General features: G+C 34.4%; 64 protein-coding genes and 1 tRNA gene (2 of these 65 only partly in view). 52 read left to right on the forward strand and 13 right to left on the reverse strand.

Going from position 1 to position 57,671, the window contains the following annotated elements; all coding sequences use genetic code 11:
* Positions 1-932, reverse strand: partial view of a phosphoethanolamine transferase gene (locus EV697_RS02100; RefSeq protein WP_132022037.1) — the 5' portion only. Its footprint begins 598 nt before the window's first position; 932 of the gene's 1,530 nt are visible here — the first part of the coding sequence; the start codon lies at positions 930-932; the stop codon falls past the left edge of the window.
* A gap of 154 nt (positions 933-1,086) precedes the next feature.
* Here EV697_RS02100 and pyrH point away from each other — a divergent pair, with 154 nt between their 5' ends.
* The 5 genes from pyrH (at position 1,087) to EV697_RS02125 (ending at position 5,778) form a co-directional block, all read left to right on the forward strand.
* A complete protein-coding gene (gene pyrH, locus EV697_RS02105) occupies positions 1,087-1,803 on the forward strand; it encodes a UMP kinase (protein WP_132022039.1) in 717 nt (238 codons plus the stop codon).
* Positions 1,804-1,866: 63 nt separating this feature from the next.
* Positions 1,867-2,424: a ribosome recycling factor gene (frr, locus tag EV697_RS02110; protein ID WP_132022041.1), complete on the forward strand. Its 558-nt coding sequence runs from the start codon at positions 1,867-1,869 to the stop codon at positions 2,422-2,424.
* Between the two features lie 82 nt (positions 2,425-2,506).
* Positions 2,507-3,700 (forward strand): 1-deoxy-D-xylulose-5-phosphate reductoisomerase, encoded by a 1,194-nt coding sequence (gene ispC, locus EV697_RS02115; protein ID WP_132022043.1) that lies wholly within the window; start codon positions 2,507-2,509, stop codon positions 3,698-3,700.
* Between the two features lie 65 nt (positions 3,701-3,765).
* Positions 3,766-4,407 carry a bifunctional 4-hydroxy-2-oxoglutarate aldolase/2-dehydro-3-deoxy-phosphogluconate aldolase gene (locus EV697_RS02120; RefSeq protein ID WP_132022045.1) on the forward strand — a complete coding sequence of 214 codons (642 nt, stop codon included), beginning with the start codon at positions 3,766-3,768 and terminating at the stop codon, positions 4,405-4,407.
* 24 nt (positions 4,408-4,431) lie between these two features.
* Positions 4,432-5,778: a hypothetical protein gene (locus EV697_RS02125; RefSeq protein WP_132022047.1), complete on the forward strand. Its 1,347-nt coding sequence runs from the start codon at positions 4,432-4,434 to the stop codon at positions 5,776-5,778.
* A 138-nt stretch (positions 5,779-5,916) separates the two neighbouring features.
* On the opposite strand, the gene rimI is transcribed toward EV697_RS02125, so the two are convergent.
* Both rimI and EV697_RS02135 read right to left on the reverse strand, forming a co-directional pair.
* Positions 5,917-6,363 carry a ribosomal protein S18-alanine N-acetyltransferase gene (gene rimI / locus EV697_RS02130; protein WP_132022297.1) on the reverse strand — a complete coding sequence of 149 codons (447 nt, stop codon included), beginning with the start codon at positions 6,361-6,363 and terminating at the stop codon, positions 5,917-5,919.
* Between the two features lie 2 nt (positions 6,364-6,365).
* The gene (locus EV697_RS02135; RefSeq protein WP_132022049.1) at positions 6,366-6,776 is read right to left on the reverse strand and encodes a DNA polymerase III subunit psi; all 411 of its coding nucleotides are present in this window, start codon (positions 6,774-6,776) and stop codon (positions 6,366-6,368) included.
* A gap of 189 nt (positions 6,777-6,965) precedes the next feature.
* On the opposite strand from EV697_RS02135, the gene rsmC reads away from it, so the two are divergent.
* From rsmC to EV697_RS02150, 3 genes are all read left to right on the forward strand, one after another.
* The gene (gene rsmC, locus EV697_RS02140; protein WP_132022051.1) at positions 6,966-7,967 is read left to right on the forward strand and encodes a 16S rRNA (guanine(1207)-N(2))-methyltransferase RsmC; all 1,002 of its coding nucleotides are present in this window, start codon (positions 6,966-6,968) and stop codon (positions 7,965-7,967) included.
* A 676-nt stretch (positions 7,968-8,643) separates the two neighbouring features.
* Positions 8,644-9,246: a hypothetical protein gene (locus EV697_RS02145; RefSeq protein ID WP_132022053.1), complete on the forward strand. Its 603-nt coding sequence runs from the start codon at positions 8,644-8,646 to the stop codon at positions 9,244-9,246.
* Between the two features lie 43 nt (positions 9,247-9,289).
* A complete protein-coding gene (locus EV697_RS02150) occupies positions 9,290-10,279 on the forward strand; it encodes an ATP-binding protein (protein ID WP_165906458.1) in 990 nt (329 codons plus the stop codon).
* A 15-nt stretch (positions 10,280-10,294) separates the two neighbouring features.
* Here EV697_RS02150 and EV697_RS02155 read toward each other — a convergent pair whose 3' ends face one another.
* Positions 10,295-10,951, reverse strand: a complete 657-nt coding sequence (locus EV697_RS02155; protein ID WP_132022057.1) for a contractile injection system protein, VgrG/Pvc8 family — start codon at positions 10,949-10,951, stop codon at positions 10,295-10,297.
* A gap of 1,143 nt (positions 10,952-12,094) precedes the next feature.
* A complete protein-coding gene (locus EV697_RS10050) occupies positions 12,095-12,226 on the reverse strand; it encodes a nucleoside-diphosphate kinase (protein WP_132022060.1) in 132 nt (43 codons plus the stop codon).
* Between the two features lie 366 nt (positions 12,227-12,592).
* Between EV697_RS10050 and cspE the strand changes: the two genes are divergently transcribed.
* Complete coding sequence (gene cspE, locus EV697_RS02165; protein ID WP_132022062.1) at positions 12,593-12,802, forward strand: transcription antiterminator/RNA stability regulator CspE; 210 nt, start codon at positions 12,593-12,595, stop codon at positions 12,800-12,802.
* A gap of 92 nt (positions 12,803-12,894) precedes the next feature.
* Here the strand turns inward: cspE and epmA are convergent, their stop codons facing one another.
* On the reverse strand, positions 12,895-13,866 hold the full coding sequence (gene epmA, locus EV697_RS02170) for an elongation factor P--(R)-beta-lysine ligase (protein WP_132022064.1): 972 nt from the start codon (positions 13,864-13,866) through the stop codon (positions 12,895-12,897).
* 319 nt (positions 13,867-14,185) lie between these two features.
* Between epmA and frdA the strand changes: the two genes are divergently transcribed.
* The 4 genes from frdA to frdD are packed head-to-tail and all read left to right on the forward strand — an operon-like array spanning position 14,186 to position 17,526.
* Positions 14,186-15,985 (forward strand): fumarate reductase (quinol) flavoprotein subunit, encoded by a 1,800-nt coding sequence (frdA, locus tag EV697_RS02175; RefSeq protein ID WP_132022066.1) that lies wholly within the window; start codon positions 14,186-14,188, stop codon positions 15,983-15,985.
* Complete coding sequence (locus EV697_RS02180; protein WP_132022068.1) at positions 15,978-16,748, forward strand: succinate dehydrogenase/fumarate reductase iron-sulfur subunit; 771 nt, start codon at positions 15,978-15,980, stop codon at positions 16,746-16,748. The genes frdA and EV697_RS02180 overlap by 8 nt, the downstream gene beginning before the upstream one ends.
* A gap of 10 nt (positions 16,749-16,758) precedes the next feature.
* Positions 16,759-17,163: a fumarate reductase subunit FrdC gene (gene frdC, locus EV697_RS02185; RefSeq protein ID WP_132022070.1), complete on the forward strand. Its 405-nt coding sequence runs from the start codon at positions 16,759-16,761 to the stop codon at positions 17,161-17,163.
* A 15-nt stretch (positions 17,164-17,178) separates the two neighbouring features.
* Positions 17,179-17,526, forward strand: a complete 348-nt coding sequence (gene frdD / locus EV697_RS02190) for a fumarate reductase subunit FrdD (RefSeq protein WP_132022072.1) — start codon at positions 17,179-17,181, stop codon at positions 17,524-17,526.
* 84 nt (positions 17,527-17,610) lie between these two features.
* Here the strand turns inward: frdD and EV697_RS02195 are convergent, their stop codons facing one another.
* Positions 17,611-19,098: a leucyl aminopeptidase gene (locus EV697_RS02195; protein ID WP_132022074.1), complete on the reverse strand. Its 1,488-nt coding sequence runs from the start codon at positions 19,096-19,098 to the stop codon at positions 17,611-17,613.
* A 175-nt stretch (positions 19,099-19,273) separates the two neighbouring features.
* Here EV697_RS02195 and lptF point away from each other — a divergent pair, with 175 nt between their 5' ends.
* The 24 genes from lptF (at position 19,274) to EV697_RS02315 (ending at position 41,384) form a co-directional block, all read left to right on the forward strand.
* Positions 19,274-20,365 (forward strand): LPS export ABC transporter permease LptF, encoded by a 1,092-nt coding sequence (gene lptF / locus EV697_RS02200; RefSeq protein WP_132022076.1) that lies wholly within the window; start codon positions 19,274-19,276, stop codon positions 20,363-20,365.
* 15 nt (positions 20,366-20,380) lie between these two features.
* Positions 20,381-21,454 (forward strand): LPS export ABC transporter permease LptG, encoded by a 1,074-nt coding sequence (lptG, locus tag EV697_RS02205; protein ID WP_132022078.1) that lies wholly within the window; start codon positions 20,381-20,383, stop codon positions 21,452-21,454.
* A 264-nt stretch (positions 21,455-21,718) separates the two neighbouring features.
* Positions 21,719-21,804: transfer RNA gene (locus EV697_RS02210), tRNA-Leu, on the forward strand.
* A gap of 68 nt (positions 21,805-21,872) precedes the next feature.
* Positions 21,873-22,703 carry a ParA family protein gene (locus EV697_RS02215; RefSeq protein WP_132022080.1) on the forward strand — a complete coding sequence of 277 codons (831 nt, stop codon included), beginning with the start codon at positions 21,873-21,875 and terminating at the stop codon, positions 22,701-22,703.
* 2 nt (positions 22,704-22,705) lie between these two features.
* Positions 22,706-24,058, forward strand: a complete 1,353-nt coding sequence (gene dnaB / locus EV697_RS02220; protein ID WP_132022082.1) for a replicative DNA helicase — start codon at positions 22,706-22,708, stop codon at positions 24,056-24,058.
* A 13-nt stretch (positions 24,059-24,071) separates the two neighbouring features.
* Positions 24,072-25,730 carry a ParB family protein gene (locus EV697_RS02225; RefSeq protein ID WP_132022084.1) on the forward strand — a complete coding sequence of 553 codons (1,659 nt, stop codon included), beginning with the start codon at positions 24,072-24,074 and terminating at the stop codon, positions 25,728-25,730.
* The gene (locus tag EV697_RS02230) at positions 25,727-26,278 is read left to right on the forward strand and encodes a DUF2857 domain-containing protein (RefSeq protein WP_132022086.1); all 552 of its coding nucleotides are present in this window, start codon (positions 25,727-25,729) and stop codon (positions 26,276-26,278) included. Before EV697_RS02225 ends, EV697_RS02230 begins: the two co-directional genes overlap by 4 nt.
* 144 nt (positions 26,279-26,422) lie before the next feature.
* Positions 26,423-27,616, forward strand: coding sequence for an STY4528 family pathogenicity island replication protein (locus EV697_RS02235; protein WP_132022088.1), 1,194 nt, complete (start codon positions 26,423-26,425; stop codon positions 27,614-27,616).
* Positions 27,617-27,702: 86 nt separating this feature from the next.
* Positions 27,703-28,458, forward strand: coding sequence for a PFL_4669 family integrating conjugative element protein (locus EV697_RS02240; protein WP_132022090.1), 756 nt, complete (start codon positions 27,703-27,705; stop codon positions 28,456-28,458).
* A gap of 7 nt (positions 28,459-28,465) precedes the next feature.
* Positions 28,466-28,933, forward strand: coding sequence for a DUF3158 family protein (locus EV697_RS02245; protein WP_132022092.1), 468 nt, complete (start codon positions 28,466-28,468; stop codon positions 28,931-28,933).
* Between the two features lie 276 nt (positions 28,934-29,209).
* Positions 29,210-29,677 (forward strand): single-stranded DNA-binding protein, encoded by a 468-nt coding sequence (ssb, locus tag EV697_RS02250; protein WP_132022094.1) that lies wholly within the window; start codon positions 29,210-29,212, stop codon positions 29,675-29,677.
* Positions 29,678-29,796: 119 nt separating this feature from the next.
* The gene (locus EV697_RS02255; protein ID WP_132022096.1) at positions 29,797-30,291 is read left to right on the forward strand and encodes a hemophilus-specific protein; all 495 of its coding nucleotides are present in this window, start codon (positions 29,797-29,799) and stop codon (positions 30,289-30,291) included.
* A gap of 155 nt (positions 30,292-30,446) precedes the next feature.
* A complete protein-coding gene (locus EV697_RS02260) occupies positions 30,447-32,480 on the forward strand; it encodes a DNA topoisomerase III (RefSeq protein WP_132022098.1) in 2,034 nt (677 codons plus the stop codon).
* A gap of 835 nt (positions 32,481-33,315) precedes the next feature.
* Complete coding sequence (locus tag EV697_RS02265) at positions 33,316-33,768, forward strand: STY4534 family ICE replication protein (RefSeq protein WP_132022100.1); 453 nt, start codon at positions 33,316-33,318, stop codon at positions 33,766-33,768.
* A gap of 114 nt (positions 33,769-33,882) precedes the next feature.
* Positions 33,883-34,212 (forward strand): hypothetical protein, encoded by a 330-nt coding sequence (locus EV697_RS02270; RefSeq protein WP_132022102.1) that lies wholly within the window; start codon positions 33,883-33,885, stop codon positions 34,210-34,212.
* A 78-nt stretch (positions 34,213-34,290) separates the two neighbouring features.
* Complete coding sequence (locus EV697_RS02275; RefSeq protein ID WP_132022104.1) at positions 34,291-34,938, forward strand: DUF3560 domain-containing protein; 648 nt, start codon at positions 34,291-34,293, stop codon at positions 34,936-34,938.
* An 83-nt stretch (positions 34,939-35,021) separates the two neighbouring features.
* Positions 35,022-35,354: a type I restriction endonuclease subunit M gene (locus tag EV697_RS02280; protein WP_132022106.1), complete on the forward strand. Its 333-nt coding sequence runs from the start codon at positions 35,022-35,024 to the stop codon at positions 35,352-35,354.
* Between the two features lie 160 nt (positions 35,355-35,514).
* Positions 35,515-36,144: a PFGI-1 class ICE element type IV pilus protein PilL2 gene (gene pilL2, locus EV697_RS02285; protein WP_132022108.1), complete on the forward strand. Its 630-nt coding sequence runs from the start codon at positions 35,515-35,517 to the stop codon at positions 36,142-36,144.
* Positions 36,144-36,863 (forward strand): TIGR03759 family integrating conjugative element protein, encoded by a 720-nt coding sequence (locus tag EV697_RS02290; protein WP_132022110.1) that lies wholly within the window; start codon positions 36,144-36,146, stop codon positions 36,861-36,863. Before pilL2 ends, EV697_RS02290 begins: the two co-directional genes overlap by 1 nt.
* Entirely contained in the window at positions 36,842-37,648 is an 807-nt protein-coding gene (locus tag EV697_RS02295; RefSeq protein ID WP_132022112.1) for a lysozyme family protein, read from the forward strand. The genes EV697_RS02290 and EV697_RS02295 overlap by 22 nt, the downstream gene beginning before the upstream one ends.
* Positions 37,649-37,659: 11 nt before the next feature.
* Positions 37,660-38,163 carry an integrating conjugative element protein gene (locus tag EV697_RS02300; protein WP_132022114.1) on the forward strand — a complete coding sequence of 168 codons (504 nt, stop codon included), beginning with the start codon at positions 37,660-37,662 and terminating at the stop codon, positions 38,161-38,163.
* Positions 38,163-40,349 (forward strand): type IV conjugative transfer system coupling protein TraD, encoded by a 2,187-nt coding sequence (traD, locus tag EV697_RS02305; RefSeq protein WP_132022116.1) that lies wholly within the window; start codon positions 38,163-38,165, stop codon positions 40,347-40,349. Before EV697_RS02300 ends, traD begins: the two co-directional genes overlap by 1 nt.
* Entirely contained in the window at positions 40,336-40,689 is a 354-nt protein-coding gene (locus EV697_RS02310) for a hemophilus-specific protein (protein ID WP_132022118.1), read from the forward strand. Before traD ends, EV697_RS02310 begins: the two co-directional genes overlap by 14 nt.
* Complete coding sequence (locus EV697_RS02315; RefSeq protein ID WP_132022120.1) at positions 40,686-41,384, forward strand: TIGR03747 family integrating conjugative element membrane protein; 699 nt, start codon at positions 40,686-40,688, stop codon at positions 41,382-41,384. The genes EV697_RS02310 and EV697_RS02315 overlap by 4 nt, the downstream gene beginning before the upstream one ends.
* A gap of 55 nt (positions 41,385-41,439) precedes the next feature.
* Here EV697_RS02315 and EV697_RS02320 read toward each other — a convergent pair whose 3' ends face one another.
* Positions 41,440-41,751, reverse strand: coding sequence for a hypothetical protein (locus EV697_RS02320; RefSeq protein WP_132022122.1), 312 nt, complete (start codon positions 41,749-41,751; stop codon positions 41,440-41,442).
* Between the two features lie 197 nt (positions 41,752-41,948).
* On the opposite strand from EV697_RS02320, the gene EV697_RS02325 reads away from it, so the two are divergent.
* From EV697_RS02325 to EV697_RS02380, 12 genes are read left to right on the forward strand one after another with little or no spacing between them, the layout of a single operon-like run.
* Positions 41,949-42,275, forward strand: a complete 327-nt coding sequence (locus EV697_RS02325) for an integrative conjugative element protein, RAQPRD family (protein WP_132022124.1) — start codon at positions 41,949-41,951, stop codon at positions 42,273-42,275.
* Positions 42,275-42,517 carry a TIGR03758 family integrating conjugative element protein gene (locus EV697_RS02330; protein WP_132022126.1) on the forward strand — a complete coding sequence of 81 codons (243 nt, stop codon included), beginning with the start codon at positions 42,275-42,277 and terminating at the stop codon, positions 42,515-42,517. Before EV697_RS02325 ends, EV697_RS02330 begins: the two co-directional genes overlap by 1 nt.
* 20 nt (positions 42,518-42,537) lie before the next feature.
* Complete coding sequence (locus tag EV697_RS02335; protein WP_132022128.1) at positions 42,538-42,924, forward strand: DUF2976 domain-containing protein; 387 nt, start codon at positions 42,538-42,540, stop codon at positions 42,922-42,924.
* 29 nt (positions 42,925-42,953) lie between these two features.
* Positions 42,954-43,325, forward strand: coding sequence for a TIGR03750 family conjugal transfer protein (locus tag EV697_RS02340; protein ID WP_132022130.1), 372 nt, complete (start codon positions 42,954-42,956; stop codon positions 43,323-43,325).
* A complete protein-coding gene (locus tag EV697_RS02345; RefSeq protein WP_132022132.1) occupies positions 43,322-43,963 on the forward strand; it encodes a PFL_4703 family integrating conjugative element protein in 642 nt (213 codons plus the stop codon). Before EV697_RS02340 ends, EV697_RS02345 begins: the two co-directional genes overlap by 4 nt.
* Complete coding sequence (locus EV697_RS02350; RefSeq protein WP_132022134.1) at positions 43,963-44,853, forward strand: TIGR03749 family integrating conjugative element protein; 891 nt, start codon at positions 43,963-43,965, stop codon at positions 44,851-44,853. Before EV697_RS02345 ends, EV697_RS02350 begins: the two co-directional genes overlap by 1 nt.
* Before the next feature lie 8 nt (positions 44,854-44,861).
* A complete protein-coding gene (locus tag EV697_RS02355) occupies positions 44,862-46,310 on the forward strand; it encodes a TIGR03752 family integrating conjugative element protein (RefSeq protein WP_132022136.1) in 1,449 nt (482 codons plus the stop codon).
* 10 nt (positions 46,311-46,320) lie between these two features.
* Entirely contained in the window at positions 46,321-46,719 is a 399-nt protein-coding gene (locus EV697_RS02360) for a TIGR03751 family conjugal transfer lipoprotein (RefSeq protein WP_132022138.1), read from the forward strand.
* 8 nt (positions 46,720-46,727) lie between these two features.
* On the forward strand, positions 46,728-49,544 hold the full coding sequence (locus EV697_RS02365) for a conjugative transfer ATPase (RefSeq protein WP_132022299.1): 2,817 nt from the start codon (positions 46,728-46,730) through the stop codon (positions 49,542-49,544).
* Positions 49,541-49,981, forward strand: coding sequence for a hypothetical protein (locus EV697_RS02370; protein ID WP_132022140.1), 441 nt, complete (start codon positions 49,541-49,543; stop codon positions 49,979-49,981). Before EV697_RS02365 ends, EV697_RS02370 begins: the two co-directional genes overlap by 4 nt.
* A complete protein-coding gene (locus tag EV697_RS02375) occupies positions 49,965-50,294 on the forward strand; it encodes a hypothetical protein (protein ID WP_236824069.1) in 330 nt (109 codons plus the stop codon). The genes EV697_RS02370 and EV697_RS02375 overlap by 17 nt, the downstream gene beginning before the upstream one ends.
* Before the next feature lie 17 nt (positions 50,295-50,311).
* A complete protein-coding gene (locus EV697_RS02380; protein WP_132022142.1) occupies positions 50,312-51,823 on the forward strand; it encodes a conjugal transfer protein TraG N-terminal domain-containing protein in 1,512 nt (503 codons plus the stop codon).
* A 49-nt stretch (positions 51,824-51,872) separates the two neighbouring features.
* Here EV697_RS02380 and EV697_RS02385 read toward each other — a convergent pair whose 3' ends face one another.
* The 5 genes from EV697_RS02385 to EV697_RS02405 form a co-directional block, all read right to left on the reverse strand.
* Entirely contained in the window at positions 51,873-52,220 is a 348-nt protein-coding gene (locus EV697_RS02385) for a hypothetical protein (RefSeq protein ID WP_132022144.1), read from the reverse strand.
* 116 nt (positions 52,221-52,336) lie between these two features.
* Positions 52,337-52,681 (reverse strand): hypothetical protein, encoded by a 345-nt coding sequence (locus EV697_RS02390; RefSeq protein WP_132022146.1) that lies wholly within the window; start codon positions 52,679-52,681, stop codon positions 52,337-52,339.
* Positions 52,682-52,705: 24 nt separating this feature from the next.
* Positions 52,706-54,688: an integrating conjugative element protein gene (locus EV697_RS02395; RefSeq protein ID WP_132022148.1), complete on the reverse strand. Its 1,983-nt coding sequence runs from the start codon at positions 54,686-54,688 to the stop codon at positions 52,706-52,708.
* Between the two features lie 21 nt (positions 54,689-54,709).
* The gene (locus tag EV697_RS02400; RefSeq protein WP_132022150.1) at positions 54,710-55,645 is read right to left on the reverse strand and encodes a TIGR03756 family integrating conjugative element protein; all 936 of its coding nucleotides are present in this window, start codon (positions 55,643-55,645) and stop codon (positions 54,710-54,712) included.
* On the reverse strand, positions 55,642-56,094 hold the full coding sequence (locus EV697_RS02405; RefSeq protein ID WP_132022152.1) for a TIGR03757 family integrating conjugative element protein: 453 nt from the start codon (positions 56,092-56,094) through the stop codon (positions 55,642-55,644). The genes EV697_RS02400 and EV697_RS02405 overlap by 4 nt, the downstream gene beginning before the upstream one ends.
* A 389-nt stretch (positions 56,095-56,483) precedes the next feature.
* Between EV697_RS02405 and EV697_RS02410 the strand changes: the two genes are divergently transcribed.
* The 3 genes from EV697_RS02410 to EV697_RS02420 form a co-directional block, all read left to right on the forward strand.
* Complete coding sequence (locus tag EV697_RS02410) at positions 56,484-56,837, forward strand: hypothetical protein (protein WP_132022154.1); 354 nt, start codon at positions 56,484-56,486, stop codon at positions 56,835-56,837.
* Between the two features lie 74 nt (positions 56,838-56,911).
* Positions 56,912-57,163, forward strand: a complete 252-nt coding sequence (locus EV697_RS02415) for a hypothetical protein (RefSeq protein WP_236824070.1) — start codon at positions 56,912-56,914, stop codon at positions 57,161-57,163.
* Positions 57,164-57,237: 74 nt separating this feature from the next.
* Positions 57,238-57,671: the beginning of a hypothetical protein gene (locus EV697_RS02420; RefSeq protein WP_132022156.1), read on the forward strand. 451 nt of this gene lie beyond the right edge of the window; only the first 434 of its 885 coding nucleotides appear in the window; the start codon lies at positions 57,238-57,240; its stop codon lies beyond the right edge, outside the window.

Consider the following 57,671-nt stretch of genomic DNA (forward strand, 5'->3'; position numbering starts at 1 on the left):
CTAATATTTTCATCAAATGAGCTACCTTTTTTAAAGAAATAAGTCATATCACTTTTACTTGCAATAGAAGAAATAGGGGTATCAAATTCCCCTAGTTGTCCTTGCATAGATAGCCAGTAGGTTTTAATTCCAGCGGATTTTATTAAATCAATTAAGGTTAGCTCATAATGAGGTTCCCAAGTTTGAGTATTAGGTTGTGTTAGCATTAAGCGTAATGAGGCAATAGTATTAGTTCCGCCAGAGGTTAACCCATTGACGACAGTACCATTTACGCTGTTCATAAAAGGTGTATCATTAACAGGATAGCCATAAGCATTAAGATAATCTCGTCTTGCACTCTCGCCAATAATTAAAACATAATCATCATATTTAGTGTTTTCTAAAGTAGATTGTCCCCATTGACTCGGAATTTGGAAATTATTTAGGCGTTCAAGTTCTTTTTTTACTTTCATCGTTTCTGTGTAGCCTTCGCTAATGAGTTTTAAAGGACTAACCGATAACGCAAGGGTTAATAATCCAAATGCCACAAGGGTTTTATTTTTATGTAAATAAATATGGAATTGTTGGGTTATATAGCGGAAGACAAATAACAGCAGTATTTGAACGATTGCGGTTAAATATCTTGATATTGGTATTTGTTGTAAAAACTCTTTACTTTCGGAAAAGGTAGTAGCAAAGACGGAAGCAATATAAGAATAAGTTGGCGAACTAAAAGATAAGCCAATAGGGGTATATAAAGCGTGTATTAAAATAATTGGAAGTAAAATAAAATAGAATAGTTTTTTTGAGGCATTTAAGGCAATAATAATAATTGAAAAAGCAATAATTGTAATAATACTTGGCTCATCAAAAAAACCAGAACCTTGTAAGCTTAATTTGCTAATAAAATACAAGCAAATAACGCTTAATATTAAAGCAAAATATTTTTTCATATTAATCTGATAACAGGTGTGATTAAAAGTGCGGTTAATTTTATAGTAATTTATTTTTTTATTCTATTGCTATTTTACATTAGCTATTTTCATATAACGATGCTTGCTCTATAATAGTAAAAATTTATATCTAGATCTTTCAAGAGGTAAAAAAATGAGCAAGCCAATTTATAAACGTATTCTACTTAAACTAAGCGGTGAGGCTTTACAAGGCAATGATGGATTCGGTATTGATCCATCAATTTTAGATAGAATGGCAATTGAAATTAAAGAATTAATTGCAATGGGTGTTGAAGTTGGTGTTGTTTTAGGTGGCGGTAATTTATTCCGTGGTGCTAAATTGGCAAAAGCTGGAATGAATCGTGTGGTTGGCGACCATATGGGAATGTTAGCAACCGTAATGAATGGTTTAGCAATGCGTGATGCGTTACATCGTGCTGATGTGAATGCGAAATTAATGTCAGCATTCCAGTTAAATGGTATTTGTGATACTTACAACTGGTCTGAAGCCATTAAAATGTTGCGTGAAAAACGTGTTGTTATTTTCTCCGCAGGAACAGGCAGCCCATTTTTTACCACCGATTCAGCAGCTTGTTTGCGTGGTATCGAAATTGAAGCTGATGCGGTACTGAAAGCGACAAAAGTAGATGGTGTTTACGATTGCGATCCAGCGACTAATCCAAATGCAGTATTGTACAATCAATTATCTTATGCTGATGTAATTGAAAAAGAATTGCAAGTAATGGATCTAGCGGCATTTACCCTTGCAAGAGATCACGGTTTGCCTATTCGTGTATTTAATATGGGGAAACCAGGTGCATTACGTAAAGTCGTACTAGGTAATGATGAAGGGACTTTAATTTGTGGTTAAGTAAATAAAATTAAGCCATAAATTTTTTATTATTTTATTATTTTTTATTAAAAAGGAATTATTGTGATTAACGAAATTAAAAAAGATGCGCAATCGCGTATGGAAAAAAGTGTTGAAGCATTTAGAGATCATATTAGTAAAATTCGTACAGGACGTGCTCAACCGAGTTTATTAGATGCAATCCAAGTGGAATATTACGGCTCACCAACACCATTACGCCAGTTAGCTAACGTGGTAGCAGAAGATGCACGCACTTTAGCGGTAACCGTGTTTGATCGTAGCTTAATTGGTGCCGTAGAAAAAGCAATTTTAACTTCTGATTTAGGATTAAACCCTTCTTCTGCTGGTACAACGATTCGTGTTCCATTACCACCATTAACAGAAGAACGTCGTCGTGATTTAATAAAAATCGTAAAAGCAGAAGCTGAACAAGGTAAAGTGTCAGTACGTAACGTACGCCGTGATGCTAATGATCAAATCAAAGCATTATTAAAAGATAAAGAAATCAGCGAAGATGAAGAACGTAAAGCACAAGACGAAATTCAAAAAATTACAGATGTTTTTATTAAGAAAGTCGATGAAGTGTTCGCCGATAAAGAAAAAGAACTATTAGATTTCTAAAGAGAAATTTTATAGAGCTATTTAAATATATTAGGACGCTTAGTTGGCGTCCTTTTTTGTATTACATACAGGTTAGATATTAATGAGAAAGCAACAAAACATCGTAATTCTAGGATCAACAGGATCGATAGGGAAAAGTACCCTTTCTGTGATTGAACATAATCCAGAGCAATATAAGGCTTTTGCTTTGGTGGGGGGACGTAATGTTGATTTAATGGTGCAACAATGCGTTAAATTTACACCGTACTTTGCGGCATTAGACGATGAAAGTGCAGCTAAAAAATTAGCAGAAAAATTGACCGCACTTGGTAGTAAAACGATGGTATTAAGTGGGCAGAAAGCCATTTGTGAGCTAGCGGCACATTCGGAGGCCGATCAGGTTATGGCGGCGATTGTTGGGGCGGCAGGGCTGTTACCGACACTTTCCGCGGTGAAAGCTCAAAAACGAGTACTACTTGCCAATAAAGAGTCTTTAGTCACTTGTGGGCAGTTGTTTATTGATGAAGTGCGAAAAAATAAAGCACAATTATTGCCAGTTGATAGTGAACATAATGCGATTTTTCAATCGTTACCGCCAAAGACACAACAACAAATTGGTTTTTGTGATTTACAAGAATTAGGGATTAGTAAAATTGTGCTAACAGGATCGGGCGGACCTTTCCGTTATACGGATTTATCTGAATTTCCTAATATTACCCCAGAGCAAGCGGTAGCCCACCCTAATTGGTCAATGGGTAAAAAAATCTCAGTAGATTCCGCTACGATGATGAATAAAGGATTGGAATACATTGAGGCTCGCTGGTTGTTTAATGCTAGTGCTGATGAAATGGAAGTGATTATTCATCCACAATCTATTATTCATTCGATGGTGCGTTATGTTGATGGTAGTGTGATTGCACAAATGGGTAATCCTGATATGCGAACGCCGATTGCGGAAACAATGGCATACCCAATGCGTACCTTTGCTGGTGTTGCCCCCTTAGATTTTTATCAGCTTAATGGTTTAACTTTTTTAAAACCTGATTATCAGCGTTATCCTTGTTTAAAATTAGCCATAGATGCCTTTGCAGAAGGGCAATATGCTACTACGGCAATGAATGCGGCAAATGAAATTGTGGTGGAGGCGTTTTTAAATGAGCAAATTAAGTTTACGGATATTGCAAAAATCAATGGCAAGGTCGTGGAAAAAATCACCCCACAAAAAATTAGTTGTATTGATGATGTACTGGACGTAGATAAACAAGCAAGAATTTTAGCAAAAAATTTATTGGCTTAAATTCATCAATTAAATTTTTGCTATCAGTTTGTGTTTTGGTTAATTAAAACATATAAGGAAAAAATATGATTTCTCGCACTGAACAAATTGTTGAAAAATTACGTCAATTAAAAGTCGTTCCAGTTATTGCACTAGATAATGCTGAGGCGATTTTGCCCTTAGCTGAAACCCTAGAGGATAATGGGTTACCTGTGGTGGAAATCACTTTTCGTTCTAGTGCTGCGGAACAAGCCATTCGTTTATTGCGAGAAAAACAACCTGATATTTTAATTGCCGCAGGAACTGTTTTGACAACGGAACAAGTGGTACAAGCTAAAAATGCGGGGGCAGATTTTGTGGTAACGCCGGGATTTAACCCTAAAATTGTACAACTTTGCCAAGATCTTGATTTACCTATCACTCCGGGGATCAATAACCCAATGTCTATTGAAGCTGCATTAGAAATAGGGATCACTGCGGTGAAATTTTTCCCAGCCGAAGCCAGTGGTGGAGTCAAAATGATCAAAGCCTTACTAGGCCCTTATCCGCAACTAGAAATAATGCCAACAGGTGGTATTAATATTCATAATATCAAAGATTATCTTGCTATCCCAAACGTCATCGCCTGTGGTGGATCTTGGTTTGTAGAAAAATCATTAATTAATAATAAAAATTGGGTAGAGATAGGGCGATTGACAAGAGAAGTAGTGGATTTAGTAAATCAATAATTTTTGAAATTGAGCGATTAAATTATGAATGAAGAAAAGCTAAAAAAATATGATCAGATTAATAGCTATCTAAATGAAATGATTGATTGTTTGGAGTTATTGAATCCACAAAAAACTTTTAATGAAAAAAAAGCAAAAAAACATTCAGAAAAAATAAATAATTTCTTATCAAGGGAATTAAATTACAAAAAATCCCTTCAAACAATCTTAATTAATAATAAAGGATATTCGGATGATGAAATTACAAAGAATATAGAAAAAAATTTAAAAAGGGAAAAAAATGATGAATTTACTTCTGATATTCTTGAAGTATGTATTCATCGAGCAAAAGAAATAGAAAATGAATTGATAAAATATGAACTTTTAGTTGAATTCAATAGAGTTTTTAATAAGAGTTATCTATTCAGTGATTATAATAATACATTAAAAAAGTTAATAAACTTATCCAATAATATTTATGATAAATCTAATAATATTCGTTTGGATTTTAATATTATTTCTTTAATAAAAGGCTATAAAAAAATTATTCATGCTATATTTTGGGCTTTTATAATTATTTTTGGTGTATTACTTACTGGCTATTTAGAGAGATATAATTCATTTAGTTTATTATTAGATCTTAATGTAAGTAATATATTATTTTATTTTGGGTTGTTAGTCCTATTTATTTTTTGGTTTATGTTTTTTTCTTTAGCTATTTTATTTATGATTAAATTTTATAGCTTAAAGTTAGGAAAGAAATTTTGTGAAAATAGCACAAATTACAAAATAAATAATGTTATAACTATTAGTTTATTTTTATTGATATCTGTTATAGCTATATTTTTAAACATCTATCTTACATTATCTATCTTGGATAATTATATTCCAATAATAATGTATGTAATGTTTATTTTGGCATTCTTATCTATTTTCATTTTCTCAGATAAATTTTATGAAAAAAATAGTTTCTATTATTTTATTTCTATTATAACTATTTTTTATACGGGGATTTTATCTTTCTTTGTTCCTAATTGCTTGTTTATAATTTTGAATGGTAATAAATCTGATTATGAATGGTTGGAAAATATTCAAATGGAGTTTATAGGAATGCGAGATAAGCAAGATTATATTTATTGGGTAAATAAGGATTATCTTAATATGTCGAGTGTAGATTCCGATCATATTACTTTTGAAAACGCTTGCTATCTTGAAATTGAATCAGTAAACACTAATTTAAAGGAGCAAAAAGTAGATAGAGCCAATTCAACTTTCAAGCAAGTAAATGGTAAAATTCTTTTTAGAACTAACAATAAAGTTATTTTTCTACCAAGTTATAATCAAGAGACAGACATATTAATTATTGATAGTAAAGATATTTACCGTCAGTAGTTATACCAATTAAACGAATGGATATCCAAAAGCAAAACTTTGAAATATAAATCCCCTAACCATTCAAACTGTTTAGGGGATTTCTTTTCTATCTATAATAAAAACAACCTAAACCCCCACCGCACTTTTTGCTATTAATTACAAATACAACGCCATTACTACCGCATTTTCTCGTTTTCCATCGGGAGTGGGGTAGTAGTTTTTGCGAATATCCACTTCGTTAAAACCTAACTTATCATAAAGTTTTTTGGCTGAGTGATTTGATTCTCTGACTTCTAACCATAGGGTTGCGATATTTTTTTTTCGTAGTTGTTCTATTAGCTTTTCTAATAATTGTTGTCCCAATTTTTTTCCTTGAAATTTGGGATCTATGGCGATGTTAAATAAAGTCGCTTCATCTAAGACGGTTTGGCAAATCGCAAAGCCGATTATGGTTTCATTCTCATCGGTAATTTTTAAATTAAGATAGCGATCCCCTTGATTATTTTTTAATGTTCCCATTGACCAAGGGACTAAATGGGCTTGTTGTTCAATTTGAAAGAGTTGTTCAAAATCTTGTTCTGTAGTAGGTGAGATAGTCATCATCGTTATTTTTGTGTTTGAATTTGTTGCCAAAATTGACGTTTTACCTGTGGACTTTGTTTTAGGTTTTCTAAATTCGGGCTATACCAAATCGCATTGGCTTGTTGACAATAGGGCAAAGTGCGGTCAATTTTTTGTTGATTTTCTGTAAGTAGCCAATAATTGACGGAATGTTGTACATTCAGGTGTGGTGCAAAATCAAAGGTTGTGATTAAACAATCATTATTTGAGAGATTAATACTACGCAAGATATCTGTCAATAATGGCTGTGTTTTATCTAATTCTGTACTGGCAATAATAATTAATTGAATATGTTGAGAAATCGGCAAGTTTATCGCCCCTTTTAATACTTCAGGGCGACGAAGTTGCCATTGGGTGATCCCCATTTCATTGAGTAGCAAATCTCGTCTATTCATTATGATTTTGTCTATGTTTATTGTTATTCAATTAATGGCGATATTGTAAAGCCTAAACGCTTGATGAGCAAATGATTGCATTTGATTTTTAGCGGTAACAAAAGTAGAATGGCTTTTCATTTCCTCAGGAACACTTTGTTATTAAAGGGTTTCTTTTAGTTTATAACGTATTTATATAGGATCAATATTGTGATTTCCCTTGAAAGCGAAGTTTTAGAACGACACCTTGAGATTTTTCATCATAAATCTATTTTATTTGCAGGGGGAATTAATGATGATTTTCCGAAAAAAATTCAGAAAATTTCCACCGCAGTTTCGGTTTGGTCTTGGTATTTTGATTATGTAAAACGTGTCACCTCAAGTGTTGAAGTGGATTTTTCGGCGATTTGTACAAAAAAAGCGGATATGCTGGTTTACTATTGGACGAAGAACAAACAAGAAGTGAATTTCCAGTTAATGCAATTATTGGCAAATGCCGATGAGAGTCAAGAGATGTTGATTATCGGCGAAAATCGTAGTGGTGTGCGTTCCGTTGAGAAATTACTCGCACCTTATGGGGACATCGCTAAAATTGATAGTGCAAGACGTTGTGGCTTATATCATTTTTCTTTAAAAAAACGACCGCACTTTAATCAAGATAAATTTTGGCATAATTATACTTTTTCTAAATTGGATAATTTAACCCTTTGGGGATTACCAGGGGCATTTAGTGCCAATGAGCTTGATGTGGGGACAGATTTGTTACTTTCCACCGTTGATAAACATATTCGTGGCGATGTATTAGATTTAGGTTGTGGAGTAGGGGTTATTGGTAGCTATATTCAAAAATTAAACCCAAGAGCCAATGTTACGATGACGGATATTCATTGTATGGCATTGGAATCAGCGAAAAAAACGCTAGCAGAAAATCAGTTATCCGCTAAGGTTCTCGCAAGTGATGTGTTTTCTGATGTAGAAGGGAAATTTGATTTACTTATTTCTAATCCGCCTTTCCATTCAGGCGTTGATACGGATTATCGTGCAGTTAATGAATTGATTCAGCAAGCAAAATGGTATTTAAAAGACGGTGGCGAATTGCGTATCGTGGCGAATGCTTTTTTACCTTACCCTGATTTATTGGATACCCATTTTGGTAGCCACGAAGTACTAGCTAAAACAAATAAATTTAAAGTCTATTCTGTAAGAAGTTAGGATTTGGTTTATCAATTTATTAAGTGCAGAAATTTTTCAAAAAATGATTTGTTGTTCCAAAGTTGAACTAAGTAATCTAACTTATTTATTATGCAGATTATTTATATTAAATGGGGGAAGAACAGGGAATAGTCAATAGTTGAATTTTATTGGAAAATAAGGTATAAAATTCAATCATTCAACATAAAATAAGTTCTCTGAATGAAGCTTAAATATGTCAATTTTCAGACTTTTTATAAGAGAAAAGAAAGCAATATGAACATTTAGCAAAATAAAAATTTGGCTATAAAGTTAGCCAAGATCTAAATGTTGATACTGATTATCTAATATATTCAGAATCTAGTGAGCTTTTATTTTCTGATGCAAAAAAACTCAATATTGAATGTTTAAGCGAAGAAATGTTTTTAAGGTTGGTTGTGGTAGTATTAAAAGTTAATAGTTTGTTAAGAGGTAAATGATGATTTTATGGGAAGATGGTTGATGCTTTTGTAAAAAATCCATCTATGATAAAAGAAAAATTTGATTTTGAATGTAAAAAGCTAAAAATGAATTACCTAAAGATTTTTGGAAAAGTTATAGTGTTTTTGCTAATACTGAAGGTAGCTTTATTTTACTAGCTCTTGAAGAATATAATGGTACTTTTGGGGCATCAGGCGTTGATGATACTAGTAAAATAGTGGATGACCTTTTTTCCCAAATTCGTTCTGGACAAAAAATAAGTGTAAACACATTAAAAAATAATGATATAAAAATTTACTCAGAAAAAAATGTTATAGCAGTTTATGTTCGTAAAGCGGATCAAACAGATATTCCAGTGCATATCAATGGCAATATAACTCAAGCCTATGCAAGATTCAATTCAGGGGATCATAAATTAAATAATATAGAGTTAAAAAATCTAATATCTAGCTATAATGATATAAATAAGGATAGTAAAGTTATTAGAAACACAGGCATAAATGAGATTAACAGTACCACACTAGCTAAATATAAACAGTATCTCAAAGTATCATCACCCGCTAGCCAAAATCTTGTACTTAGTGATTTAGACTTTTTAAAAAACATTGGAGCTTACTCAAAAAATTTTAATGATAATTATGAAGGATTAACTTATTCTGGTCTGTTAATGTTTGGTAAATTAGAAACTATTAGAGTTTTTTTACCTAACTATTTTTTATCTTATCAAGTCATAGAAAATGATGAAAGATATAGTGAGCGTATAACAGTTGACGACTTAGATGATGGAAATTTATTTGAGTTTTTTTTAAATATCCTCTAGATTATTTGATTTAGCGAAATCGTCACATTTTAAATTAAATAATTTGACTAGAACGGAAGAAAATCAAATAACTCAGGCTTTAAGAGAAGCATTAGTAAATACTTTAACTCATGCTGATTACTTTAATGATATAAACCATATAGTTATCACAAAAACAGAAAATAAATTGAAATTTGAAAATCCTGGAGTAATGCTAGTAAAAATTGAAGAAGCAATAAATGGAACGAAATCTGTTTGTAGAAATTCTTCTCTACACAATATTTTCAGAAAAATAGGTTTATGTGAACGACAAGGAAAGGGTGTTGAAAGAATCTTTAAAAACTGGAAAAAAGATTTATTAACAGATCCAGTATTAAATAGTATAGATACGACTACAAGTTTAGAATTGACGCTCCAAGATGGAAAGACGATAGATGCAATTAGAATGATGACAAATGAATTTGGGGATAATTATTCTAATTTAAAAATATTACATAAGAATATATTGATTCTAACCGCCATAAATGACGGTTGGTGTAATCATACAGTTTTATCTGAAAATTTAAAGGGTAATTACACAGGAAGAGATATAACTTTAGCTTTACCATATCTTGAGAAAAGAGGCTTTTTAGTCGGTAAAGTAGAGAAGAGAAATAAATATTATCTTTTATCTTTACAAGCTAATTTACAAGCTAAATCACATGAAAATCATAATGAATTACAGCTAGATCTTTTTGATATAAATCTAAATAATAAAAGTAAGTTAACTCAACATTGTGAGAATATCAATCATGAAGAAAATCTAAAATCATTAGTACCTCATCACTTTTTTATATCAAGAAAGAAAAAGCCCCAAATACTTAAAGAGTTGGTATTAAAAATATGTGACAAGCAATTTGTATCAAAAAAAGTATTGGAGAAAGTATTAGGGATATCCGAGCCTGCATTGGGATCACATCTAAGAGTGCTAGTCAAAGATGGATTATTAGAGTTAGCGTATCCACAACAACCTACTCATCAAGATCAGGCATACCGTTCAAAAGATACAGTATAGTAATGAATGAGAAACCTATATAATATTTTTTTCAAATTCAACCGCACTTGTATAGCCATTGTCACTCAGATTATGAGTGACTTTGCTGATTATCCAATCCGTACTATCAATTTCCTTTTTAATCCCCTTTATTGTTGCTGGTAATTCCGGCATAAGTTCAGGATTGCCAAATGCTAATGTCATTGTGAAAGTTGCGACACCTCGTTGCATTTTCTTAAATGTAGCAACGGCACCATTTAATGCACTGGCTTCTGTTTTATAAGTATGACGTAATGATTTAATCTTATTTGCATTAGTTTCGATAGGTTCGCTTTGCACAATAACATTCTGCTTTCTCTTACTCACTTTCCCTGTTTTTGTCGTTTTCGCTTTTTGTTCAATCTTCGTGTTTTCATCTACAACAATTTCACCTTTTTTACCTGTATCCAAATTGTGCCAATACGCTCTAACCGCTGTAAAATTATCCCCTTCAGTCAACGAAAAATTAAAACTATCGCCAATACTTTTCACGATCTCAACTGGCGGTAATGGCTTGCCGGTAGCGGTGGTTGATGTACCTGTTGGCATAAATAATAAATTGCCATTTTTAACTGTAGCTATCGCATCGTTTTCTTGTGCTAGACGACTTAAAAAATTAATATCACTTTCGTTAGTTTGATCTAAATGAGTAATTTTTTCTCTTTAAAATCACTGTAGCAAAGTGACAGAGTTTATTTTATTTCGTAATCCGATTGATGGATTTTCTAAAAGTTGTATTGTGAAATGAATACTTTTTTGTTATTTAATGATCTTTTTAAATGCTCTATTTTTGCTTAAATAGTTATCATATTGAAAGAAGTGGGTGAATTAGATTTGTGTACTAGATTTTTTATAAATTAATGTATTATTTTTTATATTTTGTGATAATTTCATCTTTAGATATTAAAAGTACAGTGATTATTTAGGTATATGAGATATTGAAAGATTAGGCATAAAGGACAAAAAGAATGGTTTTTTATAGACGATCGTAACTAAAGGACGAAAAATGGTCAAAAAAATTGTGTTTTTTGATGATTTTATATTTAGCACCCTAAAATTTCATCAGTTAATTTCTTTTTCTTTTTCAATTCTAATCCATTATGACACCTTAATCTCTGTTTTAAATATCCAAAATTTCCTTTTATTTGATGAGTTTGACATGTTTAAGATAGGATGTTTTGATAATTAAATAGGTAAGGTTGATTGGTTTTTAAATTTCTAAAAGCACTTCTTAAACGCCTATGTATATAATGAGATTTACCTGTTTAGAGCGTTTTTTTGACAGATACCTTTAGATGATTTTAACTTGATGAAATTAACAAAACTGAACGGGATAGATAAGCTTTTAATTAAACCATGTCGTCCATCACAAACTATTCCTTTAATAATAAAAACTTGTAATACTAATCTTCTGATTTCTTTTAAATATAAGTAGTTAAATTCATTTTTAACATAATATTTTAATAGATTTTCATCTGTATTAGTGTCCTTAAACAATATTACACCAAAGCCACGTTTAAATAAGTTGTATCAATAAATAGCTAAACCAAGAATAGCGAGTATTGTAAGAATAATGAGAACAGGAAACAGTAAAGTAAATAGAAAAATAATTTCATATCCAGCTTTTCAAGGCTATTGAGACTCTTAAAAAACCATAAACAGTATTACCCCTAAGCTTTACCCAAACGCCTCTCTAATCGTATTGACTGTCGCTTCTCTGGGATTTTTTCTATTAGAGTGCCACGTTTTTGATTGCATTTTTTCTTTCTAAGACATATATGCCCACTAGAGCTGAAATCATATAATTAACAAGGTCGTTAAAAATTCTCTTTTTTTATGTTCGGTATAAAAGCCTTTGATTTGTTTTTTTGTTAAATGTAGCATGTTAGTCTCTATAATCTGAAGCCCCTTATCTTCTAAACGTAACATGAAATATTTTGTTGATATAAATTATATTTCACTGCATCATATTTTATTATTGATGATTTTTCTATTTTTTAGTAATTATTATTTATTATAAAAAATAAAATAGTAAATTTTATTTAATTAATTAAAGGTAATTTTAGAATTTAATTAAATATGTGTTGCTTTTAATCCTGTTTTATGTTCTAATAACTTCATCGGCTAAGTAGTAGCTTAGATAATTTAGTTATTAAAGACCTTTCTATTTATTTACAAGTTTTGAATTTGTTTTCTTAGATTTTCTAAATATCATCTCTATTTAATGTTCTCGCTTTAGCAGTATCGCTTGGTTACAAGCACAAATTAAAAACTATATGTAATAAAGGAAGTAATATGTCTAAATTAAATGGCTTAGTAAAATGGTTCAATGCAGATAAAGGGTTTGGCTTTATCACTCCATCTGAAGGTGGAAAAGATTTATTTGTTCATTTCTCTGGTATTCTAGGAAACAACTATAAAACTTTAAATGAAGGTGACACCGTTGAATATAATGTACAAGATTCACAACGTGGTCCTGCAGCAATTGATGTTGCTGTTATCTAAATCAAATAAGATTTTAGATTAATTAGATAAAAGCTCCTTATTGGAGCTTTTTTTAGTTTTTACGAAATATAAAAATACTGCCTAATATTCATTTAAGCATTATTAATATTAAAAGCAATAACTTCTTCAATCGTTTCACTTCCTAATGCTATCATTATTAAACGATCTATTCCCAATGCGACACCAGAACAATTTGGCATTCCTGATTTTAGTGCTGAAATAAAACGATGATCTATTTCTTGTTGAGGTAAATTCATTATTTCTCTTAGTTTATTATCTTGTTCAAATCGTTTTTGCTGTTCATCTGGATCAGTTAATTCACAAAAGCCATTCGCTAATTCAATTCCTTTGTAATAGAACTCAAAACGTTCTGCTACTCGTAGGTCTTCTGAGCTAATTTGTGCAAGTGCTGCTTGTGAGGCTGGAAAATGGTAAACCGCAACTGGTTTTGTTTTTCCTATTTGTGGTTCTACTAATTCACTAAATAAGAATTGTATTAATGTATCTCTATTTTCTTCTTCGGCATTAATTAGGTTGCATTTTTTAGCTTTTTCGATTAATTCAGATGTTTTAGCTGAAAGTGGATCAAGTCCTACGTATTCTTGGAATACAAATTGGTAGGTTAATATTTCAGCAGGTTCACAATCTAAAATATTTTGTAATAAATCATCAACTTCATTAATTAAACGATGCATATCAAAAAAAGGGCGATACCATTCAAGCATTGTAAATTCTGGATTATGTTTTTTTCCTACTTCTTCATTACGAAAAACTTTAGTTATTTGAAAAATGGCGCCACTTCCTGATGCGAGTAAACGTTTCATATGGTATTCAGGACTTGTTGATAACCAAAGTATTTTTGAATTGTTAGAAGATGGAGATTTAAATGTGGTGTTAAACGTAGATAAATGAATATCAGTAACGCCAAATTCACTTAAAATAGGTGTTTCTACTTCTAATAGTCCTCTATCAGTAAAAAAATGACGAATTTCAGATATGATTTTGGATCGAGCTAATAGATTTTTTATTGAGGCACTTGGTTGCCATTGTGATGATAAAGTCATATTGATAATCCTTTAATTTTAAAAGTGTTTTATACTATGATTCTTACAGCTATTCAACTATTATTAGCTTGTAAATATTGAAGAGAATATATAAATAATTTTATTCAATTAAATTATTTATATTAAATAGTATCTATTAATTTTCGTATATAAAATTATTTTTTGAGTTAGATCACGAAATAGAATATTTTTTTAACAATTTAGTAAAAAAGGGTTATATCCTTTTTAAAATAATGGCAAAATAAACTAACCTATCATGGTTTCTTAATAATATTTAAGAAACTCGTTTTTACTTTCATCTTATTATTGGAGGAATATCGTGCAAACTGTTAATGTCGATATTGCAATTGTTGGAGCTGGTGGTGGTGGATTAAGAGCTGCCATAGCAGCTGCTGAGGCTAATCCTAATTTAAAAATTGCGTTAGTTTCAAAAGTTTATCCTATGCGTAGCCATACAGTAGCTGCCGAAGGTGGCGCTGCTGCGGTAATTAAGGATGAAGATTCTTATGAGAAACATTTCCATGACACAGTTGCAGGGGGGGATTGGCTGTGTGAACAAGATGTTGTTGATTACTTTGTGGAACATTCCCCTGTAGAAATGACACAATTAGAACGTTGGGGATGTCCTTGGAGTCGCAAGACTGATGGTGATGTCAATGTTCGCCGTTTTGGTGGAATGAAAATTGAAAGAACTTGGTTCGCCGCAGATAAAACAGGTTTTCATCTTTTACACACACTATTCCAAACTTCTATTCAATATCCACAAATTCAACGTTTTGATGAGCATTTTGTTTTAGATATTCTTGTTGATGATGGCCATGCTAGAGGTATGGTTGCAATGAATATGATGGAAGGTACGTTGGTTCAAATTAATGCTAATGCTGTTGTCATCGCTACAGGTGGTGGGTGTCGTGCATTCCGTTTCAATACTAATGGTGGTATTGTTACGGGAGATGGTTTATCAATGGCTTATCGTCATGGCGTACCACTTCGAGATATGGAGTTTGTGCAATATCATCCGACTGGACTTCCTAATACAGGTATTTTAATGACAGAAGGTTGCCGTGGTGAAGGTGGTATTTTAGTAAATAAAGATGGTTATCGTTATTTACAAGATTATGGTTTAGGACCAGAAACACCTGTCGGTAAGCCTGAAAATAAATATATGGAACTTGGACCGCGTGATAAAGTTTCTCAAGCATTCTGGCAAGAATGGCGTAAAGGTAACACGTTAAAAACAGCTAAAGGAGTTGATGTTGTTCATCTTGATTTACGCCATCTAGGTGAAAAATATTTACATGAACGTTTACCATTTATTTGTGAATTAGCTAATGCATATGAAGGGGTTGACCCAGCTAAATCACCTATCCCAGTTCGCCCTGTCGTTCACTATACAATGGGTGGGATTGAAGTTGATTTTAATTCTGAAACGAGAATTAAAGGTTTATTTGCTGTTGGTGAATGTGCTTCTTCAGGACTGCATGGTGCAAATCGTTTGGGGTCTAATTCTTTAGCTGAATTAGTTGTACTTGGTCGAGTTGCTGGTGAGTATGCTGCACAACGAGCTGCTGAAGCTAGCCCTGCAAATCAAGCTGCTGTAGATGCACAGGCACAAGATGTTATTCAACGTTTAGAAGATTTGTATAATCAAGAAGGTACAGAGTCTTGGTCGCAAATACGTGACGAAATGGGTAATTCTATGGAAGAAGGTTGTGGTATCTATCGTACTGAAGACAGTATGCAAGAAACCGTTAATAAGATTGCAGAGTTAAAAGAACGTTATAAACGTATTCGTATTGCAGATCGCTCTAGTGTATTCAATACAAATGTATTATATACCGTTGAACTAGGTTATATTCTTGATGTTGCTCAATCAATCGCAAACTCTGCCCTTGAACGTAAAGAATCTCGTGGTGCTCATCAACGTTTAGATTATGTGGAACGTGATGATGTTAACTATTTAAAACATACCTTAGCTTTCTATAAAGAAGATGGGGCACCTAAAATTGAGTATAGTGATGTGAAAATTACAAAATCTCAACCTGCTAAACGTGTTTATGGTGCAGAAGCTGAAGCTCAAGAAGCAGCTAATAAAGCTAAGGAGAAAGCAAATGACTAATCTACCAATGATGAATTTTGAGGTATTACGTTATAATCCCGAAGTTGATAGTGAGCCTTATTTAAGAAGTTATCAAGTTCCTTATGATAGTCAGACATCTTTGTTAGATGCTCTAGGTTATATAAAAGATAAGCTTGAGCCAGAATTATCTTATCGTTGGTCTTGTCGTATGGCAATTTGTGGTTCTTGTGGCATGATGGTAAATGGTAAACCTAAACTAGCTTGTAAGACATTTTTACGTGATTATAGTGGTCATATGCGAATTGAACCATTGGCTAATTTCCCAATTGAACGTGATTTAGTTGTTGATTTAAGTCACTTTATTGAAAGTTTGGAAAGTATTAAGCCTTATATTATTGGTAATAAAGCACCAGAATTGGATGGCAAACCACATTCTAATAAAGAGTTAGCGAAAAGTCGTACTAAACAAACACCAGGGCAACTAGAAAAATACCGCAAGTTTTCTATGTGTATTAACTGTGGCTTGTGTTATGCCGCTTGCCCTCAATTTGGATTAAACCCTGAATTTGTTGGACCCGCCGCATTAACACTTGCTCATCGTTATAACCTTGATAACCGTGATAACGGTAAAGCTGAGCGTATGAAGATTATTAATGGTAAAAATGGTGTATGGAGTTGTACTTTTGTTGGATATTGTTCTGAAGTATGTCCAAAACATGTTGATCCCGCATCTGGTGTTAACCAAGGCAAAGTTGAAAGTGCGAAAGACTTTGTTATTGCAATGCTAAAACCACAGAAGTAAGGAGTGTAGAATGACAACAGTATCAAGTAAACGCAAAAAATATGTGCGTGAAGTAACACCGAATTGGTGGAAAAAGTTAGATTTTTACAAACTTTATATTGCAAGAGAAGCAACGGCAATTCCTAGTTTATGGTTTAGTTTAGTATTGCTTTATGGTGTTGTATGTTTATCACAAGGTGTTGAAGGATTGGAGTCTAATTTTGTTCCATTTTTACAAAATCCAATTGTTGTATTGTTGAATATTATTGCTTTAGCTGCATCATTGTTAAATACAGTAACGTACTTCTTTATGACGCCTAAAGTACTTAATATCGTTGTAAAAAATGAAAAGCTAAATCCAAATGTGATTACTATTGCAATGTGGGCAGTTACTGCTGTTGTGAGTATTCTTGCTTTAGTTCTAATTTATTTATAATCGGGAGATCTTAAAATGAAAGAAACACCAAAACGTTCTAATGAGCCAGTAGTATGGTTATTGTTTGGTGCAGGTACTACGGTAAGTGCTATAGTTTTCCCTATTTTGATTTTAATAATAGGTTTATTATTACCATTTGGATTGATTCATAATGGAGTTGAGAATATTGCTATTTTTGCTAGTTCTTTTATTGGAAAACTGATTTTATTGACCATTCTTATTTTTCCAGTTTGGGGCTCTATGCATCGTATTCATCATGGTACGCACGATTTTAAAATTCATATACCTGCTGGTGGTATCATTTTTTATGGATTATCAGTACTTTATTCTGTACTAGCTATTTTTGCAGTATTTAATATTTAGGTTATATGTTTATATAGTCTTTTTACTAGAAAGACTATTGTTGAAGAACCCACCATTTTGGTGGGTTCATTTTTATTTAGCAATTTACTTTGCTTGATTAATTAAAAATTGCGTTAATAAGCTAACGGGGCGACCAGTAGCACCTTTTTCTGCTCCTTGTTTCCAAGCTGTACCAGCAATATCCAAATGTGCCCAGCGATATTTATCAGTAAAATTAGCCAAAAATGCGCCAGCGGTAATAGCGCCACCCCAACGACCACCAATATTAGCTAAATCAGCAAAATTAGATTTTAATTGTTCTTGATATTCTTCACTTAATGGTAAACGCCAAGCTTTATCGGTAGTTTCTTTTGAAGCAACAAGTAAATCTTCTGCTAAAGTTTCATCACTACTAATCAGCCCACTGTTGTGAGCTCCTAAAGCAACAACACAAGCACCAGTTAAGGTGGCGATATCTACAACTAATTCTGGATCAAAGCGTTCTACGTAAGTTAAAGCATCACATAATACTAAACGACCTTCTGCATCAGTATTTAGTACTTCAACAGTGAGTCCTTTCATTGTAGTGATAATGTCACCAGGGCGATAAGCATTGCCATCAGGTAAATTTTCACAGCCAGCTAAGATGCCAATGATATTTAGTGGTAATTGTAATTCAGCGATAGCATTCATTACACCATAAACGGAAGCAGCACCACACATATCGTATTTCATTTCATCCATACCTTCGCCTGGTTTTAATGAAATACCACCGGCATCAAAAGTTAGCCCTTTTCCTACTAATACAATTGGTTTAGCATTTGGATTAGGATGATTACGATATTCTATAATCGACATTTGTGCTTCATGACAACTTCCTTGTGAAACGGCTAAATAAGAAGTCATTCCTAATTCAGCCATTTGTTTTTCACCGATGATTGTTGTTTTGATTAAAGGTGATTTTTTAGCTAATGCTTTTGCTTGCTCAGCAAGATACACAGGTGTACAAATATTCGGTGGTAAATTAGCAACATCTTTTGCTAAGGATACCCCTAATGCGATGGATTGTGCTTGTTTGATCGCTTGTTCTGCTTGTGATTGTTGTTTTTCTTCAATATCAAAAATAACAGAATTTAAGACCGCACTTTCATCGGACTTTTTACTTTTACAAGTATCAAAACGATAGAGGCTTTCTTCTATCATTTCAATAGCAAAGCGAATATTCCAAGATAGATCACGATCTTTAATTTCAATTTCAGTCAAGTAATTTACTAATTCAACAGTTTGTGTTTTTTTCACTTCGGCAATTAATTTAGCCATTAGGATCTTATATTGACGTTCTGTTATTTCACTTTTTTTACCGCAACCAACTACAAAAACACGTTGTGCAGTATAATTAGGTAAATGACGTAGCGTTAATATTTCCCCCTGTATACCTTTGACTTCGTTTGATTGAACTAATTTTGTTATTGCACCATCTGTTAAATCATCTAAAATTTGAGCATTTTTTGATAAAGTACCATTTTCAAAAATAGCAACAACAATGCTATCCTTTGACTCTGAAAGTGCGATATTTTTTGCTATATATTTCATACTATCCTCACGAATTTACTGTTTTCAATTTGAAAATACGTTATCATTATATACTATTTGCAAATGAGTTTATCTAATTTAAAAATAATCTTTTTGATAAGTGAATTTTATTAATCTGTAACCAGTTTAAATAATTTATTTAATATAATATAAAAAATGAATAATAGGCGATAATGTGATTTTAACTAGATATTTATTAAAAGAGGTTTTTAAAAGCCAAATAGCAATTTTATTTGTTTTGCTTTTACTTTTCTTCTCTCAGCAATTTGTTCGAGTATTGGCTTCTGCTACTAATGGTAAGGTACCTGCTGATCTTGTTTTTTCGTTACTTGGTTTAGGAATGCCAACAATGGCACAACTTATGTTGCCATTGAGTCTATTTATTGCATTGTTATTAACTTTAGGTCGTTTGTATGCAGAAAGTGAAATTACGGTGATGCGAGCCTGTGGCATCGGACAACAGATTTTAATTAAAATTGCATTGATACTTTCGCTATTTACTGCTGGTTTAGCCGCTTATAATGTACTTTATCTTTCTCCTTGGTCAATACAAAAACAAGCACAAATTTTGGAAGATGCAAAAGAAAATCCCTCTATGGGTGTTTTGGCTGAAGGTCAATTTGTAAGTTTAGAGAAAGGCAATGTTGTTCTATTTATTGATAAAATAAAAAATAACACAATGAATGGGGTTTATGTTTTTCAAACGAAGAATAAGAAAAATATAAAACCCTCAGTGATTATCGCAGAGCAAGGAGAGTTAAAATCATTGCCGAATGGTGACCAAATTCTTTCCCTAACGAATAGTGAAAGAATTGAAGGGACAGCAATGTTACCCGATTTTAGAATTACGCATTTTGATGAGTACCAAGCATATTTAGGTTATAAAACTGTTGATGTTATAGAAGATGATTCAGAAGCATTAACCTTTTCTCAGCTAATGAAAATGAATTCTTTACCAGCAAAAGCAGAATTACATTGGAGAATTACCTTAATTCTAGCGGTACCATTGATGGCATTAATTGCTGTATCACTTAGCCGTGTCAATCCTAGACAAGGACGTTTTGCTAAAGTTTTACCAGCACTTTTAATTTATTTAATCTATTTCTTACTGCAAAGTTCATTAAAATCAGCGGGTGGCTCAAATAAACTGGATGCAAGTTTTATGATGCCTTTAGTTAATATTGGATTTTTGATATTGGGTATTATATTGAATAGTTGGAATAGTGCATTTATGTATAAATTACGCCATTCATTTAATAGAAAGTAGTAGAAGGATAAAGTTATGTTACTTAATACCCTAGAACGTTATATAGGTAAAAATATTTTAAGTACAATTGTAGTGACATTATTCACTTTAGTTGGTCTTTCTGCAATTATCAAATTTGTTGAACAATTTAGAGTAATTGGTAAAGGTAGTTATGATATTGTGCAAGCAATGATTTTTACCTTGCTAACCATACCAAAAGATATTGAAACCTTTTTTCCAATGGCGGCACTTTTAGGGGCATTGATTGCCTTAGGCAATCTTGCTAGCCGTAGTGAATTAATTGTTATGCAATCTTCAGGATTTTCACGCTTTAGAATAGGCTTAGCCGTCATGAAAACAGCATTGCCATTGGTTGTTGTAACTATGATAATGGGCGAGTGGGGCATTCCTCAGACAGAACAGTTTGCACGGGATATGCGTTATAAAGCTATTTCTGGTGGCTCTATGTTATCTGTAAAAAATGGTGTATGGGCGAAAGATGGTAATAATTTTGTTTATATCAGAAGAATCACAGAAGATGTAAAACTAAACGATATTTATATTTATACTTTCGATCAACAACGTCAGCTTAAACAAGTTACTCATGCTAATCAAGCGGTATTTGAAAATCAAAAATGGGTATTAAAACAAGTTAATCGTTCTGAAATTGGTGCTGATAAAATTAATACAACTAATTACATTAAAGAAGACTGGAAAACTACTTTAACCCCAGATAAGTTAGGAATTGCTTCAATTCGCCCAACCTCACTTTCAATTACAGGGTTATCCAATTATATTCATTTTATGAAAGAGACAGGACAAGATTCTAAACGTTTTGAACTGACTTTTTGGCAAAAGTTATTTCAACCTATTTCAGTTGGGGTAATGATGTTACTCGCACTTTCCTTTATATTTGGTCCATTGCGTAGTATTACTGCAGGAGCGAGAATTGTAACGGGAATTTGTGTGGGTTTCTTATTTTATGTAGTTAATGAAATCTTTGGACGAATGAGTGTTCTTTATGATATTCCTGCTGTCTTAGGTGCATTAATTCCGAGTTTAGTTTTCCTGACTTTAACTTGGTGGATTTTAAATAGAAAACGTGATTAAACTAATCACTTATAAATAAGCTATTTGTAGCTTATATTAAGTATGCTAATTTTTTGAGAATAATATTAAAGTGCGGTTGTTTTTTATTTATTTTGATGAAATTTAAAACAAATAAATTATAAATGACAATAACTTCTTGCAAGGTGTAATGATAACCGTATAATACGCACACACACCTTATATTGCCAGTGTGGCGAAATTGGTAGACGCAGCGGATTCAAAATCCTTTGCGTAGAACAGTAAAATCTAGAAAATTCACTCCTAGCCTGAGTGACGAAATTGGTAGACGTAGCGGATTCAAAATCCGCCGGTGAATAACCATGTCGGTTCGAGTCCGACCTCAGGCACCATTATCAAAATACTTCCCCTTAAAAGCCAATACTCCTTAACGTTAATTTTTTTGTTAAGTGAGTAAATTATGAATCTATTACAAAACGCTTCAAATAAGCCCTTTGTTATTACTGTTGCATCAACTAAAGGTGGTTCAGCAAAAAGCACAAATGCGGCAAATATCGGTGCATTCTGTGCTGAGCACGGTCTTAAAACTCTCCTTATTGATACGGATATTCAACCAACACTAAGCTCTTATTATCCTTTGGATTATCAGGCTCCTGGTGGTACTTATGAATTTCTGCATTTTAGAGATGTAGAACCATCTCATATTATTTCAAAAACCAAAATCCAAAATCTTGACTTAATTCAGTCAAATGACCCTTCAAATAAAATTAGCCCAATGTTGCGGGATTCCCCTGATGGTGCTCTTCGTTTTAGCTTATTACTAAGCAAAATAGAAGGTTACGATTTGATTATTGTTGATACTCGTGGTACGCGCGATATTAGCGTTGATATGTCGGTTTTAGCTGCGGATGTGCTTTTTTGCCCAATTCTTCCACATATTCTATCTGCTAAAGAATTTATTCGAGGCACTATTGGTATGTATCACGATCTTCAAACATTTGCTGATTTTGGATTTACACTTCCTCCATTAAAAGCTGTCATCAATTGTGTTGATCATACTAATGATGTGAAATTTGTTTCAGAACAATTACATATATTATTTAAAACAGAATTTGATGAATCGAAAACATTACTTGATTTTACTGTGCCTGATAAAGTTGCTTATCGGGAAGCTGCGACTTTTTCAGTTCCCGTTTATCAACAAAGCCGATCTGAATATAAAACTATTCAGCAGCTTTGTTCATTATTAATGCCTCAATTTGCTCATAACCATTTTGTGGATAAGGAGTAGATATGGCTAAGGAAAAATCAATTGAACTTTATTCTATAGATGCGGAGACAGCTGTTCTTGGTGGACTCATCATTAATAACACACTTTTTGATGAGATTGCCGATGTGGTTAGTCCAGATGACTTTTACTTACATGCACATCGGGTCATTTTTAAGGGGATTTATACCTTATTAAGTAATGGTAAACCTGTAGATATATTAACTTTAGATCAATATTTTACCGAACAAGGTATTTTAGAGCAACTTGGCGGCTTTGCCTATGTTGCAGAGTTGGTTCAAATTACAACAATAGCAAACTTTAAGGCTTATGTTGATATTGTCATTTTATATAGTAAGCACCGTAAACTTTTAAGACTGGGTCAGCATATTATATCTGAAACACAGACTACAAAATCATCAGAAAAGCTAGATGAGCTACTTGAGAATGTAGAAAAACAATTTACTGATTTGACCTTGTCACAGCAAACAGAAGGTGTTGCTGATCTGAATGAAACTTTAGAAAAAGTTATATTGCGGATGGAAGCCTCAGCTCAAAATGCTGATCCTGTTACAGGTACTCCAACAGGTATTCAAGAATTAGATGAAGTGACTACTGGTGGTCAGGCTGGCGATTTTATCGTAATTGGTGCTAGACCTTCTATGGGGAAAACTGCTTTTTGTCAGACTATTGCTTACCATACCTTAGAAAAATTCCAAAATTTACCTATCCAGTTTTATAGCATGGAAATGCCTGCTGAACAAATTGTGCAACGTTTTCTTGCAATGAGAGCTCGAGTTAGCTTGCAAGCAATTCGTAAAGCGGATCAGTTAGGTAGAGATGAATGGGCAAAAATATCTCTTGCTATGGGACATATCTTAAATGAATGGAAAAACCGTTTACTAATCGATGATGAAGGGGGACTTACTCCACAAAAATTACGCTCAAAAGTTCGTTATAACATTCGTAAATATGGCAAGCCAGCTGCAATTTTTATTGATTACCTGCAGTTGATGCAAGGAGTGCGTCGTTATGAAAATCGTCATTTAGAAATTAGTGCAATATCCCGAGCATTAAAAAATCTTGCTAAAGAAGTGGGATGTCCTATTTATGCACTTTCACAGCTTAATCGTGCTCTTGAACAACGTGCAAATAAACGACCAATGAATGCTGATTTACGAGAATCTGGTTCTTTAGAGCAAGATGCCGATCTCATTTTATTTATTTATCGAGATGAAGTATATAACGAACAGACTGAACATCCAGGTACTGCAGAAATTATTATCGGAAAACAACGCAATGGTCCGCTAAAGACTGTATTTACTCGATTTATAGGTGAATACTCAGTTTTTGAAAATTTAGCAGTAACACGATACTAGGGAGAATAAGAGAATGACAAAAAATGAAAAAAGAGCTGCAGCTATTGCTCGAAATTTGAATGTAAGCCCGATTGCAAACGCATCTCCTTCATATCAAACCGTGACACCAAGCCATTATAGCTCTGATGTGAAATATATTACGGTAACACTAGATAAATTACGTCCTTATGAGCATAACCCTCGTAAGACCCCTAACCCTAATTTTGAAATGATTAAAAAGTCTATTCGCCTTCGTGGTCTAGATCATAAGCCGAATATCACACGTCGCCCAGGAGAAGATTTTTATATTATTGCTGACGGTGGTAATACTCGAATTCAGGCTCTGAAAGAGTTGTTTACTGAAACTAAGGATCCGCGCTTTTGGTCAATCAGTTGCGAATATAAACCATGGAAAGGTGATTCTGCAGATAGTGTTGAAGCTGAATTGAATATTCTGATTGGGCACTTAATTGAAAATGACACACGATCAGACTTGTCTTTTATTGAAAAAGCTCTTGGCATTTTACAGGCAAAAGAATACTACGAGAAAAAATTAGGAAAATCACTTTCGGCACGTGAGTTATCTACGGAATTAGAAAAAGATGGCTATATCATTTCTAAGACTTTAATTGCCAAAATGGAAAATTGCGTTACTTATCTATACCCTTATATTCCTGATGTGTTATTTAAAGGATTAGGACATACACAAATAGATAAGTTACTTGCGATTCATAATAATGCTGACGAAGTGTGGCATCATTACCATCTTGAAGTTGATACACCTTTTGAAGACATTTGGGCAAGTTCACTTGCAAGCTGTAATGAGAATTCACCGTTCCAAGCTCGTGACTTCCAAGATAAGTTAATTACTCAAATGGCTAGTTTACTGGAAGGTAAAACAACCTTTGAATCACTCTACTTAGAAATTGATCTTGATGAGAGAAAATTCAAAAAAATTGCAGCAAAACAACATGAAATTGAAAATCATGTTGAAAATAGCCTTGAGCAAATAAAAGCAAAATCTGCTACGACTGATACTACTAAACATATTGAGAAAAATACATCCTTTAAAAATGATTTAATAGAAGTTCCTGCTACCTCTATAAATTCTAATGAAGAAGTAGCAGAGAATGTGGCATTAGAAGTAATAAATTCCGTTGATAGAACCAATGATTCTAGTGTTGAAAAGGATGAAAATTCTAACTCAGAGCTATTAGCACAGATTTCACAAGACTTTGGCTTAACTCCTGGAATGAGTATTCAAGAGCAACGAGAAAAGCGAGCAGTAGAAAATGGTTTATCCTTTGCTTGTTGCGGTCGTCAACCTGTTGAAGATATTTGGCAGCTTTATCCTGCACGTAATTATCGTTCCGAAGCTTATTCCTTAGCCTTAGACATTGCTGAAACAGCCAATATTGATGAGTTAGTTGAGCATGTGATTAAAACGCCTGTAAATTATAGTTACCGAATGAAATCACATAATGGTGCACTTTCGGATTATGCATCTTTCATCCATCAGTTGCTTTCAATGTTACAAACACATGATTTTTCACAATCGACACATTGTGATCTAGATAGTCGTTTTTTATTTGGCATTCAACAGTCTGGAGCAGGAATTGATGACATTACGTTAGTTAAGATTTTCCGCCTTATTCGAGTTGTTCGTCATTTACGCCAAGGAGCTCAGTCATGATTAAGCAAACAACCATAAACGAAGCCTTATTAGCAAATGTATTACTTAATCTACGAGAAGGTAATGTTCGCTCTTGTTTAAATTTAGGCTTTTCAGAAGATGAATTAAAGGTAATCAATCAATTAACGTTAGACGAACTGTTTTATATCAGTCATTCAACAGTGCAATTTGCCAAGGTAGAGATTAACCATGATGCATTCTGGAAATTGCTTGCAGTAGCACAAGAAAATGCGGAAGAGCAACAGGTTATTGATCGTGCACTTTTACTTGGAGCTTCTATTGAAATGTTAAATCAATATTTTGGATTATCTACATCAGCCGTTTCTGCTCGTCGTCAATTACTTGGCAAAGAAGAAAAAATGGGAAGAAAAGCGGCCGCGACAGATGAGGAACAAGAACTGATTTGGCATTTATGGAAAAAACACCAATCAACCATAGAAAACCTTGATTCATTAGAAGGATTAGAGCTATTAAGTTTAATTGCGGAAGAAAGCAATATGAACTTAACTGTTGTTTGGAAGTTAGTTTGCGAATGGCAAAATTACTAAAAAATAAACCCCAAAGAAAACCTGACCTGTTGTCTTTGGGGTTGGAGATTTCCACTACGACTCATGGAAATTATCTGTCGTAATTATATCACTACAACATATTAGCGCAAGAAAAAAACTCCTTATGTTGTTTGGAGAATAAAAATGAAGATAGCTCAATTAGATAAACGTAATGAACATGGATTACTCTTTTTTGGTAATCAACACGAGACCGTACCAACACGTTTATTACATGATCCTTATTTAACACCAAGAGCGAAATTTGCTTGGCAACTAATTAAATGTAACGCTAGAGAATTCCAAAGTGGGCTTTTTCCATCTTATGACGTATTAGGAAAATTATTATCGGATAAGACTTATACAGAAAGTCGCTTATCTGAAAAAGCCATTACACAAACTCTTTATCTTTTACGTTTAACACGCTGGCTCACATTATGCGAAACAGTAAGAAATGAGAAAGGTCATGTTATGGGGAATGTTTATCTATTGCATGATGAACCTATTCCTATCTTAGATGCTCTTCAGCTTAATGATGAGTATTTAACATTTTTAGAAAAATGTGCGAACCATCATGATGGCATAGTGAATGGTGTTGCTAACCATATTATTGAACATTTACTTGTAGATAAAACACAGTGGCATTATGTATCACATCTTGAAAGCATGCAGCTCCGTTATCGTGACTACATGCAGCGTATTACATTGTCATCGAAAGAACCTTATTTACGCCAAAAAGAATTACAAGATATTCAGCAAAATATCCTAACTTCCAAAACGGAAGTCAGGGATTTAAAGGTGGAAGTTAGGGAAAAATCAGATAAAAACCTAACTTCCAAAATGGAAGTTAGATATGAAAACGGTTCTAACTCATTGATTTCAAAGTCACTTGAAAAAAGGAAGTCAGGGGAGCAGTACAGTACTAGTACTTTATATATAAATAAGTACTGTACTGGGAATGTAAATGAATTAACTTGGCCAGAAGAAATATCGCTTTCAGTTCATGAAAAAAATATGGCTGCAAAAGCAATGAATGGATTAGATTTAGGACTGTGTCAAGCTATTTTGCTTGAAGCTCAACAGCGTATTATCCAAAAACAAGATGTGAAAAAGCCTAGTGGATATTTGTATACTTTGATACAAAAAGCACATCAAGGCACTTTTAAACCTTATTATTTTGAGCTAGGGCAAACAAAGTTAAATAAACCAAAGACTGTAAAACCAATTACGGTAGTAAGTAAACCAGTAGTAACTGAACAACCAAAATCAATCTCTTCTGTTGAAAGAGAGAAATTAGTGAGTCAAATGAAAGAACTACGAATGCAACTTTGTTCTTCGTAATAATTTAATGGTTAAAAAATAGTCGCTGTCCAGGGGCTGGACAGTGGGTGAAATTTAAACAATAATAATTTATAGGAGTATCCACAATGACTACTACACCAGAATCACAACTTGGTCCATTACGTAGTGAGATCAAATTTACCTTACATACTCAGTATGCCCATAAATTATGGATTGGCAGAAATTCAATAAAAGATGAGAATGGTAAAATTACACAATCTTCCATTTTAAGTATGCCAAATGCCTTAAAATTGATTGGTCAAATTCAGCAAGATGCATCACAAGATGATCCTTATGCAGACGACTATTTATTACGTTTTGAAGAGAAGGTGCTGACTTATCGACAAGAAATGCAACAACTCGTGAATAAATTGGTTGGTATTTATGCAGATAGATTACCTGAAAGTATTGAGTTTGAACGCTGTACAAATATATCACCAATCTCCTATCCTATTTACGTAAATTCCCAATTAGGGTATCAGTTGCTATATCTTTTAGGTGATTTTGATAACTTGGCTCGAGTTACTATGACTGCTGCTCATATTGCATTACTTACTCGTGCAGATGCTCAAGAATGGTTGGAAGCTGGTGCCGTATTATTGCGTAAATGTTTTGGTGTAGTTGAAAACTACAAACATTCAGGTATTACTCGTAAAGATGCACAAGAAAAAAATGCACGTTACAAAGCAACCGTTAAGAGAATGGGATACGAGGTGCCAGATTATGTGTTGACAGGTGAAAGACGTGCTGATTATGCACCGTTTATTCGTCATAGCTCGATATCAGGAGATGACAATGAACAAACAGTTGAAAGCCAAGTTACAACTAATACAGAAAAGTAGGTGTGCTATGAGATTAATTTCTGAAGATATGTATCGAGAATTGGCAAAAAATGCAGATATAAATAATGTGCTGAAGCAGTTATTTAGTCATTTAGACACTGAAACAGATTATAAAATTTTATTTGAGCAAGTACATCAGGCAAGAGCTGCTTTTATGGATTACCAATTAAATATGATTCAGCGCGTAAGAACCAGTGAATTACAAAATTTACCAATTTTTATGATTAAAGATAAATCGTCATCATCAGGGGGGGCATTTTTACGCTGGCGCAGTATGAATCATACAGGAACGGGGGAAACTGTTTGGCAGCCGTTACTCACTGATAAGAATATGTCAGAGCAACTACGTGATCAGCTTGTCGCAGTAGAAAAAGATCGTATTTTGGTAAATATGCAGGTTTCTATCTTCAACTATATTTTGCGACAGTTGTTGGAATGTGCATCGAAAATTGAAAAGGTTGAGAAAGCTCAGTGATGTAATTCCTGAAATATTATGAGTATGTAAAGCCTGAAAAATAATGTTTGTAATGCCTGCATTAAAAGGCCTTTTAAAGGTAAGGGGGCAAGCCCCTTACCTTAACGAAGAAAAAGCCTTTGCTTTTGATATTTCATAAAGTGCTTAAATAAATACGCGGAAGAATAGTTGGTGTGTTATTTAAAAATTCATTCTAATGGAATTTTAATTAAATGATTTTTTCTCGAACTAAATCAAGTTTAATAAACCCGACTTAGTTCGTTTAAGGAGTAAAAAATGGCTGGAGTAAATAAAGTTATTATTCTTGGAAATTTAGGTAATGATCCTGAAATTCGTACAATGCAAAATGGTGAAGCTGTTGCCAATATTAGTGTTGCAACAAGCGAAAGTTGGATAGATAAAAATACAAATGAACGACGAGAAGTAACGGAATGGCACAGAATCGTATTTTATCGTCGTCAGGCGGAAATTGTAGGTGAATATTTACGCAAAGGTTCAAAAGTGTATGTGGAAGGTCGTTTAAGAACCCGTAAATGGCAAGATCAAAATGGTCAAGATCGCTATACTACCGAAATTCAAGGAGATGTTTTACAAATGCTGGATAGCCGTTCTGAGCGTTCTATGGGAGATTATCAACCGTCTAATAATTATTCTAGAGCAAACACCTCTAACCAAGCTCCAACACAAACTACAAAAACACAACATGATAGTACAGATTTTGTTGGAGATGATATTCCGTTTTGAGTTCTATACTAGCTTTACGTTGGTCCAGCGTAATTAAATAAGTGGACACTAAATTCCTACCTAAATTTTAGGTAGATTTTAACTGCATCTTTGCAAAAATTTACTTGTAGGAGAATGGAATGCGTTATTTAAAATCCTCTCTTTTTCTTGCTTCTGTAGCACTTATCACAGGTTGTGCAGAACTCAGAGCTATTAATGATAAAGTAGGCGAAATTGCTGGACAAATTAATTCGGGTGTTTATGGCTCAGGTTCTAGTAATACGAAGGTAAACCATAATGGTGTAACTATTCATCGTAAGAATGATAGCTTTACTTCTCGTCAAAACATTGATCATTTATTCGTCAACATAAGGCGTAAGTTTGGATTTAGACCAGTTGAAACGGGTGATCGAGCAGGCAAAGTTTATCATACTGTACCAGGTACGCTTTATCATGTGTCAGGCTTTTTTGGTCATGATGAAGATTCTCGTGGTGTTTCATTAGGAGACAACTATCTTGAAGTTATTCTTGAAAAAGCAAGTAGTAAGTCTGTTAGTATAAGCTGGGAGGCTTCAGGAAGTGAACGCTGGGTCAAACAAGCTGAATCTAAATTAAAAAAAGTCATTAAGAATTAGTAATTTCATTGATATAAAACCTCCTAGATAATTTTCCCAGCTATAAGGCTGGGAATTTTTGTAAAACTTGTCTTTTTTTTAAGAGATTAACTTCTTGAGAAGAATCCTTTCCTTGTTTGTAATACCCTAATAGTCATTCATATATTGGAGATAATATGAAACTCTTTCTTTGTGAAAAACCATCTCAAGGCAATGACATTGCTAAAGTGCTTGGTGCAGGTACACGTGCTAATGGTTGTTTATTTACCGCAGATAAACAAATTTGTGTCACTTGGGGTATAGGACATTTAGTAGAACAATTTCAGCCAGAAGAATATGATCCAGCATTTAAACGTTGGTCATTTGAAACATTACCGATTATTCCTAGTCAGTGGAAATTGTCTCCCAAGAAAGAAACCAAGAAACAGTACAATGTTGTGATGTCATTAATTAAAAAAGCAAACTCAGTAATTATATCTACTGATGCTGATCGCGAAGGTGAAATGATAGCTCGAGAGTTACTTGATATTGCAGGGTTTAAAGGACAGATTTTTCGTTTGTGGTTATCAGCATTAGATGATGAGAGTATTCGTAAAGCATTATCTGCATTAAAATCAGGTAAAGAAACCGAATCATTATATTATGCAGGGATTGGGCGTAGTCGTTCCGACTGGCTCATAGGTATGAATTTTTCGCGCTTATTCACGTTATTGGCGCAGCAACAAGGTTATCAAGGTTCTCCATTAAGCGTAGGGCGTGTACAAAGCCCTACGCTTGCAATGGTCGTAAATAGAGATCGTGAAATTGCAAATTTTATTCCTAAATCACATTTTGTTTTAATAACTCAATTACAAACACAACAGAATCAGACTTTTTTAGCAAAATATGTTGTGCCAGAAAATTATTTAGATGCAGATGAGCTTTGCTTGAATGAACCATATATTCAGCAGGTAAATCGGGATATTCAGAATATTGGCACAGCAATCGTTAAAACTGTTGAAACGAAACGTGAAAAAAATGTGCCACCTTTGTTGTTTGCATTAAGCGATTTACAGTCAGAATGTAACCGCTTATTTGGTATGGGGGCACAACAAGTTTTAGATATTGCCCAAGCATTATATGAAAAGCATAAAGCGACGACTTATCCAAGAACTGATTGTGGTTATTTACCTGAATCTCAGTTTAAAGATGCACCGAAAGTCTTATCAACTATCATAAAAGTTAATTCTAACTGGCAAAAAATTTTACCTAACCTAAACGTAATACAGAAATCTCGTGCATGGAATGATAAAAAAATTACAGCCCACCATGGAATTATTCCTACAATGGGAAATGTGGATCTAAGTGTTATGAATGATGATGAATTAAAAATCTATGATTTGATCTGTCGTCGTTATTTAGCTCAATTTCTACCGTACTTTGAAGTGGATAAAACGCTCGTTCAATTACAATGTGGGAGACATATATTACAGGCTAGAGGGAATTTGATCATTGCTAATGGCTGGAAAGCTTTGTTTGGTAATATGAAGGAGTCAGAAGCTGATGATAATCAAGGTATTCCATCATTAAGCAAAAATCAAAATTGTCAAATTATATTAAGCGAAGTGAAAGCATTAAAAACTACACCACCGGCACATTATACAGAAGGCACTCTATTAAGTGCAATGAAAAATGCCGCAAGATTTGTAACCGATGAAAGACTTAAACAACGTTTACGAGAGACTGAAGGATTAGGTACAGAAGCAACTCGTGCTGGATTAATTCAAGGGCTTATTGATAAAAATTTTCTGAAAAAGAAAGGAAAAAAAATTTTAGCGACTGAACAGGCAAATGTATTGATTGATAGTTTACCTGATTTATTGAAGAATCCTGGGTTGACTGCTCTCTGGGAGCAAGCTCTTAATCAAATTGCGGAAGGTTCAATGACACTTGCCGATTTTATGAAGAAGCAAGAGAACTTTATTCGCATGTTGATGAACAATTGTCTTAAACAAGGCATAAATTTAGGTAAAATTGAGATCCGAAAATGCCCTCTTTGTGGTAAGCCAATGCGAAAAATTCAACATACTAAGGGTACTTTCTGGGGATGCTCTGGATACCCTGAATGCCAACATAAAGAAGCGGATAAAAAATCAGTTTCAAAAGCAAAGAAATCTTCCTCAGCAAATGTTACACAGCAAATCGCTAATCTACGTAGTTTAATTAAGTAATAAAATAGCTAGAAAATATAAAACAGAAATTGTTTTTTCATTTTTTTATTGAGGATAAGAGGAATAATGGTATCATTAACCGTTATAAAGAGCCGCTTGTGAGTTGTCGGTTATCAATTCACAAAACTAGCCAAAATGTCTCCTTGCATTCTGAAAGGGAACTCTGTGATTTTACAGGAATGCCACCTAAATATTGGATAGATCTCTTATACTATCCTACCTAATCAGTCTCGCCATTGTAACGTCTTAAATATATTTTAAGAATAAGTATAGTTATGACGTTGCAATGGCTTGCTACTTACTCTTTTCCTGCACCCACAGGTGAATAAAGGGTGCCTTTTGTGTCCTAGCGATGCCAAAGATTTGCCGATTAAAGACCACTAAGTAATCGGGTAATTTGCAAAGAAAATAAAAGTACGTAACGAAGGTAACGTTATTTTCTAACGTAATTTATATTGGTCTACCTTTATATGATTTTATTCATTCTATATAACCCCTTATCAAGAGTGTTCTTGTTAAGGGGTTTCTCCTTTTATAAATCTCGGAAATGACAATTTAATTATAGGTTTTCTTATCGAAAAAAATTTAGTAGATTGAACTCATTAAGCAGCTGGTAACAGCACTTAAAAGTCGTAAGAACTCTTGAGAAGCGACGGTTACCCTGAGTGGTAAAGGAGTTCAATGCCAAAATGTCTTCCAGCATTCTGAAAGGAAACACTGTGATTTCACAGGAATGCCACCTAAACTGTATATCAATTTACCCTGGCGGGGAACGTTTTTCCCGTGCTGGGCAAGGATGTTTCTCCGCTTTTTTTTATACTTGGAGAAACAAACTATGACTAATCAAACTTCTAGCCAACAAGCGAATAACTACTTCAATCTTCATACTCACGGTATTGGTTACTTAAACAATATCCGTGATATTCAACCAAAGAAAGGTAGTCCATTTCTCGCTTGTCGAATCGCTGCTTTAACTGGTTCAAGTGATAAACCTGAATATCGCTATTTTGATGTTAATGTGGTCGGTCATGATGCCGAAAAACTTATCAGAAAATGTGAAGAGGCAGTTAATGCGGAGAAAAAAGTGCTTATTTCATTTGTGTTAGCTGATTTATGGATAGATACATTTACTTATTCAACGGATAGTAAATTCCATAAAAAAGGTGAGACAGGCGTTAGTCTCAAAGGTAGATTAATTCGTATTAGAATGGTTAAGATCGATGGCGAATTAAAATATCAAGAGCAACTAAAACAAAATAAACAAGTCGATTCTGAAGCTGAAGAATAATAAACCTTAGGCCAACAATTTTTTGTTGGTCTTTTTCATTTAACCAAAACCCGATGGGGAAGTTTCCTCATTGCGGAATATTTCTCCATAAAATTAGTTACAGGAGAATTTACAATGTCTTTTTTTGATATTCCACTCAACTGTTCATCAAAATGTAAAGCTTGGGAAGAAATTCTTAACCATTACAGCGATTGGGTTAACGATGATGAAGTATGGGAAATTGCACGTGAAAGCAAAGAATTGCCCATCTTGGGTAATATCTACCAAAATTTGGTGCTAAATCGAGTACTTTCACATTTTTTTGAGGAAACAGGACAAACAGAAGAAGATCTAAAAATTTTTTTCTATGTGAACTCTATTGATACACATTTGGTAATCAATGACTGGGATATTTGTTCTGTCGATGATTATTGGAATTGTATTGACAAAAATCGAGTTCATTAATTTACATTATATTAAATCCCATAGGGAAACTAAGTTCCCTTTGGGAATGGTGTTTCCCTTATTTATAGGAGATATACCATGATTATTAATACTTATGTAAAATTTGCACCTGCCGTTTTTGTTGCGAAATGTGTAGAACCGCATGAAAAAGGTGAAATCATTACACTGACAAGTAAATATGGAAATGAAACAGAAGTAAAAGTGCATAATCTTGTTAGGCAGCAAGATGGTTACTATTTTTATTCCTTTACTCGTTGCGATGGAATGAATAGCCAAGTGCGAGCTATGCAAAAAGTGGAACGTTATCAAAGTTATGCAGATAATGCAGTGAAACGTAGCCAAAAATATCTCGAATCGGCTAATGAAGGGAAAGATTTTTTAAGTTTAGGTGAACCAATTAAAATTGGTCATCACAGTGAAAAACGTCATAGAGCCTTAATTGAACGTAATGCTCAACGGATTAATAAATCTGTTGAGGAAATGTATAAGTCAGAAAGCTACAAAAGCAAAATTACGTATTGGGAATCAATGGCAGATAAAATTGATTTATCTATGCCAGAAAGCCTTGAATTCTTTGAATTTAAATTGGCAGAAGCTAAAGAAATACATCAAGAATTAAAAGCTAATCCTGATAAACGCGCTCATAGCTATTCGTTAACGTATGCAAAAAAAGCAATCAATGAACTCGAAAAGAAAGTAAAATTAGCTAAATTGCTTTGGGCATAAAGATTATTTTTATACTTAATATTCCCATATAGGGATACTTCCCTATATGGTGAAAGTATCTCTATTTTTTAGGAGATATTTTAATGTTAGAAACTAAACTAAGTGCTGATATGTTGGCACATATTCAACAAGTACAAGCTATTCACGGTATCATTGAAACTGTTGAGTTGGGACAAGTCTTTGCAACATCAACGGTAGTTTCTTTGTTAGGCGAAGATCAAATACTAAAACTTCTTCAACGACATATTCACAAAGATTGGGGAGATTTAGAAGAAACAGATTGGTATCAAAATGAATTGTCGTTATTAATGGGTAACCGAATTGTTTCGAGTTATCATATTAATAATGAAAAGATTTTTATTATCACTGAAGCAAATCGTAGCTATACAACTATTATGATGGCGTATGAATATTAATTTAGCTTTATGAAAAGTATCATTCTAGCAATGGAGTGATACTTTTTTCTTTTTTCTTGCATGAATTTTATCTTAATTTGTAAAAGAATTTTCTATTCAAATTCAAGGCTAAGTTTTACATAGTGGGATCCCATTTATGGTAAATGATTGGAGAGTTAGTATGAAAAAATTATCTATAGCTATATGTCTTGCTTTTGTATTGAGTGGTTGCGTTGCCCAAAATACCACTAAATCAGAAGTAACCCCACTTCCTGAATTTGGCAAAGGTCCTATTAATGCACAATTAAAACCGATGTCACCTGAATCTCGTGTGGTACAGATGGATATTTATCAATATAACAGTCTGTCTAATACTGAAGTCATTCGTGACGGTCGTTATACATTGGTAAGTATTGCACCTGAAGATGGGCAGAAGTTCTTATTAGAACAAGTTGTTTCAGTCAATATTTTTCCTAAAAATAAACGCAATTTTTCTAAAACAGTTGAGCAAGGTTTGCGCAGTACTCTGCAGCATACAGGACTTGATTTGTGTTATCCAATGGGAATGAATGTTGATCACAATGTCAGTACTCTATTTTCTCGCCCATTACCTAAAGTACACTATCAGTTTGGTCCAATGAAACTTTATGAAGCACTTCAAATGATAGCAGGGCCTGCTTATGAAATGACCTTAAATGATGTAACTCGTACGGTGTGTTTTAAAACTAGAAATGCACCAGTAGATTTCCTGAAAAAACCTCTTGAAGAAGTAACTACAATCACAACAACCGAAATAATTGAGGAAAAATAATGTGCTATTCCAAAGTATTTTTATTATTTATTAGTTTGTTTTGTAGTTTAAGTATTACTTTCGCAAGTGTATCAACACCAATAAATCAGCAAGGCTTAAATGTTAATTCGGTAAACCAACAAAAATCCGTACAACAAGCATCAGAATGGGGGTTAACAACGGAAGAATGGAATCGTTATACTGCATTAATGGAAGGTGAGCGTGGGATATGGTCACCTAATTTAGACCCATTAACGACATTAGGGATTGAAGCTAAAACAGAAGAAGAAAAAGTCAAATATGCTAGAATGCTTGCGAAACGTTTCCGTGCTAGAGTATTGAAAGAAATTGAGTTCGATAAAATTTATCGTCAGGAATATGAAAAAATGTACCCTGAAGAAACCGCATTTTCAGTGGAACCACATATTTCTAAATCTGTTGGACGAGTTATTTATTTTACACGCTTGGATAATTGTGATTCTTGTAAAGCTGATTTAGGCAAAATTCTCAGCCATGTGAATAGTCAAACACCTATTGATATGTTTATTGTAGGCGATAATATTTCTGATGAAGCCATTCGAAAATGGGCAAAAGAAAACCACATTGATGCCAGCAAAGTGCAACGTAAATTGATCACGCTTAACCATGATAATGGTTACTGGTTTAAATATTCTTTTGGTAAAATGCCTGCAGCTTATCAGGTGAGAGGAGACGGACAATGGCAGGCTCTCACATATTAATGACAAAGTTTCCCATATTTTTTATAGCAGTAGGTATGGTTTCGAATTCTATTTTGGCTAAGGAATTTACAGGATTTGGTTATGATGTAGATAGCTATATCCAAACCGCAGCTAAGCGTTATCAAATTAGCGAAGCCATGTTACGTGGTCTAGTAAAAATGGAAGATGGTTGGCTAAAAAAATTATCACCAACAGGAGCTACTGGCGTTGGTCAATTTACTGTAAGTACTTGGAATTGGTTAGCTGGAATGGAAGAAGGTAGAGCATTGGGTATGACTCGTATTACAATGGAAAATCAAGGTACTTTAGCTGATCCTCGTCGTAATAAGCGCATTAATACTTTAGCTATTGGTGCTTTGGCACGTTGGCATATAATGCGTTTTAAAGAATTAGGTATTCGTGTAACAGATGAAAATCTTTATATGGCACATAATATTGGGTTAGAAGGATTACACCGCGCTTTATTAGGAAAATCAACCAAAGAAGATATTCGCAACATGCGCTTAAATGGTATGAAAGGTTGGATGACCGTCTCTGATTTTTTAAGTTACCAAAAAGAGCGTTATAACACACATAAATTTGAAGCGAATTTCATGCAGACAGCACAAAAGTTACCATCTTCAACCAAGAAAATGAAATGGGTTGAACCTATAACGACGACACAAACGAATCCAAAAACCAAACTGCAATCATTACCTGAGACCGCAATGATTACCAATATTTCTTCACAAATAAAATGGATTGAGCCAACGGGAATCATGGTATGGGTAGAACCAAAAAATTAAGGAACTTAATCATGAAAAAAGTGGTATTTATCTTTCTTGTTTTAGGGGGATCTTTGAGTACCTGGGCGGAGAATATTATCATAGCAGATTTTGGTGGGGAAAGTGCAGTTAGGTTTTATGAATCATTACAACCTGAACATGATGTAAATGCACCCTATTATCCTAATGCACTTCCTTCATTCGTTTCTGAATTTGATATGCTTCCAATTGTGTCACATAAATTAACACCAGGTAAGGTTAAAAATAAATCCTTTGATTTAGCTGGGATTCAGCCAATTTTTCTTATTGGCACAGATAGTCTATCTCGACATTGGATCACTGAAAATTACCAAAGGTTATATCAATTAGATGCGACAGGTTTAGTGGTCAATGTAAATAATAAAGAAGAATTAATATTTTTACGTACACTAGCTCCCGAGTTACTTTTATTGCCTGTTTCAGGGGATGATTTAGCTGAACGTATTCCTTTATCGCATTATCCTGCACTGATTACGGAAACGGGAGTATCTCAATAATGTCAACTAAACATACTTTAGAAGCATTATTACGTCCCCCAGTGGAATTCTTTCCTGCTACAGTTCATGCATGTTGTGCACTAGTTAGTGCAACAGCCCCTTGGTCATTAGCTCTTCATCCTAGTATAGGTTATGGTATCGCAGCAGTTTTTGGGGCTTTAAGTGCGTATCGAGTTAAACAAGGCTGGCGTATAGTAAAATATCATCGAAATTTAAAACGACTGCCGTATTATGCTATGACAAGTCGTCAAATCCCTGTTAGCTCAAAATTTTTATTTGTGGGAAAAGGATTTGAATGGGAGCCTATTCATACGCAACGGTTACATGATTGTTTTTCATCAAATGGTTCTAAATATCGTAAACCATTCAAATTATTTCAACAAATACGTGAATATGAAAAACGTCATGAAAATTGGTTAACAGGGCTTACATCACTGGATTCACCTTGGAATCCATTTAGGCCACTTCCTCCTGTAGAAGGTATTCCTGCAATTCATGGTATTGAACTAAATGAAGTGGATGTAGTTCAAGCTATTAGTTCGCGTGTTGGGCATACAGCAGTATATGGAACGACCCGTGTGGGAAAAACACGTTTTGCTGAGATCTTGGTAACACAGGATATTCATCGAGGAAAAATATTAGCAGACCGTGAGGTGGTTGTCTTTTTTGATCCTAAAGGTGATGCAGATATGCTTAAACGTATGTATGCAGAAGCTAAGCGTGCAGGAAGGGAAGATGAGTTTTATATATTCCATTTGGGGTATCCAGATATTTCTGCCCGTTATAATGCAGTGGGACGTTTTAATCGAATTTCTGAGGTTGCAGGACGTATTTCAGGGCAGCTTAGTGGGGCAGGTAATTCAGCAGCATTTAAAGAGTTTGCATGGCGATTCGTGAATATTGTTGCACGAGCCTTAGTTGAACTTGGACAACGCCCTGATTATGTGCAAATTTCTCGCTATGTACAAAATATTGACTCGCTTTTCTTAGATTATGCAGAAACCTTCTTCAATAAGCAAGATAAGCAAATTTGGTTAAAACTCTCTGAAATTGCAGCAGTTATTGATGAAAAAATGCTACCATTTGGGATGAAAGATCGTCCTTTAATTTTTATTGTTAATAAATATATTAGTGAAAATGATGTTTTTGACCCAATTATGCAAGGATTAGCCAGTGCGGTACGTTATGATCGTACTTATTTTGATAAAATTGTAGCATCACTTTTACCATTATTGGAAAAATTAACCACAGGGAAAATTTCAGAATTATTATCTCCTAATTATGCTAATATCCAAGATGAGCGTCCAATTTTTGATTGGGAATCAATCATTCGTAAACGTGGTATAGTTTACATAGGTTTAGATGCACTTTCTGATGCAACTGTTGCGGCAGCGGTAGGAAATAGTATGTTTGCTGATCTTGTTTCTATGGCTGGGCATTTGTATAAATTTGGTATTAATGAGGGGCTTCCTGAAAAACTTGGTGAAAAAACGAAACAAGTTAAAATTAATCTTCATTGTGATGAATTCAATGAGCTGATGGGAGACGAATTTATTCCTCTTATTAATAAAGGTGGGGGGGCAGGTGTTCAAGTAACGGCTTATACACAAACGCTTTCAGATATTGAGGCGAGAACTGGTAGTAAGGCAAAATCTGGGCAAGTAGTAGGTAACTTTAATACTTTGTATATGTTCCGTGTAAAAGAGCCTGCGACAGCTGAATTATTGACAAAACAGCTTCATGATGTGACTATTTTACGTAGTACAGTTACATCAGCGACAACTGATTCAAGTAACCCTGATGATGAGAAAGCATTTAGTTCTAACACAGGACAACGTATCTCTGAAACAACAGTTCCAATGCTTGTACCTGCAAACATCACTAATTTACCAAAAGGGCAAGCTTTTGCATTGATGGAGGGTAGTAAATTATGGAAGATCCGAATGCCACTACCTGCAGTAGATCAGGATGACGATATACCCCATTCATTGAAGGAATTAACTGAGAAAATGAAGATAAATTATCACGTAATTGATAATTGGAGGGAGCCTGCGTTTACCGAATATACACCTTCAAAAGAAATTGCTGAAGCCTTTGAAACCATGGCAATAGAAAATAAAACCTTTATACCTAAATCAGCAGATTACAGTTTAGAAGAAGAGGAAGCGCAAGATGACGAAGAATAATGTACCAAGTGAAAATGGTATTAATCTATTAGATTTACCTGATAGATATATTCAATTTGATGGACTGTTTTTTATTTCTTGTGCATTGCCTCGGTCTGATGATTTATTGATGCATTGCCAGTCTTATATTAATGATTTATATAAAAATCGTTTTTCACTTCATCAGTTTGGTGAAAAGTGGAAGAAGGACGGCATTTCTTTATGGCTAGCTCAAGATGTTGAACAGACTGAGTTGGAACAGCAAGAAAAAATATTTGCTTTCTATATAATGTTTTCACAAGGTATTGAAGGATATGTATTGATTCAATGCCAACTTGAATCATGGGGTTTATTACAATGAGTGAGCAATCATCACCTAGCTCAAGAAAGAAAGGCATATTTAGTCGAATATTTTCTCGTATCAGTATGATTATTGCGACACTTGTTCTTTCACTTTTGTTAAGCATTTTACTGGAGTGGATTGGCATAGCCTTTTGGTGGTCAGAACAGGGGCATTTACATAGTCAAAATATGATGCTTACTGAAATGCAATGGTTATCTAATGACTTTACCCAGAGTATTTTTACACGTTCTTCTACTGATTTAGCCACAAATATTATTGCAAATATGCATTATTGGATATTTGTAAAAACAGGGATTCAAGATTGGCTAGCAAATCCTGGTTCAACCTCAGTTGAACGATGGATTTACCATTATGGAAGGGCGTATATTGAGTCGATTATCTACGTTTCTATTGTGTTTGTTATTCGGTTAATTATTATTGCCTTTACTAGTCCTTTGTTTCTTTTTGCGGGGGTTGCAGGTGTGACAGAGGGATTAATGATGCGTGATATACGAAAATTTGGAGCTGGTAGAGAATCTGCATTTATTTATCATCATGCTCGTCGATATGTGATGCCATTAATGATTACATCGTGGGTTGTTTATTTATCATTACCATTTTCAATTCATCCTAATACCATTTTGGTACCATCAGCATTATTATTTGGTTTGATGATTTGTATTACTTCGGCAACATTTAAAAAATTCTTATAATGCTAATTTGTGGCAATCTAGTGAATATAGGCATATTTTGATAGATGCCTATTTTTTACTCCTCAATGATGATGAAAGTTCCTTCATCTATATCAGGTTCTTCCTCTTCTCTAACATGATTAAAACCTTTATGTTCATCAAATATGACTTCACCATATTCATTGAGATGGCTTTCAATAGTTTCACGTTCTTTATCACTTAAGAATTGCCAATAATTGCAGATAGGTTTCCCAAACGTATCCATTTTCCATAATCCAGCATAATTGTATGGTGCATTATGTGTATGGCAAATTTGCCCAACTTTTTGTGTAAAGCCAAGCTGTGGATAGATAAGTAATCCTAACCAAAAATAATGGTATTTTTTCATTTTTACAACATGCAAAGAAAAGCCAGTATGGTGAATTTATAACGATTTATCTAATTAGAATACACTTATTTATTCTCCTAATCATGAGAGTTTAATACACAAAATCTCTTTTAATTTTCAATAGAGTTTTCCATTAAATTTTTGCTGTGATTTTGGCAATCTTAGCCTTGAGTTAAATTAAAACACAGGGAGCTATTATGTTTGCTAAAAAATACTTTGGGAAATGGGTAGTGATTGTTTTAGCATTGGGCAGTATTACTGCTTATGCATCAACAGAAAAAGAGCAACTTGCTCAAGCTATCAAACAGTTGGAAGCGGCTGAGCTATCTTTAAAGAGAGCTGAGCAACTTGCCAAAACTACACCTAAAACACGTGAATTCTTCAATTATTCAGCAATTCGTCGAGATATGGAGATTGTGAAAAATGGGATTTCTCAATACATCAATCCTGCTCGGGCGATTCCTAGAGATCCAAAAGCCTTACGCACGTTAACTGAGGACTATACTAAATTACGGGGACAGTAATGGCAAATTCTAACTATTCTCCATCTAGTGCATTTTCGGCAGCAAGTGGCATAGATCCTACGCAACTTCGCATTCTTTTATCTGTTATCTTTATTGCTGTTCTTTTACTTGCTTATGCTTGGGCAGTAAATAGTGGTTTTAAGGGCTTTGCAAGACAGAATTATGATGTTCTCTCTTTTTTAATTTATCTCTTAAAAGGTGCTGCTCTTCTTATATGCATCATTGTATTTTTCACTTATTAGTTTAATCAAGAGGTTTTGCTATGAAAATAATCAAATTATTCTATCAATTTTGTTCTTCTAAATATTTGACCTTCATGCTTTTTTTCTGGGGTTGTATTCAAAATGTTTTCGCTGCACCAGATCCATCTAAGATTCCTGATTTTAAGATTCCAGGAGTGGATACTAATACTAAAGATCCGACGGAAATTCTTTTAATTGTAGGAAAATCAATCGTGACATTAGCTGCAATCTTTATCGCCGCATCTGCGATTCTTGTAGTTGCAAAAGCCTTAATCAGTATCTATAGCGAAGCAACATCTGAAAATGGTAAAAAAGGTTGGGTACATTTCATAGTCGCTCTTATTATTGGTTTTATCGTGATCTTCTTCTGCTTATGGCTAGTTAAACTTGCAGTAAGTCTATTCTAAAATCAATGTAATTCATATAAGGAGTCAATATGCTTGAAGGCGAAAAAACAATTTCCTTTTTACCTTCTCGACTTAATCGAGAAGCAACGGTATTCGGTGGGATGACTGTTTCTGAATTTGGGATTTCTGCTGCAATAGGATTTGTGATGGGGTTACTTATTGGACTCCTTTTATGGATTTTAACTGATTGGTGGTTATTGATACCAGCATTAGCCATGCTGTTATGTCTTGCTACAGTATTAATTGGAAAAGGAATCGTTGCTGCATTAAAACGTGGGAGACCAGAAGCTTATCTAAATCGGAAGATTGAACAAAAATTAGATGAGCTTTTAATGGGGGGGAAATTTATTCGACGTGAGGGTGCTTGGTCCATTCATAGACAAAAGGGAAACCAAAAATGAGTAATTTAAAAAGTCAGTTACACGAAAAAGATCGTAATATACGAACTACAAAATTTTTCGCAGTGTTATTTTTTATTGTAATATTGGCACTTTCATTTGTCATTTATACTTTCCCAAGCCGTTTAAATATTCATATTCCACCTGATATTCGAGCTGGAAGTCAACGTCCTTGGTGGGAAGTGCCAACATCAAATGTCTATGCTTTTGCTTATCAAGTATTCCAGCAGCTTAATCGTTGGAATGTGAACGGTGAAGAAGACTATGAAAAGAATATTACCGTATTAAAACCACTACTTACACCAAATTGTGAAACATTTTTACGACAAGATTATAAAGATCGATTACGCCATAATGAATTGCGTAATCGTACTCGTGGTGTTTATGAAATTGTAGGTCGTGGTTTTAGTGAAGATAAAGTAACTGTTTACAGCAAAGATAGTTGGGGTGTTAATCTAGATTTAAGCGTTGATGAATACTTTGAAGATGAACCTGTAAAACGTGTTTTCACTCGTTTTCCAATTAGTATTGTGAGAATGGATATTGACTCACAGAAAAATCCGTGGGGGTTAGGATTTAATTGCTATGTCTCAATTCCTCAACGTTTAGAAGGTGTTGATAATTCAGAGGGGAATAAATAATGAAAAGATTATCGTTATATTTATTATCTATTTTAGTTGTAGGGGCTCCAGAGCAGACTTTTGCTGATATTTTGCAAAAATGGGAGAGAAAACCTATTTCTGTTGCATTACAAGTTAAAGCAGAACGCATTATTTTTATGGATAAAAATGTTAAGGTAGGTTATCCAGCTGAGCTAGAAGGAAAAGTGCGAATCCAATCTACAGGTGGTGCCGTTTATTTAAAAGCTCTTGAAACTTTTTCTCCTACACGCTTTGAATTTCGTGATATCGCAACAGGTGAGATTTTTCTCTTTGATATTGTTGCACATAAGAAAATCACTAATTCAACTGAACCTATTCGTATAATATCTGATTCAGTTGTTGAGAAGCAGTCCGCTACTCTAAATCAGGATGATTATATTGTAGATGATGACGTAGTAAGTAAAACACCACAATTGCCTATTCCAGCGGCATTAACTCGTTATGCTGCACAATCGTTGTATGCACCATTACGTACTATAGAAGTCCTGGAGGGCGTGAGACGTGTAGCTCATCGTTTGCCAGAGAAAATTACTACATTACTTCCAGCCTATCCGATTATAGCAAAGCCATTAATGAGTTGGCAATTAGATGGTTATGTAGTGACTGCTATTCGTTTACAAAATCGTGGTACTACGCGTATTAATCTTGATCCAAGAGAGTTACAAGGCCGCTTTTATGCGGCGACGTTTCAACATAATTGGTTGGATAGTTATGGAAGTACAGAAGATACAACAACAGTCTATTTAGTGACAGAAGGGTATGCAAATAATGCTATTATTCCTGAAACAAAAATCTACAAAGCTCCTAAAAAATTGAAGAAAACAACGGTAACAACACAAAAATATGTTACCCAGAAATCAGGTAAGTAGGAGGAATTATGCAAGCTAACAAAGCTCTTTATGTCATCGTTACCATTGTTATTGCTGTAGTTGGTTTAATGGGATGGTTTTTATTTTATCCCTCTAGTACAGAAATGGAGCAACCAAAACGTGATGTATTAGATATTTCGATTAATGATCTTACGCCTGAAGAAATCAGAGCAATGGGTATTCAAGGTGATACTCCCCAAGATACATTAAGAACGCTTATTGCGACATCAAAATTAAATCAGAAAAAGTTCGATAAGACTTTAGATGAGCTCGAAAAATATAAGAGAGAAAACGAGCGCTTAACGCGCAAAGAGGCGGATACAAATTACCAAATTAATGAAGCTATTCGCAATGAAACCCAACCATTATTAGCTGAAATTGCTGACTTAAAACGTGAATTAGTAGAATCAGTTAAAAATTCTGAACGTAATGGCAATGCAGTAAATCATGATCAAGAAGGTACGCAAGGATTGCGAAAAGGTTTTGGGGCTGAGAATAATAATTTATCAATTGGTAATGGTAGTGATATTTCATTAGAACCAGCTACTCGTTGGATAGAACCAAGTGATCAAATTGGATTAGATTCAAATGGAAAACCTGTTGCAAACGGCGTAAGAGCTAACAGTTTTGGTTTCCCTTCTCAGTTTAACTCTAATGAGCAATCAAACTCACAAAAAAAGGGATTACCATTCATTGATGATACGGATGAAATAGGAGGTAACTCATCACGTAAAAAAGCTTCTGAGATTCCATATTATACCTTGCCCGAAAATTCTACCTTATTGGGTTCTATTTCAATGACAGCTTTAATTGGTCGTGTGCCAATAGGCAATAATGTGACAGATCCTTATCCATTTAAAGTCATTATTGGACGTGAGAATCTCATTGCAAATGGTCTTGAATTGCCTGATATTGAAGGTGCAATTGTATCAGGAACAGCTTCTGGTGATTGGACATTATCTTGTGTACGTGGAACTGTAAAAAGTATGACTTTTGTTTTTTCTGACGGTCGAATTGTTACCTCATCACAATCTGGTAATCAGAGTGACGAAGGTATTGGGTGGATTTCAGATGACAGAGGAGTTCCTTGTGTGCCTGGAGAGCGTAAAACCAACGCACCTGAATATTTAGGTTCAAATTTCCTATTAGCTGGGGCGAGCGCTGCAGCACAGGGACTATCTCAAGCACAAACGACTACAGTTGTAGATGGTAGCAGTGTTGTCGGTGCAGTAACTGGCGATAATAGCAAATATATTTTAGGGCAAGCATTAGGCGGTGGTTTAAAAACAGCAGCAGACTGGTTCAGAGAACGCTACGGTCAAATGTTTGATGCAATCTATGTGCCACCTGGACATCCTGTTGCAATTCATTTAAATAAAGAGATAGTAATTGATTACAACAAATTAGGTCGTAAAGTGAAATATCGTGTATCACAATCAACACCACGACTAGATTAGGAGAAATATCATGAAAGTACATATTGGTATTCTATTTTTAACTGCTTTACTTGCAGGTTGTTCAACATCTTCTGAAGATTTATTACCAACAAACGGGCATTCTATACGTGACGTTTGGGATAAAAATGCAGGCAGTGGACAATTACATCAATATCGTTCGCAAGATAATCGTTCAATCGATCCCGTAGACTATATTTCAAATAGAGAACAGAGTAGTTATACGAGAACGGCAGAAAATGAAATTGATAACTTGTTCCCTCGTTTACCCAACCCTAATTTACTGATGTATGTTTATCCGCATCTTTCTCCTTCTACTGAAATGATGCCAATACCTGGTTATTCTACGGTTATTCCTTTTTATAGTCGTGTGCAATATGCTCAGCCTGGTGAGCGAACAAGAGGACTATAACGATGACGATGTCTTTTTTAACCGAAGTACTTTCATCATTTAGACCAAGTACAATGGCTCAAAATGTGCCTAAACAAGAAAATATTGAGCCTATCTTGAGTGCAGAGGAATACCATTCAGAATTAGCACAAGGTCTCCCTCATGCTATTCAGCGTAGTGGTAAGATCTCAATTAGTCAGCACAATAAAAGATTATATAACCAAGTTCCTTCTTTTATTGATCATCTGCCATGGGCTGAATTTTTAGAAACTGAAGGTGTAATGTTACTTGATGATGCAAGAAGTCTTGGAGCAGTATTTGAAATTAAGCCTGTGGGAACAGCAGGGCGTAGCGAACATTATCTGAGCCGTATCCGTAATTTAGTCAAAGATGCTTTACAAGATAGTTTTGATGAATTAGATACCTATCCTTATGTCGTGCAATTTTTCTGCCAAGATGATGATGATCTACAGCCTTATATTGAAAATTTGCGTGATTATGTCATGGAGGGAGCAAAAGGAAGTGCATTTACAGAAGAATGGTTACGTGTTCAAGAAAAACATTTCAAAGATATTGGTAAGCCCGAAGGCTTATTTATTGATGATCGTGTAACTAATACCGCGTGGTCTGGTCGTATTCGTCGAACTTATATGGTTGTTTATCGCTATATCGATAAAAATGAGGAAGCAAATGCGATTGAGTTGCTTAATAACGCTTGTGAGCGTATTAATGGTGCATTAACCACAGCAGGGTTACACGTTTCACGACTAAATGAAAAAAAAATTCATCAATGGTTATTGCGTTGGTTCAATCCCAATCCTTCTGCAAATTTTGAGGGGCTTACTAATAATGAGTGTTATCGTTATCTAGAGACTGCTAATGATAATGATGATATACCTCTCGCATTCAGTGATTTTAGTGAAAATTTATTTTATTCTCAGCCTGAAAATAAAGGAAACTATTGGTATTTTGATGGTCAACCCCACGAGGTTATTGTTGTAAATAATCTACGTCGCCAGCCTGATATAGGTTTAATGACTGGTGAAATTACACGTGGTCGTAATATCAATGCACTTTTTGATTTACTACCTGAATCAACCATTATGGCTATTACCTTAGTTGTACACCCACAAGATAAATTAGAAGCGCATTTGGAGAAGCTCAGTAGTCGTGCAGTGGGTGAAAACTTTGAATCAAAATATTTGAAGCAAGATTGTCAGACTGTTCAACAGTATTTGAAAGAAAACCATAAACTTTATCAAGCCAGCATTGCATTTTATTTGCATGCTGAAAATGAGGCTCAATTACGTACACGCTCACGTCAATTACGCACGATTTTATTAAGTAATAACCTTGAACCAGTAAGAGAAAACTCAGAAGTTGCACCATTAAATAGCTATTTGCGTTGGTTGCCAATGAACTTCAACCCTCAACTAGATGCTAAACATTATTATACCAAGTACTATTTTGTACAGCATTTAGCTAATCTTTTACCTGTTTTTGGCCGTGATACGGGAACTGGGAATCCTGGTATTACTTATTTTAACAGAGGTGGAGCACCTTTCGATTTTGATCCACTTAATCGTAAGGATAGAAGTAAAAATGCACATAAATTATTGCTAGGTCCAACAGGTTCTGGAAAATCTGCAACACTTTGTGCGCAAATGTCACAATTAATGGCAATACATCGACCTCGCCTCTTTATTGTTGAAGCAGGTAATTCTTTTGGACTGTTTGCAGATTATGCAGAACGATATGGTTTAACGGTAAACCGCATTACGTTATCACCAAGTAGTGGCATTGTCTTACCGCTTTTTTCTGAAGCTCATAAATTATTGGATATGGAGCTAAATCCTGAAGAAATACCTGATGAGGCGGAAGATGATGAGGATGAAGGTGAAGAGCAACGTGATTTACTCGCAGAAATGGAATTGACTACTCGTTTGATGATTACAGGAGGTGAAAGCAAAGAAGATGATAAAATGAGTCGAGCTGATCGTGCTGCAATTCGTAAAGCTATTATTTTGGCTGCTCGTAAAACAAGAAATGAAGGTCGTCAAACGTTAACGGAAGATGTAAAAAATGCACTTGATGAATTAAGCCGTTCTGATGAAGTACGTGAAGAGCGTCGAGCACGTTTATCTGAGATGGCTGAATCACTAGAAATGTTCTGTACTGGAGTAAATGGACAATTCTTTAACCGAGAGGGAGAAATTTGGCCTGAGGCAGATATTACTCTAGTGGATTTAGCGATGTTTGCACGTGATGGGTATGAAGCAGAATTGGCTATTTCATATATTTCACTGATTAACCACATTAACAGTTTAGGGGAAAAATATCAGCACAGTTATCGCCCTATTGTAAATGTGACCGACGAATCTCATATTATTACGGTTAATCCATTATTATCAAAGTTCCTTGTAAAAGGTTCTAAAATGTGGCGTAAATTAGGGATCTGGCTGTGGCTTGCTACGCAGAATGTGGATGACTTCCCAAGAGAAGCGAGTAAGTTGCTTAGTATGTTGGAATGGTGGGAATTATTGAACGTTACAACAAAGGAAATTGAAGATATCAATAATTTCCGTAAATTGACAGATGCACAAAAGATTATGTTGTCATCAGCGAAAAAGGCAGACCGAAAATATACAGAAGGCGTAGTGTTATCAACGAATATGGAAGCACTATTTCGGGTAGTTCCGCCTAGCCTGTTCTTAGCTCTTGGTATGACTGAAAAAGAGGAAAAAGCAGAACGTAAACAATTAATGGCGGAATTTAGTTTTAGTGAACTGGATGCAGCTTTAGTTGTTGCTGAGCGAATTGATGCTGCGAGAGGAATTCAATCATGACTATCACACTACAACCCGTTTATTTATTTGAAGCAGGACCTCAAAAAGAAACATTGAGCATAACTTCTCCAGATGTTTCAAGTATGTTACAAGATTTTTGTCAAGCTATATTAGCTAAAATTGGAGTGGGTAAATCTATCATACTCTATCCTCATCGTGTTGTTCGTCATTATTGGGGACTAGAGCTAGAAGGGGAGAATGATAATCTTCCTATTTTACTTAATATTACAGGGCGTTTTCGCCCCCCACAATTTGATACTAATCAGTGGCCTGCACGTATCGTTATAGATGTTGCAGATCATATTGATGCCTATTGGTTTGCTATGTATTTAGCTGAAACACTTCATTTAAAAATGAGTAGCCCATCAGTGTTATCCACATTTAATGGGGATAACTCTGTGTGTAATCTAGAGGGTAAAGATGATGGAGCCAGTTAAATCAAGTAATATTCTTATGTGGCTAAAAAACGGATTGAAAATATTATTCATTGCTATTGTAAGTATAACTGCTACTTTATTTATCAGTAGTTTGGTAATGAACAATACGGGTATATTCAATGTAGATTTTCAGGATTGGTTTTATGAAACCCGTTTAGGCTGGTTTTTATGGCGTATTTTGCTTTATCTGGTTGTATTAGTACTTATGTTTGTTATCAATAAGCATTTCAACTTATCATTAAAAGCTAAATTACTCATTGCCTTTAGCATTATTCTGGTTGAAGGCTTGAATTTATTTTATCTTCTAGGCTAATTTAACGGGAGAATAACATGACGTTTACGGTTGATAGTTATTTAGAATATTTCCTTACGTTATTGGCGTGGATTATCAATAATAATATCTTTGCAGTATTGATTCAGACAGGGATCTCTTTAATTCCACTTATTGTAATTTTGTTTAAAACGTGGATAGATGTTAAGAAACAGGGTGATGATGAAGGTAATAAAGGTGAATTACTTATCCGTTGGTTAGGATTGCAGTATTTTCCTGCTATGTTTGTTATTGTGATAGTAATGGCACCGAGTATTACAATTAATCTCAATAACATCGAATTAAATGTGGAGCAATCAAAAGTTTGTGGTTATCGAGTACCACAAGCACCCCAAAATAGTGGTTATGGCGATTTAACTTCAGAATTGGGCGGAAAACAAGCCAAAGTACCATTATGGTGGGGATTTTTTCATCAAATTAATAAAGGCGTAACGCATGCATTAACAGCGGCTATTCCGTGTAAGCCTGATTTACGTCAAATTCGTTTTGAAGTACAGCGTGAGAAAATCAATGATCCAGCATTGCTTACAGAGTTACGTCAATTTGTGACACAATGCTATATTCCTTCTCGTCAGAAGTTGCAAACTAGCCAAATTTCATTAAGTCCTGCACAAGTACGCGAAGTGAGTTGGTTAGGTGGGAAAATTCTAGTATCTAATAGTGAGCTTTATCCACGTTATCGAGCTCAACAACCAAATAATTTGTGGGCTTATGATGCTAAACGAGACACCGGATTACCTAATACTGGAGAAGGCGGTTTTCCGACGTGTGATGAATGGTGGGTTAAAGATACTGTTGGGTTAAAATATAGATTACTTGTAGATATGCGACAAAATTTATCGGTCAATGTACAAGAATTTTTTAGTAAAAAAGATGGTTTTGATGAGTCATTATTGCGTACACTTGTAAGACCTGAAAACTTAAACATTTCTGGTGGGAAAGTATATCCTGGATATGGTGCTAATTTAGATGGTACATGGAGTAATGCAGTTACTCGTTTAGTTGCATCTACTGGCTCAGTTGTTGGCAGTATCGGTATTTTCCCAGCATTAGATTCGATGCGACAGGCTCTACCAATGGTTCAAGCGTTTGCATTAATGTCTGTTGTGATTCTATTACCACTAATTATTATTATGAGTGGTTATTCATTGAAAACAGTGATTACATTAACCTTTGTGAATTTTGCATTAGTGACCTTAACATTCTGGTGGGAGTTAGCTCGCTGGCTGGATTCTTGGTTACTTGATGTATTATATAATTCAGCAACTCATAATAGGCTAAACCCATTTTTCTTAGAAAATACAGAAGATGATTTCATAGTGAATTTTGTGATGGGGTCATTATTCTTGATATTACCAAGTATTTGGGTAGGTGCAATTTCATGGGCTGGTGTGAATATTGGTAATATAACTCAACAACTAGCGAATGGTTCAAGAGATTCAAGGGCAGCAGGTAAACAGGGTGGTGATACAATGAAAAGTGCAGCAAAAACTATTGGCTCAGGTATGTAAGTCAATCAATACTTCAAAAAATGAGATAGGGGATTATCTCTATCTCATTTTATAGCCAGTCTTCATCTGTATTTTCAGGCATTCTAAAGCCATTACTATAATATCCCTCTCCTTCTGGACCAGCAGCATGGAAATCATCAGTAATCCATTCACAATTATCTAACATTACTGATGATTTGTTGTCTTCAATTAAATTATTTTTGTAGTTTTTATTATTAGTGCTAGTCTCAGTATGCCAATTCCTTAGTAGTAACACTGTAACAAAAAGAAATGGTATTCCTATGATACATATAGTAGAAAAAATAATTTTTCTAGGAAATGTAGGCAAAAAACCGAGTTTGTTGTCAATTGATTTAGCTACCTTAGCAAAACTAGACCCTACATTTGGGAGTGTCATATAAACCTCCTTATTTGTTATAAATGGAATATACATGACGAATTAAATTGATATAAATATATATCTAAAGCGGAGATAAAATCAACAAGTTTTACATAATGTAATAGTCCATCATTTTATTGGATTGAGTGGTAGTCACCATCCCAATCTATATCATCTCGCATAGCATCAGTCTGGAGTTTACCAGTATTTTTGTCAACAAGATAACCAAACATTCTACGTTCAATACTTGGATCACCTCCGCATTTTTTATTATGAATTTCAAATGCATTGACTTCATATTGTTCTGCATTTTCGTTGATTCTATATTTAATGCAATCGGCTTTAAGCCCAGTAAGTTTGTTTTTGAAAATAGATTTTTCAACAACTTTATAAGCAGCATCTTCAGTTTTAACTGAAGTAGCATAAATATTTAAGCTGATACAGGCTAATAAGAGCGGAACCAGTAGCTGTTTTTCCATGAGAGACTCCTTGAATAATGAAAGTTACATTTGTTGTTCTAAATTATTACCTTTGATAATTTTTGTCAAGTTATCAGCATAGTTGGGGTCTGTTGCATATCCAGCTTTAGCAATTGCATGAGCGAAGGCAACTGGATCATCTTTATATTTAAAGGCATCACGATAACGTTTATTCTTATTCAAGAAAGCTCCGTATCCATCCGCTGCAGCCCCAAAATCGCTGTATGCGGCAAAGTTATCATTGATAGAAATACGTTTACCATTGATAACTTCATGAGTACCAAAATTAATTGAACCGCTTGAACCTCTTCCTTTAACACCAAAATAAGCATTACCTTTTACTTTTTTCCCCCATCCAGATTCAAGAGCGGCTTGTGCGATTACAACTTCAGCAGGAACTCCCCACTTTTTTTCAATTTCTTTTGCTACGGGTAATGCTTGTGCAATAAACTCTTGTTTGGTTTTAGCAGCTATAGAAGCCCTGGGAATTGTTCCGTTATAGTCAATATTGGGTGAATGAGCATTACCGAATGAAGGTATAAATGGTGCTACATTACTTGTGCTAGGCATACCTAAAGTAATGGTTTTACGTGGTAAAGAAATATTGTTTTCTTGTTCACCATCAGATGGGGAAGGTGTACCATATTCTAATTCTTTAACTCGTTTATCCAAGCTATCTTTCGGTGAACCATATGAACCTGCATGAGCTTCACGTTCAGCTTTATTTTGTAAAATAGCTGCAGCAGTATTGTTTGTAATGGCTTTTTGCATATCCATCTCAAGTTTTACCTGAGATATTTCTCGGTCAATAATGTTTAAAATGCGTTCTAATTCTGCTTGTGCATCCGCATTATTGGCTACATTAGGTTCGCGCATGCCAGCTAAAATTGCACGTCGAGAAAGCATCATTTTTTCCATAACTTTTGAGGTGGCAATTTCTCCAGACAGGCGCTGACTTAATACTTCTACATCAGGATCTTCACGTAATGCCTCAATTAATCCACGTGTGACAGGTACGGTATTTGAACTAAGTTCTGCGAGAGCTTCTGATGTAGGAATATTCATATTAAGTACTTTTTCTAGCCTACCTACAGTAAGCACATGTTCTTCTTCTATTTCAGGGCTTAAACCAACTCCTGCTTTTGAACTCGTTTTCGTACCACAATCTGTTTTACAGGTAGATATGGACTGTTCACCAATCACCTTTATTAAAAAATCAGCAGCAGTTTGTGGATTATCCCAAGTCTTACATAAATTACCATCACATGAAGATTCTGAAATCTTGCTTGTATCTAATACATTACGTTTATTTAATAGGTTATAGCCAGCTTTCACTACATCACCTACTAAATTAATTGGATCTTGGTTTTGACCACCTTTCTTTTGCCCTCCAACCCAAGCGCGGCCATCTTTACCTTGCTTATCTTCGAGTTCATTTTTAGCTTTTTTAGCATCTGGTTGATTTGATGTAATATCTTTAAAACTTTCTAAGTCGGCAGCTTGCCCCCATTTACCGCCTAGCGTGTAGTCAGCTAACGTTTTAGACATTTCTTCACAGCTTGTTTTTAGACGATTAAAATCTAATTTACCTTGATATAAACCATTTGTAATTAAGTCATATAATTGTGGATTGGCTCTTTGAAGGATCATGGCTGGCATACTTGCAACCGCTCCTTTAGCTGAATCAATAACGTTACCTAGTAAATCTTTAAAGCCATCTTTTAATCCATTTAAATCATTTTTAATTGTCGTTTTAATATCAAAATTGCCGCACGTTAAATTAGCCTTCCAGCCAATACCTAGTTCAACAGCATTTGTTTTTCCCCTACTAGGTGGTGCCATATAACCTGCACCGCCACCGATTTGATAAAAGACCTTATCCGATAAAATTGAATCGGCTTTATTAAATTCTAATTTATCTACAATAGAATCTGCGTTTGAAGCATTTAACCATAAGCAACCTAGAAGTAAGATAGTTGCATTATTGAGTGAAAATCGTTTTGCCATAACAGTATCTCCTATTTATTATTATTGCCAATCAATACTATATAAAAATTTTTGTCCTCTCCGTTTGCAACAACTATAAGGTCGCCAAAGAGCCCAAGCGTAATCACCTTTTGTTGACATTTTGTCTGAATGAGTATCTACAGAACTACCATGAGGAAATATGGAACAAGATTGCTCAGTTTTTGGATAGAGCATTTGCCATTTGTGGGTTTGTGCATTGCTTTCTTTTACTGGGCCTGGAAGCCATTCACCAGCACCACCTTTTTTAGCTGCAGGGAGATAAATGTGAGGCTGTGCCATTCGACTTACTATATCTGCAACACGCTGTACTATTACTGCTGATGCCTTGTAATCATGTACCTGATTGATTGCACCTGATCGTGGGTAAATATTTCCCCAATTATCATCGGCTTTACTTACCTCGCGCATACCTGGAACCATAGCTTCTGGATAAAACATTTCTGGTAAATTCTCTTTCCAAGCGAAGAAATCTAATCCACTTAAGAAGTAAGGAACAAAGGGTGTAGTTTGACTTTTGCAATAATATCCTGTGCTATTTAGCATCTGAGATATTGCTCCTTGTGGGTGACCAATGGCATCTGCATTCTTAAAAGTAAATTGAGTATATTGTTTATGTGGGGAACGATATTCACCGCCTTTAAGTGCTCCTTGATTAAAAGAATTTACTTCTGACCAGGGATTTTGTCCATCATGGTTATAACTAGATACAACCATTTCAGGAATAAAATGTTTTACTTTAGTAGATGTTCGAATACTACAGCCAAATTTTGTGCAAAAAAGCCAAAAACAAGTTCCTACAATTTTATAATTTAAACAACTACTTGAAGCACTTGATGCCATAATTGCAGTAGTATTAATGGACGCTTGAACAGGAATTAATGATGTCAGCATAACAACAGAAAGTAATTTGGCTAAAAAAGTGCAGTTAATCTTCATTGTATTTTTCCTCTATGTTGATTCCACTGTTGCCAAAGTTGTTTTGCTTTAGAAATGTTAGTTTCACCATAAATGATAGCATTATCTCCATTTGATGATTGGAACAGGACCGCGGGCACTTTTTTAATACCATTTTGCCAGCCACTGATTACACCTGTATATGATTCTTTAAGTGCTTTTTCTTTTTCTGCCCATTGTGGGGAGTTTAATAACGCTTTAGCTTGTTGTTCAGCGATTCTTGGGTCTCTACTGAATCTTTGGCTAAGCCAATTTTCAATTTGCTCTACTTTATCAAGGTAATAAATTTGTGTAGCTAACTCTGGATTTTCAATGCGATATGCTAATGTGGTGTAAACTGAAATATTTGGTTCTGTATTAGCAAAACTTAATTGTGTTGTACTTCCTATAAGGAATGCCAAATAAGAATAGAAATAGCTTTTCTTTTTCATACTTATAAACCTCTTAAATATAGCCAATATAAACGTAAAAGTTAGCGATATTTTAATCAACGATACAGAATAAACTCTGTTCAAAAATAAGAGATTTTTTGTAAAAACTCTCTTATTTTTTTAAGTAAAAAACTATTCCTTTTTGATAAAAAAAGTCGTATATTGTAACTATTAAGTCGCTGGAAACAGCCCTTAAAAGTCGTAAAACTCTTGAGAAGCGACGCTTACCCTTCGTGGTAAAGGAGTTTAAATCCAAAATGTCTCCCAGCATTCTGAAAGGGAACTCTGTAATTTTACAGGAATGCTACCTAAACTGACCACCTTCCGAGGGAAAATGCTTCCCTGGAAGTGTTCTCCTGAGGATTTTTTATTAACTTAGGAGAATTACTATGACTCTAAAATCTCACTCAGAATGGGATATTATCCCATTTGATACTCAACCTACTGAAGTAGCACAAAAACCATCTTTGTTTTGGAAGATGGGAAATGAACTCGGTAATCTTTTTGTATTTACAAAAAAACGAGTAACCTCAAAATATCGAGAAGTTACACGTGGTATTAATCAAAAGCTAGATGAAGAATATGAACATTTAAGAGCCGAATTTGAGGCAGATTTATTTGCTCAAACAGAAGCTTTTGAATACGAACTGAAAGTGTTGCGTAGACGTTGGATTGGTATTGCTATTATTACTGCATTCATCGGTTTTTTTATCGGTATGTTGACAGCATTTAATCTCATTTAATTTCTATTAATACATCCCATAGGGAATGCTCATTCTCTATGGGACTGGCATTTCCTTTTTTTAGGAGAAATGTAATGGAAGTTCAAATTAACCTCAATACTCTATCAGGTTTTATCCCTAAAAATTGGACAAGGGATACTCACATGATACTAACTCAACTACAAAAAGACATTACTCATAATGCAATTCAATCTTGGCAAAGCCGTAAAGAAGGAGAACATAAAGTCCGATTTCTTCAAGCAATGCAAGTGCAATATGGAGCTCACTTTCGGTTCTTAAATGTGCATCAAAAAGATGAAAAAACATTATTAGTTACTATTGATTAAACTTTTACCCCATAAGGGAAACACTCAATTCCCTTATGGTTGCAGTGTTTCCCTTTTTCTTTTGGAGAAACACTATGAACGTTTTAACCGCTTACTTTAATACTCAATTAGTTCAGGCAGGTTTTCCTGATGATTTTGAAATTAATTGGTCCTTAGGTTATAGCCAAGGTGACGGTATGGCTTTTTATGGCGATATTGAACATACCTATTGGCTAGGATTGTTTCAACGCATTTACCCAAATCAAAAACGCAAATGCCGGAAATTTGAAAGACTAGTAAGATCATTGATTGAGTGGCAAAGTTATGGGGATAGCTTGATAAGCATTAATCGTAACCATCACGGTTATCACTATTCCCACTTTAACACGATGAGCTTAGATGCTCCAAGTGCAGATGATTTCTGTTTCTTTAATGATGAACGAGCTAAAAAAGAGTGGTATTTCCCTACCTATAAAGTTGGAGAATATCAAGCCTTATGGGATGAATTTGTTGTAGATTTAACTGAATA

The sequence above is a fragment of the Bisgaardia hudsonensis genome (genome assembly GCF_004345785.1).
GTDB lineage: Bacteria > Pseudomonadota > Gammaproteobacteria > Enterobacterales > Pasteurellaceae > Bisgaardia > Bisgaardia hudsonensis.

Bases quoted from the DNA above. Each gene is read 5' to 3' on its own strand.
- EV697_RS02410 (WP_132022154.1), top strand. From the start codon at position 56,484: ATGACTCTAAAATCTCACTCAGAATGGGATATTATCCCATTTGATACT.
- EV697_RS02230 (WP_132022086.1), top strand. From the start codon at position 25,727: ATGATTAAGCAAACAACCATAAACGAAGCCTTATTAGCAAATGTATTA.
- EV697_RS02225 (WP_132022084.1), top strand. From the start codon at position 24,072: ATGACAAAAAATGAAAAAAGAGCTGCAGCTATTGCTCGAAATTTGAAT.
- EV697_RS02335 (WP_132022128.1), top strand. From the start codon at position 42,538: ATGAAAATAATCAAATTATTCTATCAATTTTGTTCTTCTAAATATTTG.
- EV697_RS02385 (WP_132022144.1), bottom strand. From the start codon at position 52,220: ATGACACTCCCAAATGTAGGGTCTAGTTTTGCTAAGGTAGCTAAATCA.
- pilL2 (WP_132022108.1), top strand. From the start codon at position 35,515: ATGAAAAAATTATCTATAGCTATATGTCTTGCTTTTGTATTGAGTGGT.
- traD (WP_132022116.1), top strand. From the start codon at position 38,163: ATGTCAACTAAACATACTTTAGAAGCATTATTACGTCCCCCAGTGGAA.
- EV697_RS02350 (WP_132022134.1), top strand. From the start codon at position 43,963: ATGAAAAGATTATCGTTATATTTATTATCTATTTTAGTTGTAGGGGCT.
- EV697_RS02310 (WP_132022118.1), top strand. From the start codon at position 40,336: ATGACGAAGAATAATGTACCAAGTGAAAATGGTATTAATCTATTAGAT.
- EV697_RS02180 (WP_132022068.1), top strand. From the start codon at position 15,978: ATGACTAATCTACCAATGATGAATTTTGAGGTATTACGTTATAATCCC.
- EV697_RS02240 (WP_132022090.1), top strand. From the start codon at position 27,703: ATGACTACTACACCAGAATCACAACTTGGTCCATTACGTAGTGAGATC.
- ispC (WP_132022043.1), top strand. From the start codon at position 2,507: ATGAGAAAGCAACAAAACATCGTAATTCTAGGATCAACAGGATCGATA.
- EV697_RS02395 (WP_132022148.1), bottom strand. From the start codon at position 54,688: ATGGCAAAACGATTTTCACTCAATAATGCAACTATCTTACTTCTAGGT.
- EV697_RS02245 (WP_132022092.1), top strand. From the start codon at position 28,466: ATGAGATTAATTTCTGAAGATATGTATCGAGAATTGGCAAAAAATGCA.
- EV697_RS02120 (WP_132022045.1), top strand. From the start codon at position 3,766: ATGATTTCTCGCACTGAACAAATTGTTGAAAAATTACGTCAATTAAAA.
- EV697_RS02275 (WP_132022104.1), top strand. From the start codon at position 34,291: ATGATTATTAATACTTATGTAAAATTTGCACCTGCCGTTTTTGTTGCG.
- EV697_RS02325 (WP_132022124.1), top strand. From the start codon at position 41,949: ATGTTTGCTAAAAAATACTTTGGGAAATGGGTAGTGATTGTTTTAGCA.
- frdD (WP_132022072.1), top strand. From the start codon at position 17,179: ATGAAAGAAACACCAAAACGTTCTAATGAGCCAGTAGTATGGTTATTG.
- cspE (WP_132022062.1), top strand. From the start codon at position 12,593: ATGTCTAAATTAAATGGCTTAGTAAAATGGTTCAATGCAGATAAAGGG.
- EV697_RS02370 (WP_132022140.1), top strand. From the start codon at position 49,541: ATGACTATCACACTACAACCCGTTTATTTATTTGAAGCAGGACCTCAA.
- EV697_RS02235 (WP_132022088.1), top strand. From the start codon at position 26,423: ATGAAGATAGCTCAATTAGATAAACGTAATGAACATGGATTACTCTTT.
- EV697_RS02365 (WP_132022299.1), top strand. From the start codon at position 46,728: ATGTCTTTTTTAACCGAAGTACTTTCATCATTTAGACCAAGTACAATG.
- frdC (WP_132022070.1), top strand. From the start codon at position 16,759: ATGACAACAGTATCAAGTAAACGCAAAAAATATGTGCGTGAAGTAACA.
- EV697_RS02260 (WP_132022098.1), top strand. From the start codon at position 30,447: ATGAAACTCTTTCTTTGTGAAAAACCATCTCAAGGCAATGACATTGCT.
- EV697_RS02400 (WP_132022150.1), bottom strand. From the start codon at position 55,645: ATGAAGATTAACTGCACTTTTTTAGCCAAATTACTTTCTGTTGTTATG.
- pyrH (WP_132022039.1), top strand. From the start codon at position 1,087: ATGAGCAAGCCAATTTATAAACGTATTCTACTTAAACTAAGCGGTGAG.
- EV697_RS10050 (WP_132022060.1), bottom strand. From the start codon at position 12,226: ATGTTACGTTTAGAAGATAAGGGGCTTCAGATTATAGAGACTAACATG.
- EV697_RS02255 (WP_132022096.1), top strand. From the start codon at position 29,797: ATGCGTTATTTAAAATCCTCTCTTTTTCTTGCTTCTGTAGCACTTATC.
- EV697_RS02340 (WP_132022130.1), top strand. From the start codon at position 42,954: ATGCTTGAAGGCGAAAAAACAATTTCCTTTTTACCTTCTCGACTTAAT.
- EV697_RS02135 (WP_132022049.1), bottom strand. From the start codon at position 6,776: ATGAATAGACGAGATTTGCTACTCAATGAAATGGGGATCACCCAATGG.
- EV697_RS02300 (WP_132022114.1), top strand. From the start codon at position 37,660: ATGAAAAAAGTGGTATTTATCTTTCTTGTTTTAGGGGGATCTTTGAGT.
- epmA (WP_132022064.1), bottom strand. From the start codon at position 13,866: ATGACTTTATCATCACAATGGCAACCAAGTGCCTCAATAAAAAATCTA.
- EV697_RS02345 (WP_132022132.1), top strand. From the start codon at position 43,322: ATGAGTAATTTAAAAAGTCAGTTACACGAAAAAGATCGTAATATACGA.
- ssb (WP_132022094.1), top strand. From the start codon at position 29,210: ATGGCTGGAGTAAATAAAGTTATTATTCTTGGAAATTTAGGTAATGAT.
- EV697_RS02355 (WP_132022136.1), top strand. From the start codon at position 44,862: ATGCAAGCTAACAAAGCTCTTTATGTCATCGTTACCATTGTTATTGCT.
- EV697_RS02360 (WP_132022138.1), top strand. From the start codon at position 46,321: ATGAAAGTACATATTGGTATTCTATTTTTAACTGCTTTACTTGCAGGT.
- EV697_RS02320 (WP_132022122.1), bottom strand. From the start codon at position 41,751: ATGAAAAAATACCATTATTTTTGGTTAGGATTACTTATCTATCCACAG.
- EV697_RS02265 (WP_132022100.1), top strand. From the start codon at position 33,316: ATGACTAATCAAACTTCTAGCCAACAAGCGAATAACTACTTCAATCTT.
- EV697_RS02290 (WP_132022110.1), top strand. From the start codon at position 36,144: ATGTGCTATTCCAAAGTATTTTTATTATTTATTAGTTTGTTTTGTAGT.
- rimI (WP_132022297.1), bottom strand. From the start codon at position 6,363: ATGATGACTATCTCACCTACTACAGAACAAGATTTTGAACAACTCTTT.
- lptG (WP_132022078.1), top strand. From the start codon at position 20,381: ATGTTACTTAATACCCTAGAACGTTATATAGGTAAAAATATTTTAAGT.
- EV697_RS02215 (WP_132022080.1), top strand. From the start codon at position 21,873: ATGAATCTATTACAAAACGCTTCAAATAAGCCCTTTGTTATTACTGTT.
- EV697_RS02405 (WP_132022152.1), bottom strand. From the start codon at position 56,094: ATGAAAAAGAAAAGCTATTTCTATTCTTATTTGGCATTCCTTATAGGA.
- EV697_RS02380 (WP_132022142.1), top strand. From the start codon at position 50,312: ATGACGTTTACGGTTGATAGTTATTTAGAATATTTCCTTACGTTATTG.
- EV697_RS02280 (WP_132022106.1), top strand. From the start codon at position 35,022: ATGTTAGAAACTAAACTAAGTGCTGATATGTTGGCACATATTCAACAA.
- EV697_RS02315 (WP_132022120.1), top strand. From the start codon at position 40,686: ATGAGTGAGCAATCATCACCTAGCTCAAGAAAGAAAGGCATATTTAGT.
- EV697_RS02125 (WP_132022047.1), top strand. From the start codon at position 4,432: ATGAATGAAGAAAAGCTAAAAAAATATGATCAGATTAATAGCTATCTA.
- EV697_RS02330 (WP_132022126.1), top strand. From the start codon at position 42,275: ATGGCAAATTCTAACTATTCTCCATCTAGTGCATTTTCGGCAGCAAGT.
- EV697_RS02390 (WP_132022146.1), bottom strand. From the start codon at position 52,681: ATGGAAAAACAGCTACTGGTTCCGCTCTTATTAGCCTGTATCAGCTTA.
- EV697_RS02375 (WP_236824069.1), top strand. From the start codon at position 49,965: ATGATGGAGCCAGTTAAATCAAGTAATATTCTTATGTGGCTAAAAAAC.
- dnaB (WP_132022082.1), top strand. From the start codon at position 22,706: ATGGCTAAGGAAAAATCAATTGAACTTTATTCTATAGATGCGGAGACA.
- EV697_RS02195 (WP_132022074.1), bottom strand. From the start codon at position 19,098: ATGAAATATATAGCAAAAAATATCGCACTTTCAGAGTCAAAGGATAGC.
- EV697_RS02415 (WP_236824070.1), top strand. From the start codon at position 56,912: ATGGAAGTTCAAATTAACCTCAATACTCTATCAGGTTTTATCCCTAAA.
- EV697_RS02295 (WP_132022112.1), top strand. From the start codon at position 36,842: ATGGCAGGCTCTCACATATTAATGACAAAGTTTCCCATATTTTTTATA.
- EV697_RS02270 (WP_132022102.1), top strand. From the start codon at position 33,883: ATGTCTTTTTTTGATATTCCACTCAACTGTTCATCAAAATGTAAAGCT.